49 protein-coding genes (1 of these 49 running past the window's edge) are annotated in these 57,671 nt (G+C 73.5%); 23 read left to right on the forward strand and 26 right to left on the reverse strand.

Translation table 11 applies throughout. The features are described 5' to 3' along the window. The first annotated feature begins 170 nt into the window (after positions 1-170). Positions 171-2,201: an ABC transporter ATP-binding protein gene (locus AB0H57_RS13765; RefSeq protein WP_357506079.1), complete on the forward strand. Its 2,031-nt coding sequence runs from the start codon at positions 171-173 to the stop codon at positions 2,199-2,201. 14 nt (positions 2,202-2,215) lie between these two features. Here the strand turns inward: AB0H57_RS13765 and thrS are convergent, their stop codons facing one another. Beyond that, a complete protein-coding gene (gene thrS, locus AB0H57_RS13770; RefSeq protein ID WP_357506081.1) occupies positions 2,216-3,433 on the reverse strand; it encodes a threonine--tRNA ligase in 1,218 nt (405 codons plus the stop codon). Positions 3,434-3,935: 502 nt separating this feature from the next. On the opposite strand from thrS, the gene AB0H57_RS13775 reads away from it, so the two are divergent. Together AB0H57_RS13775 and AB0H57_RS13780 are read left to right on the forward strand one after the other, a co-directional pair. Continuing rightward, positions 3,936-4,544, forward strand: coding sequence for a DedA family protein (locus AB0H57_RS13775; RefSeq protein WP_357506083.1), 609 nt, complete (start codon positions 3,936-3,938; stop codon positions 4,542-4,544). A 230-nt stretch (positions 4,545-4,774) separates the two neighbouring features. Continuing rightward, the gene (locus AB0H57_RS13780; protein WP_357506085.1) at positions 4,775-5,389 is read left to right on the forward strand and encodes a DUF998 domain-containing protein; all 615 of its coding nucleotides are present in this window, start codon (positions 4,775-4,777) and stop codon (positions 5,387-5,389) included. On the opposite strand, the gene AB0H57_RS13785 is transcribed toward AB0H57_RS13780, so the two are convergent. Next, positions 5,367-6,770, reverse strand: a complete 1,404-nt coding sequence (locus tag AB0H57_RS13785; RefSeq protein WP_357506087.1) for an NAD(P)H-quinone dehydrogenase — start codon at positions 6,768-6,770, stop codon at positions 5,367-5,369. The two genes, AB0H57_RS13780 and AB0H57_RS13785, sit on opposite strands and share 23 nt — an antisense overlap. A gap of 106 nt (positions 6,771-6,876) precedes the next feature. Here AB0H57_RS13785 and AB0H57_RS13790 point away from each other — a divergent pair, with 106 nt between their 5' ends. After that, positions 6,877-7,332 carry a gamma-glutamylcyclotransferase gene (locus AB0H57_RS13790; RefSeq protein ID WP_357506089.1) on the forward strand — a complete coding sequence of 152 codons (456 nt, stop codon included), beginning with the start codon at positions 6,877-6,879 and terminating at the stop codon, positions 7,330-7,332. A 193-nt stretch (positions 7,333-7,525) separates the two neighbouring features. Here the strand turns inward: AB0H57_RS13790 and AB0H57_RS13795 are convergent, their stop codons facing one another. From AB0H57_RS13795 to AB0H57_RS13805, 3 genes are read right to left on the reverse strand one after another with little or no spacing between them, the layout of a single operon-like run. After that, on the reverse strand, positions 7,526-8,278 hold the full coding sequence (locus tag AB0H57_RS13795; protein ID WP_357506091.1) for a hypothetical protein: 753 nt from the start codon (positions 8,276-8,278) through the stop codon (positions 7,526-7,528). A 31-nt stretch (positions 8,279-8,309) separates the two neighbouring features. Then, positions 8,310-9,266, reverse strand: a complete 957-nt coding sequence (locus tag AB0H57_RS13800) for a hypothetical protein (protein ID WP_357506093.1) — start codon at positions 9,264-9,266, stop codon at positions 8,310-8,312. A gap of 4 nt (positions 9,267-9,270) precedes the next feature. Beyond that, on the reverse strand, positions 9,271-9,900 hold the full coding sequence (locus AB0H57_RS13805; protein ID WP_357506095.1) for an MBL fold metallo-hydrolase: 630 nt from the start codon (positions 9,898-9,900) through the stop codon (positions 9,271-9,273). Between the two features lie 115 nt (positions 9,901-10,015). Here AB0H57_RS13805 and AB0H57_RS13810 point away from each other — a divergent pair, with 115 nt between their 5' ends. Continuing rightward, a complete protein-coding gene (locus tag AB0H57_RS13810; protein WP_357506097.1) occupies positions 10,016-10,987 on the forward strand; it encodes a DUF4349 domain-containing protein in 972 nt (323 codons plus the stop codon). Here AB0H57_RS13810 and AB0H57_RS13815 read toward each other — a convergent pair. Both AB0H57_RS13815 and AB0H57_RS13820 read right to left on the reverse strand, forming a co-directional pair. Continuing rightward, positions 10,944-12,203 carry an amidohydrolase gene (locus tag AB0H57_RS13815; RefSeq protein WP_357506100.1) on the reverse strand — a complete coding sequence of 420 codons (1,260 nt, stop codon included), beginning with the start codon at positions 12,201-12,203 and terminating at the stop codon, positions 10,944-10,946. The genes AB0H57_RS13810 and AB0H57_RS13815 overlap by 44 nt on opposite strands. Before the next feature lie 471 nt (positions 12,204-12,674). After that, positions 12,675-14,258, reverse strand: coding sequence for a methylmalonyl-CoA mutase family protein (locus AB0H57_RS13820; protein WP_357506102.1), 1,584 nt, complete (start codon positions 14,256-14,258; stop codon positions 12,675-12,677). A gap of 198 nt (positions 14,259-14,456) precedes the next feature. Between AB0H57_RS13820 and AB0H57_RS13825 the strand changes: the two genes are divergently transcribed. Beyond that, positions 14,457-16,550: a serine/threonine-protein kinase gene (locus tag AB0H57_RS13825; RefSeq protein ID WP_357506103.1), complete on the forward strand. Its 2,094-nt coding sequence runs from the start codon at positions 14,457-14,459 to the stop codon at positions 16,548-16,550. 47 nt (positions 16,551-16,597) lie between these two features. After that, positions 16,598-18,316, forward strand: a complete 1,719-nt coding sequence (locus AB0H57_RS13830; RefSeq protein ID WP_357506105.1) for a phospho-sugar mutase — start codon at positions 16,598-16,600, stop codon at positions 18,314-18,316. Positions 18,317-18,422: 106 nt separating this feature from the next. Here AB0H57_RS13830 and AB0H57_RS13835 read toward each other — a convergent pair whose 3' ends face one another. Both AB0H57_RS13835 and upp read right to left on the reverse strand, forming a co-directional pair. Then, a complete protein-coding gene (locus AB0H57_RS13835; protein ID WP_357506107.1) occupies positions 18,423-19,103 on the reverse strand; it encodes a GPP34 family phosphoprotein in 681 nt (226 codons plus the stop codon). 66 nt (positions 19,104-19,169) lie between these two features. Beyond that, positions 19,170-19,802, reverse strand: a complete 633-nt coding sequence (gene upp, locus AB0H57_RS13840) for a uracil phosphoribosyltransferase (RefSeq protein WP_357506109.1) — start codon at positions 19,800-19,802, stop codon at positions 19,170-19,172. Positions 19,803-19,938: 136 nt separating this feature from the next. On the opposite strand from upp, the gene deoC reads away from it, so the two are divergent. From deoC to AB0H57_RS13890, 10 genes are all read left to right on the forward strand, one after another. Beyond that, positions 19,939-20,898 (forward strand): deoxyribose-phosphate aldolase, encoded by a 960-nt coding sequence (gene deoC, locus AB0H57_RS13845; protein WP_357506111.1) that lies wholly within the window; start codon positions 19,939-19,941, stop codon positions 20,896-20,898. Between the two features lie 5 nt (positions 20,899-20,903). After that, entirely contained in the window at positions 20,904-22,334 is a 1,431-nt protein-coding gene (locus AB0H57_RS13850) for an aldehyde dehydrogenase family protein (protein WP_357506113.1), read from the forward strand. After that, a complete protein-coding gene (locus tag AB0H57_RS13855; RefSeq protein ID WP_357506115.1) occupies positions 22,327-23,151 on the forward strand; it encodes an aldehyde dehydrogenase family protein in 825 nt (274 codons plus the stop codon). Before AB0H57_RS13850 ends, AB0H57_RS13855 begins: the two co-directional genes overlap by 8 nt. A gap of 184 nt (positions 23,152-23,335) precedes the next feature. Next, positions 23,336-23,779 carry a BlaI/MecI/CopY family transcriptional regulator gene (locus AB0H57_RS13860; RefSeq protein ID WP_357506117.1) on the forward strand — a complete coding sequence of 148 codons (444 nt, stop codon included), beginning with the start codon at positions 23,336-23,338 and terminating at the stop codon, positions 23,777-23,779. Positions 23,780-23,789: 10 nt separating this feature from the next. Beyond that, on the forward strand, positions 23,790-24,692 hold the full coding sequence (locus AB0H57_RS13865) for a M56 family metallopeptidase (protein ID WP_357506119.1): 903 nt from the start codon (positions 23,790-23,792) through the stop codon (positions 24,690-24,692). Between the two features lie 101 nt (positions 24,693-24,793). Then, positions 24,794-26,044: a cytochrome ubiquinol oxidase subunit I gene (locus AB0H57_RS13870; protein WP_357506121.1), complete on the forward strand. Its 1,251-nt coding sequence runs from the start codon at positions 24,794-24,796 to the stop codon at positions 26,042-26,044. Positions 26,045-26,055: 11 nt separating this feature from the next. Then, complete coding sequence (locus AB0H57_RS13875) at positions 26,056-27,063, forward strand: cytochrome d ubiquinol oxidase subunit II (RefSeq protein WP_357506123.1); 1,008 nt, start codon at positions 26,056-26,058, stop codon at positions 27,061-27,063. Then, complete coding sequence (cydD, locus tag AB0H57_RS13880) at positions 27,060-28,727, forward strand: thiol reductant ABC exporter subunit CydD (RefSeq protein WP_357506125.1); 1,668 nt, start codon at positions 27,060-27,062, stop codon at positions 28,725-28,727. The genes AB0H57_RS13875 and cydD overlap by 4 nt, the downstream gene beginning before the upstream one ends. Continuing rightward, positions 28,724-30,472 (forward strand): thiol reductant ABC exporter subunit CydC, encoded by a 1,749-nt coding sequence (gene cydC / locus AB0H57_RS13885; RefSeq protein WP_357506127.1) that lies wholly within the window; start codon positions 28,724-28,726, stop codon positions 30,470-30,472. The genes cydD and cydC overlap by 4 nt, the downstream gene beginning before the upstream one ends. 69 nt (positions 30,473-30,541) lie before the next feature. Then, the gene (locus AB0H57_RS13890) at positions 30,542-31,216 is read left to right on the forward strand and encodes a permease prefix domain 1-containing protein (protein ID WP_357506129.1); all 675 of its coding nucleotides are present in this window, start codon (positions 30,542-30,544) and stop codon (positions 31,214-31,216) included. Positions 31,217-31,250: 34 nt separating this feature from the next. Here AB0H57_RS13890 and AB0H57_RS13895 read toward each other — a convergent pair whose 3' ends face one another. Next, complete coding sequence (locus AB0H57_RS13895) at positions 31,251-31,589, reverse strand: helix-turn-helix transcriptional regulator (RefSeq protein ID WP_357506131.1); 339 nt, start codon at positions 31,587-31,589, stop codon at positions 31,251-31,253. Positions 31,590-31,650: 61 nt separating this feature from the next. Here AB0H57_RS13895 and AB0H57_RS13900 point away from each other — a divergent pair, with 61 nt between their 5' ends. The 3 genes from AB0H57_RS13900 (at position 31,651) to AB0H57_RS13910 (ending at position 36,390) form a co-directional block, all read left to right on the forward strand. After that, on the forward strand, positions 31,651-32,661 hold the full coding sequence (locus tag AB0H57_RS13900) for a DNA primase (protein ID WP_357506133.1): 1,011 nt from the start codon (positions 31,651-31,653) through the stop codon (positions 32,659-32,661). Positions 32,662-32,701: 40 nt separating this feature from the next. Continuing rightward, entirely contained in the window at positions 32,702-35,035 is a 2,334-nt protein-coding gene (locus AB0H57_RS13905) for a transposase (protein ID WP_357506135.1), read from the forward strand. A 131-nt stretch (positions 35,036-35,166) separates the two neighbouring features. Next, positions 35,167-36,390, forward strand: a complete 1,224-nt coding sequence (locus tag AB0H57_RS13910) for an ABC transporter substrate-binding protein (RefSeq protein WP_357506137.1) — start codon at positions 35,167-35,169, stop codon at positions 36,388-36,390. Between the two features lie 129 nt (positions 36,391-36,519). Here AB0H57_RS13910 and AB0H57_RS13915 read toward each other — a convergent pair whose 3' ends face one another. The 4 genes from AB0H57_RS13915 to AB0H57_RS13930 all read right to left on the reverse strand — a co-directional run bounded on the left by AB0H57_RS13915 (position 36,520) and on the right by AB0H57_RS13930 (position 41,547). After that, the gene (locus tag AB0H57_RS13915) at positions 36,520-37,113 is read right to left on the reverse strand and encodes an ATP/GTP-binding protein (RefSeq protein WP_357506139.1); all 594 of its coding nucleotides are present in this window, start codon (positions 37,111-37,113) and stop codon (positions 36,520-36,522) included. A 1-nt stretch (position 37,114) separates the two neighbouring features. Beyond that, the gene (locus tag AB0H57_RS13920) at positions 37,115-37,492 is read right to left on the reverse strand and encodes a DUF742 domain-containing protein (RefSeq protein WP_357506233.1); all 378 of its coding nucleotides are present in this window, start codon (positions 37,490-37,492) and stop codon (positions 37,115-37,117) included. Positions 37,493-37,591: 99 nt separating this feature from the next. Next, a complete protein-coding gene (locus tag AB0H57_RS13925; RefSeq protein ID WP_357506141.1) occupies positions 37,592-37,996 on the reverse strand; it encodes a roadblock/LC7 domain-containing protein in 405 nt (134 codons plus the stop codon). After that, entirely contained in the window at positions 37,993-41,547 is a 3,555-nt protein-coding gene (locus AB0H57_RS13930) for a nitrate- and nitrite sensing domain-containing protein (protein ID WP_357506143.1), read from the reverse strand. Before AB0H57_RS13930 ends, AB0H57_RS13925 begins: the two co-directional genes overlap by 4 nt. Before the next feature lie 502 nt (positions 41,548-42,049). On the opposite strand from AB0H57_RS13930, the gene AB0H57_RS13935 reads away from it, so the two are divergent. Beyond that, positions 42,050-42,346: a hypothetical protein gene (locus AB0H57_RS13935; protein ID WP_357506145.1), complete on the forward strand. Its 297-nt coding sequence runs from the start codon at positions 42,050-42,052 to the stop codon at positions 42,344-42,346. Here AB0H57_RS13935 and AB0H57_RS13940 read toward each other — a convergent pair whose 3' ends face one another. Continuing rightward, a complete protein-coding gene (locus AB0H57_RS13940; RefSeq protein ID WP_357506147.1) occupies positions 42,347-43,423 on the reverse strand; it encodes an adenosine deaminase in 1,077 nt (358 codons plus the stop codon). Positions 43,424-43,725: 302 nt separating this feature from the next. Between AB0H57_RS13940 and AB0H57_RS13945 the strand changes: the two genes are divergently transcribed. Next, a complete protein-coding gene (locus tag AB0H57_RS13945; protein WP_357506149.1) occupies positions 43,726-44,634 on the forward strand; it encodes a putative RNA methyltransferase in 909 nt (302 codons plus the stop codon). A 151-nt stretch (positions 44,635-44,785) separates the two neighbouring features. On the opposite strand, the gene AB0H57_RS13950 is transcribed toward AB0H57_RS13945, so the two are convergent. The 9 genes from AB0H57_RS13950 to AB0H57_RS13990 form a co-directional block, all read right to left on the reverse strand. Continuing rightward, positions 44,786-45,466 (reverse strand): DUF4272 domain-containing protein, encoded by a 681-nt coding sequence (locus AB0H57_RS13950; RefSeq protein ID WP_357506151.1) that lies wholly within the window; start codon positions 45,464-45,466, stop codon positions 44,786-44,788. 143 nt (positions 45,467-45,609) lie between these two features. After that, positions 45,610-46,890 (reverse strand): thymidine phosphorylase, encoded by a 1,281-nt coding sequence (locus tag AB0H57_RS13955; protein ID WP_357506153.1) that lies wholly within the window; start codon positions 46,888-46,890, stop codon positions 45,610-45,612. 153 nt (positions 46,891-47,043) lie between these two features. After that, complete coding sequence (locus tag AB0H57_RS13960) at positions 47,044-47,751, reverse strand: cytidine deaminase (RefSeq protein WP_357506155.1); 708 nt, start codon at positions 47,749-47,751, stop codon at positions 47,044-47,046. A 105-nt stretch (positions 47,752-47,856) separates the two neighbouring features. Beyond that, positions 47,857-49,137 carry an ABC transporter permease gene (locus AB0H57_RS13965; protein ID WP_357506157.1) on the reverse strand — a complete coding sequence of 427 codons (1,281 nt, stop codon included), beginning with the start codon at positions 49,135-49,137 and terminating at the stop codon, positions 47,857-47,859. A gap of 3 nt (positions 49,138-49,140) precedes the next feature. Then, positions 49,141-50,499: an ABC transporter permease gene (locus AB0H57_RS13970; RefSeq protein ID WP_357506159.1), complete on the reverse strand. Its 1,359-nt coding sequence runs from the start codon at positions 50,497-50,499 to the stop codon at positions 49,141-49,143. Beyond that, positions 50,496-52,169 carry an ABC transporter ATP-binding protein gene (locus tag AB0H57_RS13975; protein WP_357506235.1) on the reverse strand — a complete coding sequence of 558 codons (1,674 nt, stop codon included), beginning with the start codon at positions 52,167-52,169 and terminating at the stop codon, positions 50,496-50,498. Before AB0H57_RS13975 ends, AB0H57_RS13970 begins: the two co-directional genes overlap by 4 nt. 168 nt (positions 52,170-52,337) lie before the next feature. Then, complete coding sequence (locus AB0H57_RS13980; RefSeq protein ID WP_357506237.1) at positions 52,338-53,405, reverse strand: BMP family ABC transporter substrate-binding protein; 1,068 nt, start codon at positions 53,403-53,405, stop codon at positions 52,338-52,340. A 279-nt stretch (positions 53,406-53,684) separates the two neighbouring features. Continuing rightward, positions 53,685-54,026 (reverse strand): hypothetical protein, encoded by a 342-nt coding sequence (locus AB0H57_RS13985; RefSeq protein ID WP_357506161.1) that lies wholly within the window; start codon positions 54,024-54,026, stop codon positions 53,685-53,687. 57 nt (positions 54,027-54,083) lie between these two features. Beyond that, positions 54,084-55,076 carry a hypothetical protein gene (locus tag AB0H57_RS13990; protein WP_357506163.1) on the reverse strand — a complete coding sequence of 331 codons (993 nt, stop codon included), beginning with the start codon at positions 55,074-55,076 and terminating at the stop codon, positions 54,084-54,086. Between the two features lie 98 nt (positions 55,077-55,174). Between AB0H57_RS13990 and AB0H57_RS13995 the strand changes: the two genes are divergently transcribed. Next, entirely contained in the window at positions 55,175-55,762 is a 588-nt protein-coding gene (locus AB0H57_RS13995; RefSeq protein WP_357506165.1) for a TetR/AcrR family transcriptional regulator, read from the forward strand. A 108-nt stretch (positions 55,763-55,870) separates the two neighbouring features. On the opposite strand, the gene AB0H57_RS14000 is transcribed toward AB0H57_RS13995, so the two are convergent. Next, positions 55,871-56,800, reverse strand: coding sequence for a sugar ABC transporter permease (locus AB0H57_RS14000; protein WP_357506167.1), 930 nt, complete (start codon positions 56,798-56,800; stop codon positions 55,871-55,873). Further along, positions 56,797-57,671, reverse strand: the 3' portion of a protein-coding gene (locus AB0H57_RS14005) for an ABC transporter permease subunit (RefSeq protein WP_357506169.1). 766 nt of this gene lie beyond the right edge of the window; 875 of the gene's 1,641 nt are visible here — the last part of the coding sequence; its start codon lies beyond the right edge, outside the window — the gene reads right to left on this strand; it ends in the stop codon at positions 56,797-56,799. The genes AB0H57_RS14000 and AB0H57_RS14005 overlap by 4 nt, the downstream gene beginning before the upstream one ends.

A 57,671-nucleotide genomic window follows, 5' to 3' on the forward strand; every position in this document is an offset into this window, starting at 1 on the left:
GCCGGGGTTGCGAGCCCCGCAGCCGCGAACGAACGGAGGCACCCCCGTGAGCGCGAGGAGCGAGCCGGGGTTGCGAGCCCCGCAGCCGCGAACGAACGGAGGCACCCCCGTGAGCGCGAGGAGCGAGCCGGGGTTGCGAGCCCCGCAGCCGCGAACGAAGGAGGCACCGCGTGACCGCGCCACGCGTACCTGATCAGAAGGCCGCCGCCGACGGGCGGACGCCGCAGCGGCTGCCCGCCGCCGGCCGGCGCGGCGGCGGTGGCCCGCCGTGGATGGGCGCCGCCATGCCGGCGGAGAAGTCGATGAACTTCGGGCCGTCCGCCCGGCGGCTGCTGGGCCGGCTCCGGCCGCACCGGGTACGCCTGTCCGGCGTGCTCCTGCTGGCCGTGTCCAGCGTGGCCGCGGCGGTGATCGGGCCGAAGATCCTCGGCCACGCGACCGACCTGATCTTCGCCGGGGTGATCGGCCGGCAGCTGCCCGCCGGCAGCACCGCCGACCAGGCGGTCACCGCGGCCCGGGCGGCCGGCAACGACAACTTCGCCGACATGCTGGCCCGGATGGACGTGGTGCCCGGGGTGGGCATCGACTTCGCCGCGCTGGGCCGGGTGCTGCTGCTCGCCCTCGGCCTCTATCTGCTGGCCAGCCTGCTCGCCTGGTGGCAGGGATGGCTGCTCAACACGGTGGTGCAGCGAACCGTGCTGCGGCTGCGCGCCGACGTGCAGGACAAGTTGAACCGGCTGCCGCTGCCGTACTTCGACCGGCAGCCCCGGGGTGAGCTGCTCAGCCGGGTCACCAACGACATCGACAACATCTCGCAGACCCTTCAGCAGACGCTGAGCCAGCTGGTCACGTCGCTGCTCACCGTGGTCGGCGTGCTCGCCATGATGTTCTGGATCTCGCCCCTGCTGGCGCTGGTCGCGCTGGTCGCGGTGCCGGCCTCGGTGCTGGTGACCCGGGCCATCGCGAAGCGCTCGCAGCGCCGGTTCGTGGCCCAGTGGCGGCACACCGGCGAGTTGAACGCGCAGATCGAGGAGGCGTACACCGGCCACGAGCTGGTCAAGGTCTTCGGCCGGCAGAAGGAGGTGGAGGCGGCCTTCCACGCCAAGAACGAGGAGCTGTACCGGGCCAGCTTCAGCGCCCAGTTCATCTCCGGGCTGATCATGCCGGCGATGATGTTCGTCGGGAACCTCAGCTACGTCGCGATCGCGGTGGTGGGCGGGCTGCGGGTGGCGTCCGGGACGATGAGCCTCGGCGACGTGCAGGCGTTCATCCAGTACTCGCGGCAGTTCACCCAGCCGCTCACCCAGGTCGCCTCGATGGCGAACCTGCTCCAGTCCGGGGTCGCCTCCGCCGAACGGGTCTTCGAGGTGCTCGACGCCGAGGAGCAGGCCCCGGAGCGGGCCGGGCCGCCGCGGGTCGAGGGCCGGGTCGAGTTCGAGCACGTCAGCTTCCGCTACGACCCGGACAAGCCGCTGATCGACGACCTGTCGCTGGTCGCCGAGCCCGGTCACACGGTCGCCGTGGTCGGCCCGACGGGGGCGGGCAAGACCACCCTGGTCAACCTGATCATGCGGTTCTACGAGCTGGATGCCGGCCGGATCACCCTCGACGGGGTGGACATCACCGCGATGCCCCGGGACGAGCTGCGCGGCCGGATCGGCATGGTGCTCCAGGACACCTGGCTCTTCGGCGGCACCATCCGGGACAACATCGCGTACGGGCGCCCGGCCGCGACCGAGGAGGAGATCCTCGCCGCCGCCCGGGCGACCTTCGTGGACCGCTTCGTCCGCAGCCTCCCCGACGGGTACGACACCGTCATCGACGAGGAGGGCAGCAACGTCAGCGCCGGCGAGAAGCAGCTCATCACCATCGCCCGGGCGTTCCTGGCGGAACCCTCGCTGCTGATCCTGGACGAGGCGACCAGCTCGGTGGACACCCGTACCGAGGTGCTGCTCCAGCGGGCGATGGCCGCCCTGCGGTCGGACCGGACCAGCTTCGTCATCGCCCACCGGCTCTCCACCATCCGGGACGCCGACCTGATCCTGATGATGGAGCACGGCCGGATCGTCGAGCAGGGCACGCACGAGCAACTGCTCGCCCTGGGCGGCGCGTACCACCGCCTCTACCAGTCGCAGTTCACCGCCCCCACCGCCGAGGAGGAACCCGCCCTTCCCACCGCCCCGCAGCCCACCCGGGCCTAGGGGACGTCGTGGGGTCAGGACTCGGGCAGCAGGGTGGGCGAGCGGGTGGCGACCACCCGGGCGATCAGGGCGAGGGCGTCGGCGGCGGGCCGCGGGTCCAGCGCCCGGCCGTCGCGCAGCCGCAGGGAGACCGCGCCGGCGGCGGCCTCACGCGGGCCGACCACCCCGGCGTACGGCACGCGGCGGCGGGCGGCGTCCCGGATCCGGGCGCCCAGCGAGCCGGCCCGCTCCACCTCGACCCGCAGCCCGGCCGCCTCCGCCCGGCGGGCCAGCTCGAACGCGGCGTCCGCCTGCCCGTCGTCGACCGGCAGCAGCACCAGCTGGACCGGGGCGTACCAGGCCGGGAAGGCGCCCGCGTGCTCCTCGATCAGGTACGCGAAGAGCCGCTCCATGCTGCCGACCAGGCTGCGGTGCACCATCACCGGCCGCTTCCGGCGCCCGTCCGCGTCGGTGTACGACAGGTCGAACCGCTCCGGCTTGTCGAAGTCCAGTTGGATGGTGGAGATGGTCGACTCGCGGCCGGCCGGATCCACGACCTGGATGTCGATCTTCGGACCGTAGAACGCCGCCTCGCCCGGCCCCTCGACGTGGTCGGCCCCGTCGAGGGCGTCGCGGAGCAGTTCCTCGGCCCGCGCCCACTGCGCGTCGTCGCCGACGTACCTCTCCCCCGGCCCGCGCAGCGACAGCCGGAACCCCGCCGGCCGGATGCCCAGCGCGGCGTGCGCCTCGCGGATCAGCCGGAGGATCTCGCGTACCTCGTCGCCCACCTGCTCCAGGGCGCAGAAGTTGTGCGCGTCGTTCAGCGAGATGGCCCGGACCCGGGACAGCCCGCCGAGCACCCCGGACCGCTCCGCCCGGTACATCCCGCCGATCTCGGCGACGCGCAGCGGCAACTCCCGGTACGACCGGCCCCGGGCCCGGAACACCAGCGCGTGGTGCGGGCAGAGCGCCGGGCGGAGCACGAACTCGTCGTCGGCGCTCAGCCGCATCGGCGGGAACATGTCGTCGGCGAAGTGGCCCAGGTGCCCGGAGAGTTCGAACAGCTCCCGCCGGCCCAGCGGCGGCGAGTAGACGTGCCGGTAGCCGGCCCGGCGTTCCAGCTCGCGGACGTACTCCTCGACGGCGTGCCGGGCGGCGGCGCCGGCCGGCAGCCAGATCGGCAGGCCGGCGCCCGCGAGCGGGTCCGAGACGCACAGCTCCAGCTCCCGGCCGAGCCTACGGTGGTCGATCATGTCGCCCTCCTTGATCGGGTACGACCCGGAGGCGAGCTGGCCCGGTACGCGGCGAGGCCCCGGGGCGGTTCGCCCCGGGGCCTCGTCGACGAAAACGTCAGTGCGGCGCGCCGGGGATTCCCGGCGTCGTGGTCACCACCGCGCTGCGCATGCCGCGACGGTACGCGCGGGCGCTCGACCCGCGCACCCGAATATCGGGGAGCTTGGGGCGGGCCGCCGGCACGGGACCTGCCGGCGACCCTCGGCGGCCACCTCGCCAGGAACGGGGGACCCGGCGCGCATGGCCGCGCGAGTCACCACGGTACGCGCACGATCGCCGATCCGCCGCCCGCTCCGGCCCGCGTCGGGCAACGGCATTTCCGTCACACTCCGGCGACCTGCGTCGTCGCCACCGGGTGGCGCGGCCGTGTCCGTGGTCACCGGCGACCGGCCCCGTGTACGGCGACCCGGGGCGGTCGCGCAGGCTCGATGGGAGAGGTCAGCCGGATCCGGCGAGGTGGCAGTGCCCCAATTACTCACTGACGTGGCGTCGCCGACGGCGGCCTACCTCGTGCTGCTCGCCCTGCTGCTGGTGGACGCGTTCGTGCCGATCGTGCCCACCCAGATCGTCATGATCACCGGCGGCGCGCTCACCGTGTACGGCTGGCTCGACCTGCCCACCACCATTCTTGTCGGCGCGCTCGGCGTGTTCGCCGGTGACCTGGCCTGCTACCTGCTTGGCCGGAGCGCGCCCGACCGCCGGCCGCCCCGACCCGGCACGCCGAACCGGGCCCGGCGAGTCGCCAGCCGGGTCACCCGCGGGCTGCGCCGACCCGGCCCGATGGTGATCCTGCTCTGCCGGTTCGTCCCCGGCGGCCGGATGGCGGCCTGCTTCGCCGCCGGCCGCAGCCGCTACCCGTACCGGCTGTTCCTCTGCTACGAGGCCGCCGCGGCGGCCGGCTGGGCGACGTACGGGGCGCTGGTCGGGCACCTCGGTGGCACGGCGCTGACCCAGTCCGCCTGGCGGTTGGCCGCGATCGCGGCCGTCGCGGCGGGCGGGTTCGCCGCCGCCGGTTGGGCGATGGCCCTGGTCGGCGCCCGCGCCGCCCGCGCCGGGGCCACCGACGACTGACAGCCGACGCGCTGCGGGGCGGTGGCGCGAATGCGCGTGATATCTCTGAGGCATAGATATTCCTGAGAGGTATCGCGCTCATTCGGTCACCTCGCCTCTGTCGCCGTGACAGGCGGTGGCCGGGTCGGTGACGGTGCACGTCCCCGGGGTCGGCGTAGGGGACCTCCCCCGGATCGATGTCGGTGGCGGTCCCGGATCCGCTTCGGGTGCTCCCGGCGACAGGCTGAGGCATGCCTGGAAACCGGACGACGGGCCTGCTGGCCCTCGGCGGGATCGCCCTGGCGGCGGTGCTCGCCGTGCTCGCTCACCTAGAGGTTGACGACGACCTGAGTCCCTGGTCGCTGACCGTCAGCGACTTCGCCGTCTCCGACCGGGGCGGTGTCCTGGACGTGGCGATGGTGCTGCTCGCCGCGGCCAGCGCCGTGCTGCTGCCGGCGCTGGGCCGCTCAGGTGCCCACCGGGCGGCCCAGCCCCTGCTCGGGGCGTGGGCCGCCGGGCTGCTCACCTCGGCCGTCGTGCCGACCAACCCGCCCGGCCTGCCGATGGACACCGCCGCCTACGTCCACCGGTACGCCTCGGCGGTGGCGTTCCTCGCCCTGCCGCTGGCTGGCTGGCTGCTCGCCGGCGGTCTGGGCGGGCGCGCGGCCGGCTGGCTGCGCGCCCTCACCCTGACCAGCCTGGTGCTCGCCGGCGCGATGATCTGGTCCGCCTACCCGGGTGACCGGGTGCTGCTCGGCCTGGTCGAACGCCTGCTGATCCTCGCCGAGGTCGGCCTGCTCACCGTCGTCGCGGTCCGGCTGGCCCGATCGGTGTCGCCTCGGCTCACTCCAGCTCGTGCAGCATGAGCTGGCGGGCCGCCTCGGTGATGGAGCCGGAGAGGCTCGGGTAGATGGTGATCGTCTGGGCCAGCTCGTTGACGGTGAGGTTGTTCTCCACCGCCATGGTGATCGGCAGGATCAGCTCGCTGGCCTTGGGCGCCACCACCACACCGCCGATGACCTGGCCACTGGCCGGGCGGCAGAAGAGCTTGACGAAGCCGTCGGCCAGGTCGGCCATCTTCGCCCGGGCGTTGCCGGACAGCGGCAGCATCACCTGGCGGGCGGGGATCTTGCCGGCGTCCACCTCGTCCTGCGAGACGCCGACGGTGGCCAGCTCCGGATCGGTGAAGACGTTCGCCGCCACGGTACGCAGCCGCAGCGGACGGACCGCCTCGCCCAGCGCGTGCCACATCGCGATCCGGCCCTGCATCGCGGCCACGCTGGCCAGCGGCAGCACCCCGGTGCAGTCACCGGCGGCGTAGACGCCCGGCACGTTGGTCCGGGACACCCGGTCCACCGCGACGTAACCGCCCCGGGCCAGCTCGACGCCGTACTCGGCGAGGCCGAGATCGGCGGTGTTCGGGATCGAGCCGACCGCGATCAGCGCGTGCGAGCCGTACGCGACGCGGCCGTCGGAGAGCGCGACCTCGACGCCGTCGGCGGTCCGGCGGACCGCGTCGGCGCGGGAATTGTTCAGGATGCTCATGCCCCGGTTGCGGAAGACCCGCTCGATCGCCATCGCCGCGTCGGCGTCCTCGTGCGGCATGACCCGGTCCCGGCTGGAGACCAGGGTGACCTGCACCCCCATCGCCAGGTACGCGCTGGCGAACTCGGCACCGGTCACGCCGGAGCCGACCACGATCAGGTGCTCGGGCAGCTCCGGCAGGTCGTACACCTGGCGCCAGGTCAGGATGCGCTCCCCGTCCGGCACGGCGGTGGGCAGCTGCCGCGGCGTGGCGCCGGTGGCGATCAGCACGGTGGCGGCGTCGATCGGGTATTCGTCGGCGCCGTCGGCCGGGGCGACGATCACCTGGTGGGTGTGGCCGAGCTTGTCCTCGCCGAGTCGGGCGCCGCCGGCCACGAAGGTCACGCCCGCCTTGATCAGCTTGGCGTGGATGTCGGCCGACTGGGCGAGGGCCAGCCGCTTCACCCGCTCGTGCACCGTCCGGGCGTCGACGGTCACCGCCTCCAGCCCGTCCGAGTGGACCCCGAACTCCTCGGTGTCCCGATAGCCGGTGACCACCTCGGAGCTGGCGATGAAGGTCTTGGACGGGACGCAGTCGGAGAGCACGCAGGCCCCGCCGGCCCCCTCCGCCTCGACGACGGTGACATCGGCGTCCAGCTGGGCGGCGACCAGCGCCGCCTCGTACCCGGCCGGCCCTCCGCCGATGATCACGATCTGGCTCACAACGCTCGCCCCTCGTCAGTGTTCACAGTGACTTTCTTCTCCCGGACACGTCCGACACGCACCGTCGTATTCTCCCCCACCCGCCCGCCGGGCTATCGTCATCGCCGTGCGTCATTACGCCGCCTACGGCTCAAACCTCGATCCCGCCCGGATGCGCGCCTACTGTCCGCACTCGCCGATGGTGGGCACCGGCTGGCTGGAGGGCTGGCGGTTGACCTTCGCGGGCGAGGACGCGATCGGCTGGGAGGGCGCGGTCAGCACGGTGGTCGAGTCCCCCGGCGACCGGGTCTTCGTGGCGCTGTACGACATCCACCCGTACGACGCCGCCCAGCTCGACGAGATCGAGGGGGTGACCGCCGGGACGTACCGCAAGCTCACCGTCCGGGTCTCGACGCTGGACGGGGACGTGACGGCCTGGGTCTACGTCTTCGACGGCTACGAGGGCGGCCTGCCCATCGCGTGGTACCTCTCGGAGATCGCGAACGCGGCGCAGAAGGCGGGCGCGCCGGACGACTACGTCACCGAGCTGCGGTCCCGCCCCACCGGCACGGCGTCCGCGTAGCGCGCATCCCACCCGGCCAGTCTGCGCCCCCGCCCGGACCGGCCGCCCACCGGCCCCGACCGGCGTCGCCCAGCACACACCGCCCCGCCGGGCCGGTGGCCTCGGCGCGGCGATCCTGGCCCTCGGCGGCCGGTGCGACGCCGCAGCCGCGCCGACCGAGGCGCCGGGCGGTCCGGCCGGGCCGCCCCGCCGGTCAGGCCGCCGTGCCGGAGCGGCGCAGGTGCGCCCGCGCGCTGGTCAACAGCTCCAGCAGCTCGGCGCCCTCGCCGGGGCCGAGGGCGCGGAACGCGGTGGCGGCCAACCGGTCGGTCACCGCCTCCGCCCAGAGCCGGCGCCGGACCAGCGGCCCGATCGGCGGGTACGGCGGCGGCCAGCCGCAGGCCGCCGCGCCGGCCTCCCCCTCCGGCCCGGCCAGCACCGCCTCCACCGGGGTCAGCCCCGCCGCCCGCACCGCCAGCAGGTACGCCCCCGCGAAGTGCTCGCGGAGCAGCAGCAGCCCGACGCCCGCGAGGGCACCCGCCCCGCCGTGCGGCACCGGCATGGCCCGCCACGCGGCGAACAGCGGCATCCCGGTCGCGTCGGCGGCACCGGTGATCCGGTGCAGCAGCTCGGCCAGGCGGGCCGCCCCGGGCAGCGGGGCGAGCTGCTGGTCGCCCCAGCGGCAGCACTCGGCGAGGTTCGCCGCGGCCACCTCGACCGGCCGGACCGTACGCGCCGCGGCGTCCCAGCCGTCGGCGACCGCGTCGGGGGCGATGAAGCCCAGCGCGGCGGCCACCGTCTCGGCGCGCACCTCACCGAGCGCGCCGGCCCGGCTGGTGATGTAGAAGGCCCACCCGGAGATGCCCAGCAACCGCGCCCGCCGCAGGGTGGCCGGGCAGCGGCTGAACAGGTCGCCCAGCTCCAGCACCGCCGGCTTGCTGGCGGCAGCGATCTGCTCCGGGGTCATCCGGCCCGCCCACCGTCGTCATCCATCGCGATCAGTGTGCCCGGTCGGCACGGTCGCTGGCAGTCCCCTCTTCGGCCGCCAGCTCCTCCAGGGCCGCCTCGACCTCACCGGCCCGGCGGCGGGCCGCCGTCACGCCCCGCTCGGCGGCCCGCCGGGCCAGCTTGGCCCGGCTCAGGTCCTGTTCGGCGGCGGCCCGGCGCCGCTCCAGTTCGGCCAGCTCCGCCTCCAGGTCGGCGAGGAGCTCCGCGCCGTCCTCCTCGGCCGTCGCCGCGCCGGTCAGCTCCGCCTCGGCCCGCGCCAGGTCGCCGCGCGCCCGGTCCAGCTCCCGGTCGAGGGCCCGGCGCCGTCGCGCCCGTTCCGCGGCGGCCGCGCGCTCGGCCCGTTCCGCCGCCCGGGTCTCCGCCGACTCGGCCCGGGTCTCCGCCAACTCGGCCCGGGGCTGCGCCGGTGGGGGTGGCGGTTCCTCCTCGGCGGTGGTGACCAGGCGCAGCTGCGGGCGCGGCACCTCGCCGAACCCGGCGTAGTGGGCCGCCCGCAGCAGCCGTCCCGAGCGGACCTGCTCGGCGACGTCGGCGTCGGAGAGCGCCGCGTTCAGGGTGGCCTCCACCTCGCCCAGCGGCAGCTTCCCGGCCGGCGGCCCCCCGGCCACCCCGGCGGCCAGGGCGCGCACCTCGGCCACCAGCGCGCCGACCACCGCCCGCCGCTGGGCGGAGAGTTCCCGCAGCCGGGGGCCGCGCAGCTCACGCTGCGCCGAACGCAGCGACTCGGCGAGCCGCACCAGGTCGGCCACCAGCTCCGGCCGGCGCAGGGCCAGCAGGTTGACCAGCCACGCCGCCACGGTCGGCCGGCGCAGCCGGGCGATCTCCCGGGCGGCGGTACGGTCGCCGGCCCGGCGCGCCTCGGCGACGGCCGCGTCCCGGGCGGCCACGAACCGGTCGGGCGGCTCGGCGTAGAGCCGCTCGACCAGGTCACGGGAGGGGCCGGGCATGGCCTCAGACGTCCAGCGTGGTGCCCGGGGCGAGCCGCTGGTAGTCGCTCCTGGACAGTGCGGCGTACTGCCGGTCGAGCACCGCGTAGCCCCGGTCGTTGAGCAGCCCGTCGTGCAGCGCGTACACCTTGCGCGGGGCGACCGCCCGGATGAAGTCGACCACCTCGGAGAACTTCGACCAGGGCGCGTGGATGGGCGCGAAGAGGCTGTCCACCTCGACCTCCCGCGGCACCTCCAGGGCGTCGCCCGGGTGGTACACGACGTCGTTCACCAGATAGCCGAGGTTCTCCACCACCGGGATGTCGGGGTGGATCACGGCGTGCCGGCCGCCGTACGCCCGGATCGGCACGCCCGCCGCGGTGAACGACGCGCCCGCCTCGACCGGGGTCAGCGCCGACGCCGCGTCGCCCAGCACGCCGGCGAGCGACGGGGGCCCGTGGATGACGAACGGCCGGCGGTCGAGCTGCCGGCTGACCGCCGCCACGTCGACGTGGTCCGGATGCTCGTGCGTGATCAGCACCGCGTCGGCCCCGTCCAGCGCCACCGGGTCGCTGAACGTGCCGGGGTCGATGACGAGCACTCCCCCGTCGTGCTCGATCCGCACACAGGAATGGGCGTACTTGGTGAGGTGCACCGCGCCTCCTCGATTACCGAATCGTGACGTCCTCTGCGCAGTCTGCCGGAACCGTGGCGGTGCCGCGCCGCGTCCGACCTATCGCCCCGACCGGGGCCACGGCGAAGGGGTGAAGATGCACAGAGGCAGCGGACGACGCCGGGCGGCCACGGCCGGGCTGGCGGCGGGACTGGTCGCCCTGCTGCTCGGCGGCTGCGGCGCCGGCGCGAGCGACAGTGGGAACAGCAGCGCCGCCGACGGGGCAGCGGCCCCGGCGAAGGCGCCCCTCGTCGGGGACGCCCGGGCCGGAGCGGCGCCGGAGGCCGGTGGCCCGGCCGAGCAGGCGAAGGGGGGCGCCGCGCCGGACCTGCGGGTGGACCAGCGGGCCATCATCTACACCGGAACGATGCAGGTCCGGGTGGACGACGTGGACTTCGCCGCCGGGCAGGCGGTGAGCATCGCCACGGCGGCCGGCGGGTTCGTCGGCGGCGACCAGCGGCAGAGCCGGGACAGCGACACCCGGGCGGAACTGCAGCTGCGGGTGCCGGCGGAGAAGTTCACCCGGGTCGTCGACCAGCTGGCCGCGCTGGGCCGGCAGGACTCCCGGGAGGTACGCACGGAGGACGTCACCGAGGAGACCGTCGACCTGGACGCCCGGATCGCCAGCCAGCGGGCCCGGGTGGAGAGCGCCCGGAAACTGCTCGCCCGGGCCACCACCATCAGCGACCTGGTGACGCTGGAGGGCGAGCTGGCCCGGCGGGAGGCCGACCTGGCCTCGCTGGAGGCGAAGAAGCGGCGGCTGGCCGACCTGACCGCGCTGTCCACCGTCACGGTGGCCTTCGTGCAGGCCGACGCCCCACCGGCCGCGAAGAGCGAGGCCGGCTTCCTGTCCGGGCTGCGCAACGGCTGGCACGCCCTGCTCGCCTCGCTTGGGGTGCTGCTCACCGTCCTGGGCGCGCTGCTGCCCTGGCTGATCGTGCTCGGCGTACCGCTGGGGTTGCTCTTCGCGGCGCTGCGCCGCCGCCGGCGGCGGGCCGCGCCACCGGCCGGACCGCAGCCGCCGGTCAGCGCGCCGCAGCCAGTGCCCGCAGCGCGGTCTGCACCATGACGCGTACGCCGACCGCGATCGCCCGCTCGTCCACGTCGAACGAGGCGCGGTGCAGGTCGACGTTGGGGCCGGAGCGGCCCACGCCGAGCCGGGCGAGGGCGCCGGGGACGTGCTCCAGGTACCAGGAGAAGTCCTCGCCGCCCATGCTCTGCGGGGTCTCGGCGACCCCCTCCGGCCCGAGCGCGGCGGTGGTCGCCGCGGTGAGCACCTGGATGGCCCGGGCGTCGTTGCAGACCGGCGGGCGACCACGGAGGTATTCCAGGTCCACCGTGGCGCCGGTCGGCGCGATCACGTCCCGGACCACCTGGGCGACGATCTTCGGCGCCTGCTCCCAGGTGTCGCGGTCCATCACCCGCAGGGTGCCCGAGGCGCACGCCTCGGAGGGGATGACGTTGTAGCGGGTGCCGGCCGACGCGTGGCCGAAGACCAGCAGCAGCCCGCTGTTGGCCGGCACCCGCCGGCTCACCAGCGCGGGCACCTCGGTGATCAGCCGGCCCAGCGCGTCGACCAGGTCGACGGTCAGGTGGGGGCGGGCGGTGTGCCCGCCCGGGCCGGTCAGCCGTACGGTCACGTTGTCGGCGGCGGCGGTGATCGGGCCGACCCGCAGGCCGACCCGGCCGACCGGCTGGTTGGGGTCGCAGTGCAGGGCGAAGATCTGCGCCACGTCGTCCAGGCCGCCGGCCTCGATGACCTCCAGCGAGCCGCAGGGCAGGATCTCCTCGGCCGGCTGGAAGATGAGCCGGACCCGGCCGTCGAGCCGGCCCGTGTCGGCGAGCTGGGCGAGCAGCATGCCGACGCCGAGCAGCACCGCGGTGTGCACGTCGTGCCCGCAGGCGTGGCAGACCCCGTCCACCGTGGAGCGGTACGGCACGTCCTTGACGTCGGTCAGCGGCAGCGCGTCGATGTCGGCGCGCAGCGCGATCACCGGCCCGTCGGGGCGGCCGTCGATGTCGCAGATGACCCCGTTGCCCTTGGGCAGCATCCGGGGGGTCAGCCCGGCCAGGGAGAGTTCCCGCGCGATCAGCGCGGCGGTCTCGAACTCGTGGCCGGAGAGTTCCGGGTGCGAGTGGATGTGACGCCGGGTGGCGATGAGCCCCGGTACCCGGAGCGCTAGCAGATGGTCGAGCTCGAAGGGCAGGGGCTGGGACCCGGACGGCGCCTCCGGCCAGGACGACGCCAGCTGGCCGCCCGCGGGCAGCGTCAACGCACTCGTCACGTCGAATTCTCGATCACTAGAAATGGAAGGATCTTCGGGGAGGACAGCAGACAGCCTAGACCTCCGACGGTGACGCTGCGCAACCTCACTACGGTAGCGGTCGGACCGCACAGCGTCACTGATGCCCTGGTGGGGGCGGTCGAATATCTGCGGGACAGCAGGTAGATCGCGGTCGAACGCCGTCATCTGCCCCCCACCTCCTACAACGCGTAACCGGCTCAGCGGCTACGAAATCCGCGTCGGCACCATGGCCGTTATTCCGGATTGTCGCATTAGTCGGTTCAATTAATCGCCGCTCAGACAATTCACCGACAACGCTGAGCCACAGGGTGACTCCTGAGGGTGACATGGGCGAACCGCACGCGACCGGACACGCTGTCCGTTCCCTTCACCCGTTCGGGTTACCCGAATTCTCCCGACCACACGCCTGCGCCGGATCGCCCCGGCGCGGACTCGGCACGACGGAAGAGGTCAGAAGCGGTCGGACGGGCGGTAGGTGCCCCAGGTGTCGCGAAGCGTGCCGCAGACCTCACCGACCGTGGCCCGGGCTCGCAGTGCCGCCTTCATCGGGTGCAGCACGTTGGCGTCGCCCTCGGCCGCGGCGCGCAGCTCCGCCAGGGCCCGCTCGACCGCCCCGCTGTCCCGGTCGGCGCGCAGCTTCGCCAGCCGCTCGGCCTGGGCCGCCTCGATCGTCGGGTCCACCCGCAGCGGCTCGTACGGCTCCTCCTCGTCGATGGTGAACCGGTTGAGCCCGACCACCACCCGCTCGGCCGAGTCGATCTCCTGCGCGATCCGGTACGCGGACTGCTCGATCTCCCGCTTCTGGAAGCCGGCCTCGATGGCGTCCACCGCGGAGCCGTGGTCGAAGACCCGGTCCATCAGCTCGTTCGCCGCCGCCTCCAACTCGGCGGTCATCGCCTCCACCACGTACGAGCCGGCGAACGGGTCCACCGTCCCGGTCAGGTCCGTCTCGTACGCCAGCACCTGCTGGGTCCGCAGCGCCAGCCGGGCGGCCTTCTCCGTAGGCAGGGCGATCGCCTCGTCGAAGCTGTTGGTGTGCAGCGACTGGGTACCGCCGAGCACCGCGCCGAGGCCCTGGATCGCCACCCGGACCAGGTTCACCTCGGGCTGCTGGGCGGTGAGCTGCACGCCCGCGGTCTGGGTGTGGAACCGCAGCATCATCGACTTGGGGTCCTTCGCGCCGAAGTCGTCCCGCATCAGCCGGGCCCAGATCCGCCGGGCGGCGCGGAACTTCGCGACCTCCTCCAGCAGGGTGGTCCGGGCGACGAAGAAGAACGACAGCCGGGGCGCGAAGTCGTCCACCGCCAGCCCGGCGGCCAGCGCCGCCCGGACGTACTCGACGCCGTTGGCCAGGGTGAACGCGATCTCCTGCGCGGGCGAGGCGCCGGCCTCGGCCATGTGGTAGCCGGAGATGGAGATGGTGTTCCACTTCGGCACCTCGGCACGGCAGTACGCGAAGGTGTCGGCCACCAGCCGCAGCGACGGCTTCGGCGGGAAGATGTACGTCCCCCGGGCGATGTACTCCTTCAGGATGTCGTTCTGGATGGTGCCGTTGAGCGCCGTGCCCGGCACCCCGTTCTCCTCGGCGACGAGCTGGTAGAGCAGCAGCAGCACGGAGCCCGGCGCGTTGATGGTCATCGAGGTGGAGACCTTGTCCAGCGGGATGCCGTCGAAGAGCAGCCGCATGTCCTCGATGGAGTCGATGGCGACGCCGACCTTGCCGACCTCGCCGTGCGCGATCGGGTCGTCGGAGTCGTACCCCATCTGGGTGGGCAGGTCGAAGGCGACCGACAGTCCCATCGTCCCGGCCCGCAACAACTGGTGGTAACGCGCGTTGGACTCGGTGGCGGTGCCGAACCCCGCGTACTGCCGCATGGTCCACGGCCGGGAGGTGTACATGGTCGGGTAGACCCCACGCGTGTAGGGAAACTCCCCGGGCGCGCCCAGGCGGGACTCCAGCTCCCCCGGCAGGTCGGCCGCCGTGTAGACGGCCTTGATGGGGAAACCGGACTCGCTCGACCGCGGTTCGCTCATCCTCGGATGGTAGGACGCGACCAGGCATCGACGGGTGAGGGATACCGCACACGCAGCGATCGGAAGCCTGGTGAGTAGCTTGCGCGTACGGTCGAGTAGGTAAACGTCGGCCGCGTCGGGTTTCGCATCGGGCGTCGGAACCAGCAAGATAGGGGGGTTGTGTCCCAGCCCCCCTCGATATCCCCCGGTGGCTTTTCAGTGACTCAGATCCCGACGTGGAGCGGCGGACCGGTCAGTCCCCCCAACGGACGCGCGGCACCCGGCACCACCATCGGTGGGCGCTACGAACTGCGCTCCGCGGTGGGCAACGGCGGCATGGGCACGGTCTGGCGTGCCAACGACACGCTGCTGCGGCGCGACGTGGCGGTCAAGGAGGTCGTCCTCCCGCCGGGGCTGGCCCCGAGCGACCGCGACGCGATGTACGAACGCACCCTGCGCGAGGCCCGGGCCGCCGCAGCCATCCAGCACCCGGCCGTGGTCCAGGTGTACGACGTGGTCACCGAGGGTGGCCGGCCGTGGATCGTGATGGAGCTGCTGGACGCGCGCAGCCTCGCCGACATGGTGATCGAGGACGGGCCGGTGGCCCCCCGCACGGTCGCCAAGATCGGCGTCGCGCTGCTCGGCGCGCTGGAGGTGGCGCACTCGATCGGTGTGCTGCACCGCGACGTCAAGCCCGCCAACGTGCTGATCTGCTCCGACGGTCGCTGCGTGCTGACCGACTTCGGGGTGGCCCGGATGCCGACCGACGTGCAGCTCACCACCCCCGGCATGGTCCTCGGGTCGCCGCACTTCATCTCCCCCGAGCGGGCGATGGGCCAGGACTTCGGGCCGCCGAGCGACCTGTTCTCGCTGGGCGTGACACTGTTCACCGCGGTCGAGGGGCGGCCGCCGTTCGACAAGGGCGACCCGATCGAGACCATGCACGCCGTGGTGGAGGACCCGCCCGCCACGCCGCAGCGCAGCGGCCCGCTCACCCGGGTGCTGATGGGGCTGCTGGAGAAGGACCCGGCCCGCCGGCTGGACGTGCACACCGCCCGGGCGATGCTGCGGGAACTGCTCGCCGGGGCACTGGCCAGCAACGCGGTGGCGGTCAACTCGGTCACCGACCCGTACTCGGTGGTGCCGGCGCCGCGAGCGACCACGCCGCCGCCCGCGGCCCGACCCGAGCCGAAGCCGACCGGCCAGATCGGCGGCCGGGCGATGATCGGCCCCGGCGAGTCGCTGACCGACCGGCTGGCCTCGCTGCGCAGCGGCGAACGCCCCACCCCCGCCGCCGGCGCCGGCCTGGCGGACACCAGCGCCGACGCGCTGGCCGGCCCGCTGCACACCCCCACCGGCGCGATGCCGCCGCCGGCCGGCGGCTGGGGCGGCACCGCGGACGCCACCCAGCGCATCGGCGCCGGCCACGCCGACGCGACCCAGCGGATCAGCACCGGCCACCCGGACGCGACCCAGCGGATCGGGGCCGGCCACCCGGATGCCACCCAACGCGTCGTGGGGTACCTGGACGCCACCCAGCGCGTCGGCGGGGGGTATCCCGACGCCACCCAGCCGATGGCCGCCGGCTACGGCGGCAACCAGTGGTCGGTGCCGGGCACCGGCCAGTCGTGGACGGCTCCGGCGCCCGCCCCCGATGGTGGTGGGGCGGGCGCGGCGGACAAGCTCAAGGCCGCCGGCGGCAAGCTGGTCGGCACGGTCATGGGCTGGCCGCGCAAGGTGCAGCTCGCCGCGGCCGGCGGCCTGGCGGTGCTGCTGATCGCCGTGATCGCGCTTTCCGGCGGTGGTGACGACAAGCCGCCCGCCAGCCCACAGGCGATCCCGATCGAGGAGGACCCGGGGGCCAACCCGGGCGTCGAGCTGCAGGAGATCTCGGCCAAGGGCGTCACCGTGAAGGTGCCGAAGGGCTGGCAGAAGCAGACCGGGGGGCTCTACGTCGACTTCGTCGACCCGGCGGACAGCAAGCGCAAGGTGCGCATCATCGCCGAGAAGTGGGGCGGCACCCCGGTCGGCTGGGCGGAGGGCGCGTCCCGCAACCTGACGAAGAACAAGTCCTGCGCCAAGCCGTACAAGGAACTCTCGATCACCGAGAAGGACCTGGCCGGCCGGCCGGCGGCCGAGCTGGAGTACACCTGCGGCGAGGGCGAGACCATGCGGCACGGTGTGTGGCGCGGGACGGTGAGCGAGGGCAAGGCGTACTCCTTCTACCTCTCCGCCAACGACGCCAAGTTCGCCGCGAGCAAGCCGATCTTCGACGCCATGGCGAAGTCGTTCCAGCTCACCGCGGCCAACTGAGCGAGGGCGAGGTGCGGTGGTGATCCGTCGTCGTGCTATCAAAAGGCATGACGGCGGACCCTACTGACATCGACGACCTTCGCGAGCAAGCCCGGCGTTGGCTCGACGACGACCCCGACCCGGCCAGCCGGGACGAGCTGCGGGCGGTGCTCGACCGGCTCCCGGCGAGCGGGCCTGAGCTGGCCGACCGGTTCGCTGGGCCGCTGACGTTCGGCACCGCCGGGCTGCGCGGTCCGCTGCGCGCCGGGCCGAACGGGATGAACCTCGCGGTGGTCACCCAGGCCGCCGCCGGCCTGGTCGCCTGGCTCGCCGCCGAGGGCGCGACCGGCCCGCTGGTGATCGGGTACGACGCCCGGCACGGTTCCCGCGAGTTCGCCGAGCGGACCGCCCAGGTCGCCACCGGCGCAGGCCGGCCGGCGCTGCTGCTGCCCCGCCCGCTGCCCACCCCCGTGCTCGCGTACGCGGTCCGGCGGCTGGACGCGGCGGCCGGGGTGATGGTGACCGCCAGCCACAACCCGCCGCAGGACAACGGCTACAAGGTCTACCTCGGCGACCGGCTGGGCGGTGAGCTGGGCGCGGGTGCGCAGATCGTGCCGCCGGCCGACGCCGGCATCTCCGCCGCCATCCGGGCGGTCGGTCCGCTGGCCCGGGTGCCGCTCGGCCCGCCCGGGCAGGTGCTCGGCGACGACCTGGTGGTCTCTTACGTGGAACGGGCCGCCGCGGTGGTCGCGCCGGACGGGCCGCGGGACCTCTCGGTGGCGTACACCCCGCTGCACGGGGTGGGCGCGAGCGTGCTCTCCGCCGCCTTCGCCCACGCCGGTTTCCCGGTGCCCGGCGTGGTGCCCGACCAGGCCGAACCGGATCCGGCCTTCCCCACCGTGTCCTTCCCCAACCCGGAAGAGCCGGGGGCGGTGGACCGGCTGGTGGCGCTCGCCGAGCGGACCGGCGCGGACCTGGCGATCGCCAACGACCCGGACGCGGACCGCTGCGCGGTGGCGGTACGCGACGCCGGCGCGCCGGCCCCCGTGGCGGGCGAGCTGGCCGGGCCGGGGAGCGCCGGCCCCGGCTGGCGGATGCTGCGCGGCGACGAGGTGGGCGCGCTGCTCGCCGACCACCTGATGCGGCGCGGGGTGCGCGGCCTGTACGCCACCACCATCGTCTCGTCGTCCCTGCTCCGGGCCATGTGCGAGGCCCGGAACCTGCCGTACGACGAGACGCTGACCGGATTCAAGTGGATCGTCCGGGCCGGTGGCGGCGCGCAGCCGCTGGTCTTCGGCTACGAGGAGGCGCTCGGGTACTGCGTGGCCCCGGAGCACGTCCGGGACAAGGACGGCATCACCGCCGCGCTGACCGTCGCCGAGCTGGCCGCCGAGCTGAAGTCGCACGGGCGCACGCTGACCGACCGGCTGGACGAGCTGGCCGCCGAGTTCGGCGTGCACCTCACCGACCAGCTCTCGGTACGCGTTGACGACCTGCGGATGATCGCCGAGATGATGACCCGGGTCCGGGCGGCCACCCCGGTCACGCTGCTCGGCGAGCCGGTCACCGAGACCCGGGACCTGCTGCCGGACGCCGACGTGGTGATCCTGCGTACGCCGGCGGCCCGGGTGGTGATCCGGCCGTCCGGCACCGAACCGAAGCTCAAGGCGTACCTGGAGGTGGTGGAGCCGGTCGCGGACGGGGACGTCGCCGCGGCCCGGGGCCGCGCCCGTACCGCCGTCACCGCGCTGCGCACCGAGATCGCCACGGCCCTCGGCCTGCGCTGACCGCGCCCGCCGGTCAGGCGGGGGCCCCGCTCAACTCGGATGTGTTAAGCGGGGGCCCCGCCTATACAAAATGCGTTGAGCGGGGCCCCGCCTCACGCACCCCGCCTTACGCCTTGGGCTTGCCGAGGGCGGCGTTGACGGCCTGGGCCAGCGCGGAGACCACCAGGCTGATCGAGGGCCGCACCACCGAGTCGGCCAGGCTGACCGTGCCGGAGAAGCCGGCGTTCGTGGCGATCTCCGCCAGCCGGCGCCGGGCGTCCGCCACGGCCTCGCCGGTCAGGCCGAGCGCCGGCTCCATCCGCACCACGGCGACCAGGGTGGCCAGCGCGGCGGTCCGCTCGTCGGGGAGCTGGCCGCCGGTCAGCGCGGTGGCCAGCCGGCGCCGGATGTCGGCCTCCACGAAGCCGTTGGTGGCCGGGTAGCGGTGCACGTGGATGAAGCCGAGTTCGGTCTCGTCGACGTCCCGGACCACGCCCCGCTCGCAGAGGTCGCCGAGGATCCGGTCGCGCAGGCCGTGGCGCAGCCGCTGCACCCAGGACGACGGGGTGTGCGGGGTGTCCGCCGCGATCTTCGCCAGCACCTGGTCGATCACCGGCTCACCGGTCGGCGTCGGGTCGGTCACCGCCAGGTTGCCGTCGGCGTACGCGACCCGGTTCGCCAGGGCCAGTTCCACCAGGACGGCCGCGGCCATGCCGAGGTCCAGGCTGATCCGGGGCATGGTGGCCTTGCCGGTCTCGTCGTCATAGGCCAGCAGGAGCAGCTCTTCGGCGAGCGTGACACCAGTCATGGCCCGGAACGGTAGCGCGTGCGCGCCCGCTCCGGGCCACAACGCGCCGCCCCGGTCAGCCGGCGGTCAGAAGCGGGGCATCCCGCCGAACTGGCGGTCGCCGGCGTCGCCGAGGCCGGGGACGATGAACATCTTGTCGTTCAGGCCCTCGTCGATGCTCGCCGTCACCAGGCGCAGCGGCAGGCCGGAACGCTCCAGGCGCTCGATGCCGACCGGGGCGGCCAGCACGCAGAGCACGGTGATCTCGGTGCAGCCCCGATCGGCGAGCAGCCGGCAGCAGTGCTCCAGCGAGCCGCCGGTGGCCAGCATCGGGTCGAGCACCAGCACCGGCAGGCCGCTCAGGTCGCGGGGCAGCGACTCCATGTACGCCCGCGGCTCGAACGTCTCCTCGTCCCGGGCCAGGCCGACGAAGCCCATCGACGACTCGGGCAGCAGGCCGAGGGCGGCGTCGGCCATGCCCAGACCGGCCCGCAGCACCGGCACCAGCAGCGGCGGGTTCGCCAGCCGGGTGCCCTCGGTGGCGGTGACCGGAGTCTCGATCGAGTACTTCTCGACGGGGAAGGAGCGCGCGGCCTCGTACACCAGCATGGTGGTGAGTTCGCGCAGCGCCGCCCGGAACGACGGCGAGTCGGTCCGGGCGTCCCGCATGGCGGTCAGCCGCGCCTGGGCGAGCGGGTGGTCAATGACGTGTACGTCCACGATCGCTCAACCTACCGGGCCGGACCGGCGCGCCGGGGGGTGCCGGGGTGACCAGCGACGCCGCTCACGTGTGACGCTCACGTCCGGCGATCGGTGACCAAGATCACAGGACTCGCGGGTGCGTACTATTCGGGGCATGACGGCGACAGCGACGTCGGCCCGGTCGGATCTCTCCGAGCTGGGACGATCCGAGACCGCTCTGCGGACCTTCCTCCACGGCCTACCCGGCGTGGACCAGGTCGGCGCGGAGCAGCGGGCGGCACAGCTCGGTACCCGCTCCATCAAGACCAGCGCCAAGGCCGAGGCCATCGACCTGGCGATCCGGATGGTCGACCTGACCACCCTGGAAGGGGCCGACACCCCCGGCAAGGTACGGGCGCTGGCCGCCAAGGCGCTGCGCCCCGACCCGGCGGACCCGTCCTGCCCGCACGTCGGCGCGGTCTGCGTCTACCCGGCGATGGTCCCGTACGTGGCCGAGGTGCTGGCCGGGTCCGGCGTGCACCTGGCCAGCGTGGCGACCGCCTTCCCGTCCGGCCAGGCGCCGCTGGAGATCAAGCTCGCCGACACCCGGGCGGCCGTCGAGGCCGGGGCCGACGAGATCGACATGGTGATCAACCGGGGCGCCTTCCTGTCCGGCCGGTACAAGGAGGTCTACGACGAGATCGTGACCACCAAGGAGGCCTGCGGGGACGCGCACCTCAAGGTGATCCTGGAGACCGGCGAGCTGGCCACGTACGACAACGTGCGGCGCGCCTCCTGGCTGGCCATGCTGGCCGGCGGCGACTTCATCAAGACCTCCACCGGCAAGGTGCCGGTCGCGGCGACGCTGCCGGTGACCCTGGTGATGCTGGAGGCGGTGCGCGACTTCCGCGCCGCCACCGGCCGGCAGGTTGGCGTGAAGCCGGCCGGCGGCATCAAGAACACCAAGGACGCGATCAAGTACCTGGTCATGGTCAACGAGACCGTCGGCCCGGACTGGCTGGACCCGGACTGGTTCCGGTTCGGCGCGTCCAGCCTGTTGAACGACCTGCTCATGCAGCGCACCAAGCTGACGACCGGTGTCTACGCCGGTCCCGACTACTTCACCCTGGACTGAGCGCGATGTTCGAATACGCCCCCGCCCCCGAGTCGCGCGCCATCGTCGACCTCCGGCCCTCCTACGGGCTGTTCATCGACGGCGAGTTCGTCGACCCGACCGACGGCGGCAGCCTCAAGTCGATCAACCCGGCCTCCGAGGAGGTGCTCGCCGAGATCCCCGAGGGCGGTTCCGCGGACGTGGACCGCGCGGTCCGCGCCGCCCGCCGGGCGTACGAGCAGGTCTGGGGCCCGATGCCGGGCCGGGACCGGGCCAAGTACCTGTTCCGGATCGCCCGGATCATCCAGGAGCGCTCCCGCGAGCTGGCCGTGCTGGAGTCGCTGGACAACGGCAAGCCGATCAAGGAGTCCCGGGACGTCGACCTGCCGCTGGTCGCCGCGCACTTCTTCTACTACGCCGGCTGGGCCGACAAGCTGGAGCATGCCGGGTTCGGCGCGAACCCCCGCCCCCTCGGCGTGGCCGCGCAGGTCATCCCGTGGAACTTCCCGCTGCTGATGCTGGCCTGGAAGATCGCCCCGGCCCTCGCCGCCGGCAACACGGTGGTGCTGAAGCCGGCCGAGACCACCCCGCTGACCGCGCTGCTCTTCGCCGAGATCTGCCAGCAGGCCGACCTGCCGGCCGGCGTGGTCAACATCGTCACCGGCGCCGGCGAGACCGGCCGGGCGCTGGTCGAGCACCCGGGCGTGGACAAGGTCGCCTTCACCGGCTCCACCGACGTGGGCAGGGCCATCGCCCGGGCGGTCGCCGGCACCCGCAAGAAGCTCACCCTGGAGCTGGGCGGCAAGGCCGCCAACATCGTCTTCGACGACGCCCCGATCGACCAGGCCGTCGAGGGCATCGTCAACGGCATCTTCTTCAACCAGGGGCACGTCTGCTGCGCCGGCTCCCGGCTGCTGGTCCAGGAGTCGGTCGCCGAGCAGGTGCTGGAGTCGCTGAAGCGCCGGATGACCCAGTTGCGGGTCGGCGACCCGCTGGACAAGAACACCGACATCGGCGCGATCAACTCGGCCGCCCAGCTGGCCCGGATCACCGAGCTGTCGGCCGCCGGCGCCGCCGAGGGCGCCGAGCGCTGGTCGCCCGCGTGTGAGCTGCCCGAGCGGGGCTTCTGGTTCGCGCCGACCATCTTCACCGGGGTCACCCAGGCGCACCGGATCGCCCGCGAGGAGATCTTCGGCCCGGTGCTGTCCGTGCTGACCTTCCGCACCCCGGCGGAGGCGGTGGAGAAGGCCAACAACACCCCGTACGGGCTGTCGGCCGGGATCTGGACCGACAAGGGCTCCCGGATCCTGTGGATGGCCGACCGGCTGCGCGCCGGGGTGGTCTGGGCCAACACGTTCAACAAGTTCGACCCGACCTCGCCGTTCGGCGGTTACAAGGAGTCGGGCTACGGCCGCGAGGGCGGCCGGCACGGGCTGGAGGCGTACCTCAATGTCTGAGCGGGTCGCGGTACGCAAGACGTACAAGCTCTTCATCGGCGGGAAGTTCCCGCGCAGCGAGTCGGGACGGTCGTATCTCGTGCAGGACTCCAACGTCTCCCTGGCCTCCCGTAAGGACGCGCGGGACGCCGTGGTCGCCGCCCGCGCCGCCGTCAAGGGCTGGGCCGGGGCGACCGCGTACAACCGGGGTCAGATCCTCTACCGGGTCGCCGAGATGCTGGAAGGCCGGCGCGACCAGTTCGTCGCGCTCGGCGTGCCGGCCGACGAGGTCGACGCGGCGATCGACCGCTGGGTCTGGTACGCCGGCTGGGCCGACAAGCTGACCCAGGTGTACGGCGGCGCCAACCCGGTCGCCGGGCCGTACTTCAACCTGTCGGCGCCGGAGCCGACCGGCGTGGTGGCGGTGGTGGCCCCCGAGGCGCCGGCGCTGCTCGGCCTGGTCAGCGTGATCGCGCCGGCGATCGTCAGCGGCAACACCGTGGTGGTGGCCGCCTCCCCGGCCGCCCCGCTGGCCGCGGTGACCCTGGCCGAGGTGCTGGCCACCTCCGACCTGCCGGGCGGGGTGGTCAACATCCTCACCGGCAGGCTGCCGGAGACCGTGCCGACGCTGGCGAGCCACATGGACGTCAACGCCATCGACCTCACCGGGGTCGCCGACCCCGAGCTGGCCACCGAGCTGGAGGTCAAGGCCGCGGAGAACCTCAAGCGGGTGCTCCGCCCCGCCCCGGCGGACCACGACTGGCACGCGGATCCCGGGGTGACCCGGATGACCGTCCTGCTGGAGACCAAGACGGTCTGGCATCCGAAGGGGGTCTGATCTGCTCGTTGCGGGGGGGGGGTCCGGGTTCTCCTGCCTACGGGTGCCTTCCCTGCCCGAAGATCCGCACAGGTTCGTGGAAAGAGTGGTCTCCGCAGGGGCGGGTGGCCACTCTTTCCGTGTAGTGGGCCGCTCCGCCAGAGCGGGGCGAAGCGGGATCTACTACGGGGGGTAGGATTGGGCGGTGACTCGGTTGGGGGATCTTGAGCGTGCGGTGATGGACGTGCTGTGGGACTCGGTGCCCGGCACGTCGGACGGAGTGACCGTGCGCGAGGTCGCCGACGCCCTGCGCGGGCGGGAGCTGGCGTACACCACGGTGATGACCGTGCTGGACCGGCTCGCCGGCAAGGGCATGGTGCAGCGCGAGCGCGAGGGGCGGGCCTGGCGCTACCGGGCCGCGGCCAGCCGCGAGGCCCACATCGCCCAGCTGATGCTCGACGCGCTGGATCTCGGCGGCAGCCGGGACGCGGCGCTGGTCCGCTTCGCCCGCTCGGTGACCGGCACCGAGGCCGACGTGCTGCGCGCGGCGCTGGGCGCCGAGGCCGGGGGTGCGGCCGGGCTGACCGACCGGATCGACGACCCGCGCGCCGGCCGGGCGCGCGCCGCCGACGAGGCGACGGACCGGTAGGGCGGCAGCCATGGCGTACGCCGTGCACTTCGCCGCGACCATCCTGGCCTGCTGGCTGACCGCGCAACTCCTCTCCGCCACCTGGACCTGGCGCGCCCCGCGGGTGGCCATCGTCTGCTGGCAGGCGGTGGGGCTGGCGCTCGGCCTGTCCGCGATGGGCCTGCCGATGGCGCTCGGCCTGGCCGCGTACGACCGGCCCACCGGCAGCGCGCTGCTCGCCCTCGCCGACGACCTGGCGCACGGCACCCTGCCGCCCGGGCTGGGCGTGGCGCACCTGGCCGGGGTCGGGATCGGTTTCGGCATCGGCGCGGTGCTGCTCACCACGACCATCCGCAGCGTCCACGGCACGGCCCGCGCCCAGCGCCGGCACCGGGACCTGCTGACCCTGGTGGCCCGCCGGGACCCCACCGTGCCCGGGGCGCTGGTGCTCGACCATCCGAGCGCGGCGGCGTACTGCCTGCCGGGGGTGCGGCCCCGGGTCGTGGTCAGCGCGGGCACGCTCAGCCTGCTCGACCGGGCCGAACTGGCGGCGGTGCTCACCCATGAGCGGACGCACGCCCAGGAGCGGCACGACCTGGTGCTGCTGCCGTTCACCGCGCTGCGCCGGGCGCTGCCCTGGTTCGGCTGGGTCACCGACGCGTACGAGCGGGTCGCCCTGCTGGTCGAGATGCGCGCCGACGACAAGGCTCGCGAGCTGCACGCCGAGGCGCCGCTGGCCGGCGCGCTGCGCCGCTTCGCCGCCTGCGACGACCGGATCACCCCGCACGGCGCGCTCGGCGTCGGCGATCGCGACCTCGACGTACGGGTGCAGCGCCTGCTGGTGGCCGACCGGCCGCCGCGGCTGATCGGGGCGACCGCGCTGGCCGTCGCCAGCACCCTGCTCGCGCTGCCGATCTCGCTCTTCCTGAGCTGACCCCGGCTCCCCGGGTGTCCGGTCCTCGACCTCGATCCGATAGGTAGACAAGCTACGTGTAGGATCGCTATGACAAGTGAGACAACCCCTGGAGAGCGGTCATGGACACCCTGCTCCTCGCGCGCCTGCAGTTCGCCACCACGACCTCGATCCACTTCCTCTTCGTCGTGGTCACCCTCGGGCTGGTCACCCTGTTGGTCGGGTTGCAGACCGCCTGGTTCCTCACCGGCAACCCCAAGTGGGAGCGGCTGACCCGGTTCTGGGGCCAGCTCTATGTGATCAACTACGTGCTCGGCATCGCCACCGGGATCGTGATGGAGTTCCAGTTCGGCCTGAACTGGAGCGGCCTGTCGCGCTACGTCGGCAACGTCTTCGGCGCCCCGCTCGCCATCGAGACGCTGGTGGCGTTCTTCCTGGAGTCCACGTTCCTCGGCATGTGGATCTTCGGCTGGCACCGGCTGCGCCGCGGGGTGCACCTCGCGCTGCTGTGGGGGGTCGCGCTGACCGCGTACGCCTCGGCCTTCTGGATCATGGTGGCCAACGCCTGGCTGCAGAACCCGGTCGGCTACGAGGTACGCGACGGGATCGCCCACCTCACCGACTTCTCCGCCCTGCTGACCAACCCCACCCTCGGCATGGCCTTCGGGCACGTGGTCTCCGCCGCACTGCTCACCGGCGGGATGCTGATGGCCGCGGTGAGCGCCTGGCACCTGCTCCGGCGTACCCCCGACCACCTGCTGTTCCGCACCTCGCTGCGGATCGGGCTGGTGGTCTCCGCACTCGCCGTCAGCCTGGTCCAGGGCTTCGGCTTCGCCCAGTTCGGGCCGGTCGGGCAGGTGCAGCCCGCCAAGTTCGGCGGCGGCCCCGGCCGGGACGCGCAGATCGCCGAGTGGACCGCCCGGTTCGGCCCCGGCGACTACACGCCGCCGGTGCTCGCCAACGTCGGGCTGGGCTTCATGATCCTCATCGGGTTCGGCCTCGGCTGTCTCTGGCTGCTGCTGCCGCTGCTCTGGCGGGACCTGATCATCCGCTGGCGGTTCCCCCTCTGGCTGCTCCTGCTCGCCCTGCCGCTGCCCTTCATCACGGTGATCCTCGGCTGGATCGCCCGCGAGGTGGGCCGCCAGCCCTGGGTCGCGTACGGGCTGCTCCCCACCGAGGGGGCCGTCTCCGCCGTCCCCGCGGGCGTGATGCTCGCCTCGCTGATCGGGTTCAGCCTGCTGCTCGGCGCGCTCGCCGTCACCAACTGGGTGCTGCTCGCCCGGCACGCCGCCCGCGGCGCCGCGGACCCGGCCCTGGGCCGCCCGCCCGCGCCGGATACCGACGACACCCCCCGCCAACCCGTGCTCGCCTGAGGGAGACCACCGTGGAGCTCGCCTGGTACGCCCTGCTCGGCCTCTTCTTCGCCACCTATTTCGTCCTGGGCGGCTACGACTACGGCGTCGGCCTGCTGCTCGCCCGGGGCGGCTCCCCCGCCGCCCGGCGCGGCGCGCTCACCGCGCTCGGCCCGTTCTTCCTCGGCAACGAGGTGTGGCTGGTCGCCGCCGTCGGCATCCTCTTCGGCGCCTTCCCCACGCTGGAGGGCGAGCTGCTCTCCGGTTACTACCCCGCCGTGGGCGGCGCGCTGGCCGGGGTGATCCTGGTGACCGCCGGGGTGCAGCTGCGCAGCCGCCCGGCCACGGCCGGCGCCCGGGCCCGCTGGGACCGGGTGGTGGTGGTCGGCAGCCTGCTCGCCGCGCTCGGCTGGGGCACCCTGCTCGCCGGGCTGCTCCAGGGGCTGCCGCTGGCCGCCGACGGTCACGCCGTCGGGGTCGGCCACCTGTTCACCCCGTTCGTCGCCGCCGTCGGGCTCGCCATGGCCGCGCTGGTCGCGCTGCACGGTGCGACCTTCCTCACGCTCCGGCTGCCGGCCGCCGACGCCGACGCTGTCGGGCGGCTGGCCCGCCGGCTGGTCCCGGTGGCGCTCGCCGCGGTCGGCACGGCCACCGTCCTCGGCCTGCTCTCCGACCGGGTACGCGCCGCCGTGCAGCAGCCGGCCGCGGCCGTACTCCTGCCGTCGGCGCTGGTCGTGGCGCTGCTGGTGGCCCGCGCGGCGCTCGGCCGGCGGCGGCCGGGGCCGGCCTTCGCCGCCACCTGCGCGGCGCTGGCCCTGCCGGTGCTCCTGATCGGGGCGGCCCGCTGGCCGTACGCGCTGGTCTCCGGCACCGACCCGGTGGCCGGGCTGACCGTGGCCGACGCGGCGGCCAGCGCCCCCACCCTGCGGTTGCTGGGCTGGCTCGTGCTGCCGCTCGTGCCGGCCCTACTAGGCTTTCAGGCGATGTGCTGGTGGATTTTCCGGGGACGGATCGACGGCAGGGCACCGGTGTACTGGTGAACCGCCGCCCGTTCGACCCGCGTCTGCTGCGCCGGGTCCCCGCGGCCCGGCGTGACCTCGCCGTGCTCGCCGCGTTGGGCGGGCTGACCGCGCTGGTGATCGTCGCGCAGGCGACCGCGCTGGCCGCGCTGCTGGCGACCGCGATCGACGGGCGGCTGGACCGGGCCGCGCTGGCCGGATTCCTCGCCGCGGTGGCGGCCCGGGCGGCGCTCACCTGGGCCCAGGGCACAGTGGCGGCCCGGGCCGCGGCGACGGTGAAGGCGGCCCTGCGGGTCGAGCTGCTCGCCGCCGTGGGGGCGCACGGGCCGACCTGGGTCGCCGGGCAGCGGGCCGGGCAACTCGCCACGCTGGCCGGGCGCGGGCTGGACGCGCTCGACGCCTACTTCACCGGCTACCTCCCGCAGCTGGTGCTCAGCGTCACCGTCCCGCTGGCCGTGCTGGCCCGGGTCGGGCTGGCCGACTGGAGCTCGGCGCTGATCATCGCGCTCACCATCCCGCTGATCCCGGTCTTCGGTGCCCTGCTCGGTTGGCAGGCCCAGGCGGCCACCGAACGGCAGTGGCGACGGCTCGCGCTGCTCGGCGGGCACTTCCTGGACATGGTGGCCGGGCTGGCGACCCTGCGCGCCTTCGGGCGGGCCCGCAACCAGGTCGAGGTGGTCCGCCGGATGGCCGACGGGCACCGCGCCGCCACCATGCGGACGCTGCGCATCGCCTTCCTCTCCGCGCTGGTGCTGGAGCTGGTCGCCACCCTGTCGGTGGCGCTGGTCGCGGTCCCGGTCGGCATCCGGCTGCTCGGCGGCGGCCTCACCCTCTCCACCGCGCTGCTGGTGCTGCTGCTCACCCCGGAGGCGTACCTGCCGCTGCGGGCGGCCGGCAGCCGGTTCCACGCCAGCATGGAAGGACTGACCGCGCTGGACGAGGCGCTCACCGTCACCGCCGCCCCGGCCGCCGCGCGGCCCGGCCCGCCGGCCCCCGCGCCCGACGGCCGCGGCGAGATCCGGTTCGAGGGGGTGACCGTCGAGTACGAGCGGACCACCGCGCTGCGGGACGTCACGCTGACCATCCGCCCCGGCGAGCGGATCGCCGTCATCGGCCCCAGCGGCGCCGGCAAGAGCACCCTGCTCGGCGTGCTGCTCGGCTTCGTCACCCCGACCAGCGGCCGGGTCACCGTCGACGGGGTGGACCTGGCCGGCGTCGACCCGGACGCCTGGCGGCGCCGGCTGGCCTGGGTGCCGCAGCGGGCCCACCTCTTCGCCGCCTCGCTGGCCGACAACATCACCCTCGGCGCGCCGGACACCCCGCCGCCCGCGCTCGCCGCGGCGGTACGCGACGCGGCGCTGGACGAGGTGGTGGCCGCCCTGCCCGACGGGCTGGACACGGTGCTCGGGGAGCGCGGGCACGGCCTGTCCAGCGGCCAGCGGCAGCGGGTGGCGCTGGCCCGGGCCTTCCTGCGGGACGCCCCGGTGGTGCTGCTCGACGAGCCGACCGCGCGGCTGGACTCGGCCAGCGAGGCGGTCGTGCTGGACGCCACCCGGCGGCTGGTCGCGGGGCGTACCGCACTGCTGGTGGCGCACCGACCGGCGCTGCTGGCCGACGCCGACCGGATCATCCGGATCGAGGACGGCCGGCTCACCGAGCTGACCCCGGCGGGGGTACGACCGTGACCGGGCGGGCGTCCGCCGAACGGGCGGTGCTCCGGCTGGCCCGGCCCTACCTGGGCCGGCTGGTCGGCGCGGGCCTGCTCGCCACCGCCACCGAGCTGGCCGGGCTGGCCCTGATGGCCACCGCCACCTGGCTGCTGATGAGCGCCGCCGGGCAGCCGCCGCTGGACCGGCTGACGGTGGCCATCGTCGCGGTCCGGGCCCTGGCGATCGGCCGGGGGGTGTTCCGCTACACCGAGCGGCTGGCCGGCCACGACGCCGTGCTTCGCATGATCACCGACGTCCGGGCCCGGGTGTTCGCCACCCTGGCCGCCGACCGGGGGCCGGCCCGGCGCTCCGGCGACACGCTCAGCCGGCTGGTGTCCGATGTCGAGGCGGTGCAGGACCTGCTGCTCCGGGTGCTCGTGCCGGGGGCGGCCGCCGCGCTGGTCGGGGTGCTCGCGGTCGCCGGGACGGCGCTGGTCTCCGTACCGGCGGCCGGGGTGCTCGCCGCCGGGCTGCTGCTCGCCGGCGTCGTCCTGCCGCTGCTGGCGACCCGGCTGACCCGGCGCACCGCCGACCAGGTCGCCCCGCTGCGCGGCGCACTCGCCGGGGACGCGGTCGACCTCACCCACGGCGCCGCCGACCTGGCCGCGTTCGGCGCGACCGGGACGGCGCTGCAGGCCGCCCGAGGCCGCACCGACCGGCTCGCCCGGCTGGAACGGCGGCTCGCCGCGGCCGGTTTCGCGGTGGACGCCGCCGGGGTGCTGCTGGCCGGCGTCACCGCCGGCGCGGTGGTGCTGGTGGCGCTGCGCGCCGGGGTGGGCGGGGTGCTGGTCGGCGTGCTCGCCGTCGGCGCCCTCTCCGCCGTGGAGATCGCCCTGGCCCTGGTCGGCGCTGCCCGCCAGCACACCCTGCTCCGGGCCGGCCTGGACCGGGTCGCCGCGCTGCTCACCGCGCCGGCGGCCGAGGTGACCGTCCCGGGCGGGGCCGCCGTGGGCGGCGGTCCGCACCACGTCCGGCTGGACGGGGTGACGGTCCGGTACCGGGCGGGCGCCGCCCCCGCCCTCGCCGGGGTGGACCTCGACCTGCCGGCCGGGCGGCGGGTGGCCGTGGTGGGCCCGAGCGGCGCCGGCAAGAGCACCCTGACCGCCGTGGTGACCGGCACCGTCGTCCCGGACGCCGGCCGGGTCACGCTGGACGGCGCCGAGCTGTCCGGATATCCGGCCGAGGAGCTGCCCCGGGCGATCGGCGGCCTGCTCGCCGAGGCGTACGTCTTCCACGCCACCGTCCGGGAGAACCTGCTGCTCGGCCGCCCCGACGCCACCGACGAGGAGCTGGCCGCCGCGGCCCGCGCCGCCGGCCTGCTCGACTGGGTACGCGACCAGCCGCACGGCTGGGACACCGTGGTGGGCGAGGAGGGCGGGCAGCTCTCCGGCGGGCAACGGCAGCGGCTCGCGCTGGCCCGGGCGGTGCTGGCCGCCCCCGGCGTGCTGGTGCTGGACGAGCCGACCGAGGGGCTCGACCCGGCCGCCGCCGACGCTGTGCTCGCCTCGGTGCTGGACGCCACCCCCGCCGGGCACTCGGTGCTGCTGATCAGCCACCGGCTCAGCGGCCTGGCCGGCTTCGACGAGATCGTCGTGCTGGACGCCGGCCGGGTGGTCCAGCGCGGCCGGCACGCCGACCTCGCCGCCTCCGCCGGCTGGTACCGGGACCAGTGGCTGCTCCAGGAGGCGGCGGAACGGGGCTACCTGGCGCTGCGCCCCTGACCAGGGTTCCGGGGCGGCACCGGGGTTTCCCCGGACCCCGCGCCGGGTCCGACGTGGCAGGGTGGGCGCATGCGCGGCGGTGACGGGGCCCCGGTGGAGGCCCACCTGCGAAATCTGGACGTCCGGTTGCACGGCCCCGCCCGGTCGAAGGCGGAGCTGCTCACCGAGGCCCGGCACGCGCTGTGGGACGCCGTCGAGGCGTACCAGGCGGACGGGCTGTCGGGGCCGGACGCCGAGCGCCGGGCGGTCCACGAGTTCGGCAGCCCGGCCGAGCTGGTCCCGGCGTACCAGGCCGAGCTGGCCGCGGACGCGCTGCGCGGCCTGGCCGTACGCGGGTTGGCGGTCGCCGCGGTGCTGACCGTCGCCGGTGACCTGACCTGGCGGGGTTCGAGCTGGAGCCAGGACGGCCCGCGACCACCGGCCGGCTACCTGCTCCTCTCCGCCTCGGTGAACTGGATCTGGGCCGGGGTGGGTCTGCTCGCGGTGGTCGGCCTGCTGGTGCTCGCCGGGGCCGCCCGGCGGGGCCGCCCCGGGCTGCCGCCCGTCGCGCGGCTGGCGGGCCTCGGCCTGACCGGGCTGCTCGCGGTGGGCGCACTGGCCGGGTGCGCGCTGTACGCCTGGTCGCTGGACCTCTGGGACGCCGCGCTGACCTGGCCGCCGATGCTCATCGGGCTGGTCGCCGCCGGGGCGGCCTGGTTCAGCCTGGGCCGGGCGGCCCGCGCCTGGCTGCGCGCCGCCCGCTGATCACGCCGGGCCGGTGGCGGCTCGCCGCCACTGATCACGCCGGGGCCGGCGGCTGATCGGGGCCGAGGAACCGGCCGACGGTGGAGCTGAACTCCCGCCAGCCGGCCCGCTCGCCGGCCAGCGCCCGACCGCCCGCGTCGGTCAACTGGTACGTGCGGCGCTCCCGGCCATTCACCGTGCTCCACGAGCTCGCCACGTATCCGGCGCGTTCCAGCCGCCGCAGAGCCGGATAGATGGTGCCGGTCGGCAGATCCAGCGAGCCGTCGCTGCGCACGCGCAGCGCCTCGATGATCGCGTAGCCGTGCAGCGCGCCCCGCTCCAGCACGGCGAGCAGCAGCGCGTCGAGGTGTCCGTGCAGCGCCTGGGCCTTCATAAGTAGTAACGCTACTTGTCGTCCGCCGGGAGCGCCACCGGGGTGCGGCTCCACTCCACGGATGCGACCACTAGGGTATGTGCCCATAGTCACTCGACGGCCGGAGGCGCCGGCGAGTGGGCAACCGACGCACACGGAGGTCAGCGTGGCCCGCCAGTCGCCCCAACGGCCCGACGCCGACGAGCCCGAGCTCGACGAGACCGAGGGGTCGGTCGAGTCCGATGTCGCCGAGGCGACGTCCGAGGCCGCGCACCGGGACCGCTCGCTCTGGGACGAGCTGCGGATCGACCCGATCGAGATCGCCCTGCCCGCCGGGACCGGCTTCACCCTGCGCGCGTACCGGCCGGCACGGGAGCTGACCCCGACGGACGTGACCGAACGCGACGAGGACGACCCGTTCCTCGCCCGTCGCCAGGCCGCCGCGGCCGAGGAGGAGGACTCCGACGAGGTGGTGATCCTCGACGAGGACCTCGCCAAGGACTTCGCCGAGGTCGATGACGAGAAGTCGGCGTCCGGGCGTACCGGCGACGACGAGGACTCCGACGAGGAGACCGACGACGACGACGAGGCCGAGGATGCCGGCGACGAGGAGGTGCCGGTCTTCCTGAGCCACCGGGGCCGCCTGCTGGTGTTCAAGACCCCGGAATCCCTGGTGAGTTACGTCCGTTCCGGCGCGCCCACCGACCTGTCCCAACTGGACAGCTGGAATGAATTGTCCGAACGGGTGGAACCGGCCGACATCGCCCCGCTCGACGAGGACACCTACGAGCTGGACCTGGTCGTGGAGAACCTGCGCGGCGGGCACGACACGTGGGACCCGGCGCTGCTGATCGAGGCCGGCGAGGTCGCCCGTGACGTGGCGTACGCGCTGCGGCTACCGGCCGTGCTGGACATGCTCTCCGCCGGCTCCAGCCTGGACGACCTCGACGAGGCGCTGCGGGCCGCTGTCAACGGCGGAGTCGGTGGTTTTCTCGGCCGGCGGCGGCTGAAGAAAATCGGGGCACAAACCGCAAGCCTCGGTTGGCGCACCATTGTCGGCAAGATCTCTGCCGTTGTGGACTGGCGCGACTGAGCCGCACCGGGGAGCATCAGTCTCTGGCAGAGGAACACGTGTGTTCCGGGAGGAGGACGACGCCGTGGCGCTCGTGCGCGTTTACTGCGGTCTGGCCTCGGCGGATCCGGCCGACCGACCGGCTTCGGCCGGTTCGGCGCTGACGTCCGCTGTGGTCGACGACGCAGGCCGCCTGCTTCATGTCTGCGAGCTCGGGGACGACGCGACGGGTTACGCCCGGCTGGTCGCCCTGCTCGTGGAACGGTCGGGCGGGCCGAGCGGTGCGGCGATCGCCGCGGACAGCGACGACCACACGGTCACCGCCCTGCTCAGCGCCGCCGGTCGCCCGCTGGCGCTCGCCGACGACGACCTGGTGGACGACTTCGCCGAGCGGTTCGCCGACGACGAGTCCCTGGAGGAGATGCAGTCGCCGCCGGCCGAGCGTCGCGCCGCCGGCCTGGCCCGCGCCCTGCAGGCCGGCGCGCTCTCCGCGGTGACCCTGCCCGCCCCGCGTGACCTCGCCGGCTACAAGCAGGTCCTCGCCGCGCACGCCGCACTGGCCAGTGGCCGCCACTCCGCCGCCGTCGCGCTGCGCGAGGTGCTGCGCGAGCTCTACCCGGCCGCGCTGCGCGCGTACCCGGACCCGGCGGAGCCGGTCTCGCTGGCCGTGCTCGACGCGCTGCCCGAGCCCGGCATGCTGGCCGGTCAGGTCGCTCCCGGGCGGGAGTTCTCCGCCGAGACCGTGGTGGCCAACCTGGCCGCCGACGGCGTGGGCCGGGCCGCCGAGATCAACGACGCGCTGACCGCCCTGCGCGTCGCCATCACGGAGACCCCCCGCCGGGCCACCGTGAACCGTTCCCTCACCGCCGCCGTCGCGGAGACCGTCCGCCAGGCGGTCGCGTCGGTGCGCGCCTGCGACGCGGGCTGTGAGGCCCTCGTCGGCGCCCTCGACGAGCGGGTCGCCCCGGCGCCCGGCCGGCGGGCCGCCGCCCGGCGTGGCGACCCGGTGGGCGAACTGCCCCCGGCGAACGCGGCCCTGCGCGCCCTGCACGGCGGTGGCCCGGGGCCGGTCCCGTCCGGCAGCCGGCGCAGCCGTCCGGAGCCGTCCGCCGGCACCGGCGCGCCCGCCACCCCGCGGCCGCTCGGCCCACCGCCGGTGGCGCCCGCGCCGGTCGCACCGCCGCCGGTGGCCCCGGCACCGGTCACCCCGGCCGCCGGGCCGGGCGCGCCGATCTCCGGGCCGCCCGCCCGGGTCGAGCCCGCCGCACCGGCCGCACGCCGGGTGGACACCCCGACCAACCGTCCGGTCTCCGCGCCGCCGCCCCCGCCGCCGGGCATCACCCCGATCGCCCCGGCCCAGCGCGGCAAGGTCCCGCCGGCCGAGGCGGGCGAGCCGTTCCGGCCCACGCTCACCACGGCGGCCATCAACAACGCCCGGGCCGAGCGGCAGCGCACGGTGATCCCGCCGCGCCCGAAGACCACCCCGGACGAGCCGCCGACCGGCGGGTTCAGCGCCACCGACCTGAGCATCCCGGTGCCCACCCCGCGGCCCGGCCAGGAGCCGCCGGCCGCGCCCGGCTCCCGGGCCAACTGGCCGCTGGTCAACGCCGTCGACGACCTGGCCGACAGCGCCGCCGACAACCCGGTCGCCTACCCGTACCGGGAGGGGCGTCAGGTCGACGCGCCGACCGACCCGGGCGCGACCCGCAGCCGGGTGACCCCGCCGTGGCTCGCCGACGACCTCCCGCAGGAGCCACCGATGCTGCGGCTGGTGGAGCCACCGCCGCTGGCCGACCGGGCGCTGCGCGGCGAGCCGAACCCGCCGACCGACCCGCGCCTGGAGACCCCGCCGCTGCGGCTGGTCGACGCGGCCGAGTCCCGCCCGCCCGCCCCGCCGGTCGCCCCCCGGCTGCCGGAGCGCCGCCCGGCGCCGGCCGAGTTCCGGCCCCCGCCGGTCTCCGACGAGGGCGACGGCGACCTGCTCATCTTCGCCGCCGCCAAGTCCGCCTGGTTCGTCGGGCACGACGACGAGGCCGACCTGGAATGGTCGTCCACCATGGACAGCGGCTGGCAGGCGGCCGAGCAGGCCGCCCGCCCGTCGGTGGGCGACGCCACCCAGGCCGGGCTGCCCAAGCGGGTACCGCAGGCCAACCTGGTGCCGGGTTCACCGCTGCGCGAGGAGCGGCCACTGCGGATCGTCCGGGACGCGGCGAGCCTCGCCGAGAACACCACCGGATACTTCCGCGGCTGGCGCCGGGGACAGGAGATCGGCGGTTTCGCGGTGGGCGGCCGGCCGGGCCGCGAGGCCGCCGGCGGCTGGGACTTCAGCCGGGACACCGGCGACCGGGACGACGACCGGGAGTACGAGTTCCGCTCGGCCGGTTACCGTTCCTGACCGCCCAGTAACCGCCTTCGACCTGCGTGTTCCTGCCCACACCCGGACAAGTTGACGGCGGGTGAGGCCGGCCGGGAGCATCTCCGGCGGAACAGCCACGGCAGGGACGCCGGGCTGGGGAGGCGACTGCGATGGCGACACCGGGAAAACATCCGTCCACGTTGACCCGTCGGGGGCTGCTCGCCGCCACGGCCGGCGGCCTGCTGCTGAGCGGCTGCGGCCGGGGTGAGCAGGGTCAGCCGCGGACCGGCGGCAGCCGGGCCCCCGCGGAACAGGAGATCGTGGTCGGCGCCAGCCTGGAGCTGAGCGGGCGGGGAGCCGCAATGGGCACCCTCCAGGAACGCGCCCTGCGGATCACGCTGGAGGGGCTGAACGTCGACGGCGTGCAGGTGGGCAACATGCGCCGCAAGGTGCGCCTCCTGCTGCGGGACAACGCCAGTGACCCGCGTACCGCCGCGCAGCAGGCCCGCGAGCTGGCCCAGCAGGACAACGTGCACGCCCTGCTCGGCGGCACGCTGGCCGAGACCTCCATGGGCATCATCGCGCAGGCGCAGGAGATCCGGATCCCGTTCATCTCGCTGGCGTACGGCGACGGGCTGGTGCTGCCGTTGGCCGACCGCACGTTCATCTACAAGGTGACACCGGACACCCAGGACATCGCCCGACGCCTGGTGCGGCTGCTCGTCGAGCGCAAGCACCGGCGGGTGATGCTGGTTGCCGGATCCGGGCTGCACGGCGACTCCGGCGTCAAGGCCATGAAGCAGGCGGCCAAGGGCGCCGGTGTGGAGCTGGTCACGGTCACCCGGCTGCCGCGCACCGGGACGGACTTCCGGCCGGTGCTGCGCGAGGTCGCCGACCGGGAGCCGAAGGCGGTCGTCCTCTGGTCGCACGCCCCGGACACCGGCGAGGCAGCCCGGACGCTGCGCGTCGTGGGTTACCAGGGACCGCTCTACCTCGATCCGGCGGCGGTCAACGACGACACGCTCGACGCCCGCAACGCGAGTTCCGTCGAGGGCGCCTATGCCGTGCACCCGATGTCGCTGGGCGGCTCCACCCTCACCAACACCACCACCGGCGCGCTGGCCCGCCGGGACTTCACCTTCCGCTACATCCAGCTGTACGGCGGCTTCAGCGGCTTCGCGCCGTACGCCTCGGACGCGCTGACCCTGATCACCGACGCGGCCCGCACGTCGGGCACCGTCGACCATGGACGGATCAAGGCCTACCTGCGTACCCAGGTGTCCGAGGGCATGGCCGGGGCGTACGCCTTCTCCCCCAGCCGGCACAGCGGCATGGAGCGCGATTCGCTCGGCATCTACCAGGTCAACCAGGGCGCCTGGACCCGGATCTCCTGACCCGGTCCCTCCGGTGTGGACGCCCACTGCGGGTCCACACCGGAGGCGGCGGCCCATCCGCCCTTACGTGGACAGCGAGATGCGCCCGGTGTCGGCCGGAAGCCGGCGCCGGGCGCGTACGCGGTCAACTCAGGCGGGCGCCACGGCGCGCGAGCGCCGCATGGTCAGCACGTACTCGACCAGCGAGATCAGCACGTGCTTGGTGGACTCCCGGTTGCGCGCGTCGCAGGCCACCACCGGCACGTCGCTGGAGATCGCGAGGGCCTCCCGGACGTCCTGCGGGTCGTGGTACTGCATCCCGTCGAAGCAGTTGATGGCCACCAGGTACGGCAGCCGCCGATGCTCGAAGAAGTCGATCGCGGCGAAGCAGTCGGCCAGCCGGCGGGTGTCCACCAGCACCACCGCGCCGATTGCGCCGCGCACCAGTTCGTCCCACATGAACCAGAACCGCGTCTGACCGGGCGTACCGAACAGGTACAGGATCAGGTCCCGGTCGATCGAGATACGGCCGAAGTCCATCGCCACCGTGGTCGTCGTCTTGCCCGGCACCTGCCGGTTGTCGTCGACGCCCACACCGGCCGAGGTCATGATGGCCTCGGTGGTCAGCGGTGTGATCTCCGAGACCGAGCCGACGAGCGTCGTCTTACCGACGCCGAACCCACCGGCGATAACAATCTTTGCCGACGTCACGCGCCCGCTCGGGGCCGGCGGCCGGTGCGACATGTCAGAGCCTGCGAAGTCCACTCAGCACCCTCTCCAGCAGTTCAGTGCCCACCGCGTCGTCCGAGTCGTCCAAAATGGTCGGCTCGTGGACCGCGACCAGGCCATCCGTCGCCATGTCGGCGATGAGCACCCGGGCCACGCCGAGCGGAAGCTGCATCCTCGCCGCGATCTCGGCGAGTGACTGCACACGTCCGTCACACAACGCGGCGATGTACTGGTGTTCACGGCCGTGCCCGCCATTGCTGTTGGCTGCGGCCCGACCGCGCACCGTCGTCTCGACGAGCGCCTCCAGGGCGATGTCGAGCCGGGGACGGGTACGACCGCGGGTCACAGCGTATGGCCGGACCAACGCGCCGGTCGGTTCGTCACGATCGGCCATGTCGCCGCTCACCTCCTTCGTACCCCGTGTCGGCTCGCACCGGTGGAACCCGTCTTTGTGTCGTTGTTGCTCCGCCTGACCGAAGGGTCAGCGCGATGTTCAGCCCATCATTCCCACGGCCGTGCGGGGCGCGGGGGTCAGCGCCTCGCCCACCCGGTCCACCAGCAGGGCCATCTCGTAGCCGACCTGACCGACGTCGCAGCTGCGCGCGGCCAGCACGGCGAAGGAGGAACCGTCCGAAATGGACATCAGGAACAGGAAGCCGTTGTCCATCTCGACCACTGTCTGCAGCACCGCGCCACCCTCGAAGCAGCGGGCGGCACCCTGCGTCAGGCTGACCAGGCCGGACGAAATAGCGGCCAACTGGTCGGCCCGGTCCCGCGGAAGGTCTCGTGACGACGCGAGGAGCAGACCGTCCGCGGAGACGGCGACCGCGTGTGCGACACCGGGTACCCGGTCGGCGAAGTTGGCCAGCAGCCAACCGAGATCCTGCGTAGTTGTCATCGTTGTTGCTCCTTCTGCCCGCTCCCGGCCACCGGGCCTGAGCCAGACTGCGAGGATTGCTGCCCACCCGGAGTCCCCTCCGGGTTGGTCGGGTTGCTCTCCGACGGGTTGCTACGGCCGCGCTGCACACCTCGATGGTAGGCCGACAGCAGCCCGCGTACGCCCTCCGGCGTCCGCTTCTGCACGGCCGCGGCGGGCTTCTCCACGGCGCCGGGCACCAGCTGGGCCATCGGCTTGCGCTTCGGCAGGCCCTTCTGGGTGGTCTCGGCCACCGGGACCTCGTTGGCCGCCGAGGCCGCCCGCCAGCCGTCGTCGGCGGCGGTCTGCCAGCCGCCGGGCGGAGGGCCCGGCCGACGGCTCGGCATGCTCTCGGCGAAGCCCGGACGGGCCCCGCTGTTGGTCGGGCCGGTGGCCCGCGGCGCTCCTCCGGCCGTCGGCGTGTTTGCCATCGGTGTCGTACCTGTCGTCCCGGTTGCGGTCTTCTGGACGGGCCGGCCGGTGGCGTCGACCGCGGCGAACTGCTGCGTCGGGGCACCGTTGCCACCGGGTGCCTGCGCCGCCTCCTCCGGGCCGGGCCGGCGGGTGCGGAACCAGGCCGACTCGAGCTCCCGGAAGATCGGCAGTTCCATCGTCTCGTCCGCGTACCGCTGCCGGTTCGCGCCCTGCTGCGGCGTGGTCGGGCGGCCGGCGGCCGGGGCAGCCGCCGGCCGGCCCGCGGCCGGCGGCGTGGCCGGAGCGCCGGGGCGCGGCTCGGCGGCCATGTCGAGCTTGGCGGCGACCCGCTCCGGCACCGGCGGAGCGGCTGCCTCGCGCTCCGGGTTGGCGACCGGCGGCCACACCGGCGGCGCCGGCGTGGCGGGAGCCGCCGCCGAGCGGGCGGGCGAGGGCGGCGCGGTGGCCGGCCGGCCACCCGCGGCGTAGTCGGGTGGCACCGCCCCGGGGCGGGTCGGCAGCGGGTGGCCGGGGGTCGGCGCCGCGGACACCGGGCGACTGGGCAGCGGCTGAGCGGAGGTCGGTGCCGCCGAGACGGGCCGGGTCGGCAGCGGCTGGCCGGACGTCGGTGCCGCCGAGACGGGCCGGGTCGGCAGCGGCTGGCCGGACGTCGGCATCCCCGGAACCGGCGGGGCGGACACCGGCGGAACCGGCGGCGCCGAGACCGGCGGCGGGCCGTACGGCCGTGCCTCCGGGCTGCTGGGCAGCTGACGCGGAATGGGCGGAAGCTGGCCGGTCACGGCCGGGTCGGGGTCGCCGGAACGCCGCTGAGGCAGCGGGTCGATCGACTGGCCGTTGGACGGGCGCGGCCCGAAGGAGTCACCGCCGGTCGCCCCGCTGGCACCGGTCAGGTCGGACCAGGCCGGCAGCGACCCGGCGGAGGCCGGTGCGCCGTTGCGCGGGGTCGGCTCGATCGACCGGCCGCCCAGCGTGAGCTGGTTGCCCGACGGCGGCGCGGTGACGTGGGTCGGTAGGTTGCCCAGCGCCTGGAGCGCGCCGAAGGCCGGCGCCGGACCGGACGACTGCGGGGCCGGGCTGCCCGCCGGGAGCGCCCCGGGGTGCCCGCGGCCGGCGAGCGCCCGCGGCACCAGCACCGAGCCCGGCAGGCCGACCTCGGCCACCGTGCCCCGCTCCGCGCCGGGCTTCAGCTCGACCTTGACGCCGTGCCGGGAGGCCAGCCGGGCGACCACGACCAGGCCCATCATCCGGGAGACGGCCACGTCCACCTGGGGCGGCGTGGCGAGCCGCTCGTTGAGCTCGTGCAGCTGCTCGGCGCTGACGCCGATGCCCCGGTCCTCCACGTAGAGCGTGGCGCGGTCACCGATCCGCCGGGCCTCCACCATCACCTGGGAGTCCGGCGGGGAGAAGGCGGTGGCGTTGTCGAACAGCTCGGCGATCAGGTGCACGAGGTCGTTGACCGCGTGCGCGGCCACCTCGATGTCCCGGTCGATCGAGCCGAACTCGATCCGGGTGTAGTGCTCGACCTCGGACTGCGCGGCGCGGAGCACGTCGATCAGGGCGGCCGGCTCACGCTGGACGCGGGTGGAGTCCGCACCGGCGAGCACCAGCAGGTTCTCGTCGTTACGGCGCATCCGGGTGGCCAGGTGGTCGAGCTGGAACAGCTCGGCCAGCCGGTCCGGGTCCTCCTCGCCGCGCTCCAACCGGTCGAGGTGACCGATCAGCCGGTCGACCAGGATCTGCGAGCGGCGGGCGAGGTTGACGAACATCGTCGCGACGGACGACCGCAGAGCGGCCTGCTCGGCCGCGGTCCGCACGGCCTCCAGGTGGACCGCGTTGAACGCCTCGGTCACCTGGCCGAACTCGTCCTTGCTCCGCACCGGCAGCGGCTCGGCGATCTGGTTCGCCAACTGGGCCGGGGAGTGCTGGCTGGCCAGCTGCGGGTCGCGCAACCGGGCCACCGCCTGGGGCAACCCGAACTGGGCGATGGAGAGCGCACCCTGCCGCAGGTCGCGCAGGGAGCGGGCCATCGAACGGGCGACCAGGTACGCGAACAGGATGGCGAGCAGCAGCATGCTCAGCAGCAGGCCGGTCTCCAGGAACACCTGGCGCTGCACGTCGGAGCGGAGCGCGTCGGCCTGGCGGACCACGTCGCCGTCCAGCTTCGCCTCCACGGTACGGATCAGCCGGGAGTTGGCGACCATGGCCGCGTCCCACTGGTCCCGACCGAACGGCGCGTCGGCCATGCTCTCGTTGACCTTGCCGGCGATCCAGCCGTTGTAGCTGTCGGCCTGGCGCTGGTCGGAGCCGGAGACGGTCTGCTGGAAGAACTCCTTCTCCTGGTCGTTGGCGACCGCGCGGAAGCTCTGCAGGGCCTGCTGCTGACCGGTGCCGCTGGCGATGTAGTCGGTGCGCAGGACCGGGGTGAGCGCGTTCTGGATCAGCGCGCGGTGCACCACCACCCGACGCAGGGAGAGGAACTCCTTGGACCGGGCGGTCGCCGCGGCGGCCCGCATCCGCTCGCTCAGGTCGTTGTCCCCGGCGAGCTGGGTCGCCGAGTCGCGGATGTCGAGCAGGTCGTTGATCAGGCCCTCGTACGCCTGCACCGTCTCGGTCAGCTTGAACCGGCCGTTGTAGACCTGGCTGCGGGTGCCGGGGAGGTCCTTGAGGTTCTCGTCGATCCGGTCGAGGAGATTCTCGAAGCTCGCCGGCAGATTGTCGATCTCGAGGCGCTGCTGGGAGTACGGGGTCTTCGCCTGGTCGACCCGGTTGTTGACCCGGTTGTACGCCTCGCGGTACTGCTCCCGGGCCTGCCCCTCCTTGGAACCGAGGAACAGGACGGCCGAGGTGCGCTCGTCCTGGAGGCTGTTGACCAGGTCACCGGAGTAGCTGACGAGGTTGGCCAGGTCACCGGCCCGGTTCGCGTTGTTGAGCGTCTCCAGGTGGTCGATGAGACCACTGGTGCCCACGACGACCGTGGCGATGGTCGGCACGATCATGATGAGACCGAGCTTGGACCAGATCGGCATGTCGCGAAGCCGGCCGGCCGGCCGACGCAGCCGCGACAGGAAGGAGCTCGCCGTCTTTGGCCGTTTGCTCACGTCACCGCCCTCGCGATCACAACTGCCGAACGTTGCCTCGGGCACCGCCCAGCGACCGACCCGGCGGGTCGGACCCCCGAGATTCCATCACGCCGCCCCGCAAAGAGAAAGCCCAGGTTGTCCCTCTCTCCGGGTGTGATGAGATGTTGACGCAATTTGCTCGCAATCCGTCTGGTCGGAGTCACCGAAGGTAATGGAACACCCGCACCGCGTCGTCCTGTTGGCCGGGCCATCCGGCTCCGGAAAGTCGTACATCGCACAACGAACCGGACTTCCGGTGCTCTGCCTCGACGACTTCTACAAGGACGGCGATGACCCTACGTTGCCACGCCGGAACGGCCTCGTGGACTGGGAGTCACCCCTGTCCTGGGACGCCGAGGCGGCGGTGGAAACCATTGCCCGACTGGCCCGGGACGGCAAGACCGAAGTGCCGGTTTATGCGATCGGCGCGGACCGACAAGTGGCCAGTCGGCCATTCGATGTCACCGGATCGCCGATTTTCATGGCCGAAGGGATCTTCGCCGCCGAGATCGTGGCGGAGTGCCGCCGCCGCGGACTGCTCGCCGGGGCGTACGCCTTGCGGCGCCCCCGGACGGCCACCTTCCTCCGCCGCCTGGCCCGCGACCTCACCGAGCAGCGCAAGGCGCCCCGGGTGCTGGTCCGGCGCGGCGTGGCGCTGCTGCGCGAGGAGCCGGCGGTGCTGGCCCGGCAGACCGGGCTGGGCGCCGAGGCGGCCCGGGCCCGCGAGGTGCTCCGGCGGGTGGCCGCGCTGCTGCCCGGCCACCCGCGCCAGCACTGATCAGGTCAGCAGCTTGGCGTACGCCGGCTTGATCACCTCGTCGATGATCCTCAGGCGCTCGTCGAACGGGATGAAGGCGCTCTTCATCGCGTTGATGGTGAACCACTGGAGTTCCTTCCAGCCGTAGCCGAATGCCTCCACCAGCAGCGCCATCTCCCGCGACATCGACGTCCCGCTCATCAGCCGGTTGTCGGTGTTGACCGTGACCCGGAACCGGAGGTCACGCAGCAGCCCGATCGGGTGGTCCGCGATCGAGGCGGCGGCACCGGTCTGCACGTTCGACGACGGGCACAGCTCCAGCGGGATCCGCTTGTCCCGGACGTACGCGGCCAGCCGGCCGAGCACCGGCGGGTCGCCCGGGGTGACGTCGTCCACGATCCGTACCCCGTGCCCGAGCCGGTCCGCGCCGCACCACTGGATCGCCTGCCAGATCGACGGCAGGCCGAACGCCTCGCCGGCGTGGATGGTGAAGTGGAAGTTCTCCCGCTGGAGGTATTCGAACGCGTCCAGGTGCCGGGTGGGCGGGAAACCCGCCTCGGCGCCGGCGATGTCGAAGCCGACCACGCCGGCGTCCCGGTGCCGGACCGCGAGTTCGGCGATCTCCTGCGAGCGGGCCGCGTGCCGCATGGCGGTGAGCAGCGTGCCGACCCGGATCGGATGGCCCTGCGCGGCGGCCTGCTCACTGCCCTCGACGAAGCCGGCCAGCACCGCCTCCACCACCTCGTCCAGTGAGAGGTCCCGCTCCAGGTGCTGCTCGGGGGCGAACCGCACCTCGGCGTAGACCACCCCGTCGGTGGCCAGGTCCAGGGCGCACTCCCGGGCGACCCGGCGCAGCGCGTCGGCGGTCTGCATCACCGCGACGGTGTGCGCGAACGTCTCCAGGTAGCGCTCCAGGGAGCCGGAGTTGGCTGCCTCGACGAACCAGCGGCCCAGCCCCGTCGCGTCGGTGGTGGGCAGTTCATGGCCGATCTCCGCGGCCAGCTCCACGATCGTCGCGGGGCGAAGGCCGCCGTCGAGGTGGTCGTGCAGCAGCGCCTTCGGGACCTTGACGATGTCCTCGTACGAGATTGCGACCATGCTCAGACCCTAGTCACCGGCGGTCCGGCGCCGGCACCGGACCGCCGGTCACGGCCGCCGGCCGTACACCCGCTCGACGGTGAGGCGGAGCACCAGCCGGCCGTCGGCCACCATGACCGCCCGGTAGTCCGCCGAGCAGAGTGCATGTCGATGACATGTCAACGACTCCGTTAGGATCGGGGCATGGACGGACCACGGCTCAGCCCGGCGCAGATCGAGGCGCTCGGCGTCCTGAGCCAACGGGTGGTCGACCACCTCACCGCACGGCCCGCGGCGCCGACCGGCCGGCCGGAGGGCTGACCATGGACCCGCGCATCCTGGACCGCCTACGCTGCCCGGTCTGCGGCGACCCGCTGGCCGAGGCCACCGCCGGCACCGCCCGGGCGCTGCGCTGTCCGCGCCGGCACAGCTTCGACATCGCCCGCCAGGGGTACGTCAACCTGCTCGCCGGCCGGGCCCCCCACGTCGGGGACAGCGCGGAGATGGTCGCGGCCCGCGCCGACTTCCTCGCCGCGGGCCACTACGCCCCGGTCGCCACGGCCCTGGCCGACGCCGCCCGCCGGGTGCTGCACCGGCCGGCGCCGGTCACGCCGGCTCCCGCCGGGCGGCCGGGTGGTGCCGGCCCGGGGTGCCCGCTGGTTGCGGACGCCGGCGCGGGGACCGGCTGGTACCTGGCGGCGGTGCTGGCGGCCCTCCCCGATGCCGTCGGGCTGGCGCTCGACGTCGCCAAGCCGGCGCTGCGCCGCGCGGCCCGGGCCCACCCCCGGGCCGCCGCCGCGCTCGCCGACACGTGGCAGCGCCTACCGCTGGCCGACGGGTCCACCACGGTGCTGCTCAACGTCTTCGCGCCGCGCAACGGAGCGGAGTTCCGCCGGGTGCTCGACCCGGCCGGCGCGCTGCTGGTGGTCACCCCGGCCGAGGAGCACCTCGCCGAGCTGGTCGGCCCCCTCGACCTGCTCCGGGTCGACCCGGCCAAGGCCGACCGGGTGGCCGGCAGCCTGGGCGGGCACTTCACCGAGGAGTCGTCCGCCGTGCACCGGGCCCGGCTCGCCCTCACCCGCACCGAGGTCGCCACCCTGGTCGGGATGGGCCCGAGCGCCTGGCACACCGATCCGGCCCGGCTCGCCGAGCGGATCGCCGCGCTGCCCGAGCCGGCCACCGTGACCCTCGCGGTCCGTCTCGGCGTGCACCGCCCGTACGCCGCCAGCTGACGGCGTACGGGTCGGCAGCGGGCGCCGGACACCCGGAAGGGCGTGATACCCCAGAGTCATCAAAATACCTGGGAGGTATCACGGCCGAAGACGTGTTTCGCCCCCACCCGCGACACGCCCGAGCACCGGCAGCGCCGCCGCCGCGGCGGGCTCAGGTGGAGAGATCGACCTCTTCCCAGTCCGGCGGCTCGTCGTGGTACGGCCCACGCAGCATCACCGCCCACTCCAGCGCCCACCGCCGCTGCCCGATGGCGTTCGCGTCGACCAGCCCGGGCACCGGCCGGCCCGCCTCCTCCAGCTCCAGGTACGCCCAGTCCAGGCAGTAGTGCAGGTCGAGCAGGGCGGCCGCGTGGGCGGGGTGCTGCGGGGCGGCCAGGATCCGGGCCCGCCAGTGGTCGAAGGTCTCCCCCGCGGCGATGTTCGGCATCCGCTCGACCAACCGCTCGTCCACCGGGACCGTCGGGTCGAGCTGCCTGGTCAGCCCGAGGACCCAGGCCAGCGAGAAGAGCGCGTCGTGGTGCAGCACGAACGAGCGGTGGTCGCCCTTGCCGCCCATCACGAACTCCCACTCGGGCGGGGTGACCATCTCCATCAGGTGCGAGTGGAGCAACCAGCTCACCGCCGCCTGCGGTGGCATCCCGAAGCAGCGGGCCAGGATCAGGTGCAGCACCGCGATCCGGGCCTCGATCTCCCGGGTCGGGCGCAGCTCGATCTCGTCACCCGGCTCCCACACCAGCGGGAACTGGCCGGGCGGCAGCGGCAGGCCCAGCCGGACGAGCTCCTCCAGGCTCGCCTCACGGACGGCCCGCGGGTCGGGGGCGGGTACTAGCACGGTCGGTCCCTGTCTGCTCGCGTCGGCGAATCACCGATCGGTCCCCGTGGCCAGGGAGAATAGCGGCTTCCCGGAGCGATCGGACGACCCGCCCCGCTCGCGCCCGAGCGATCGGACGACCCGCCCCGGTCGCGCCGCGCGGGTCAGCCGACCCGCTCGATGACCAGGGGCTTCCGCTCCGGCGCGGTGGGCGCGACGGTGACCGCGCGTGCCGCCTCGGCCAGCGCCGCGGGGAGCCGGCCGGCGTGCTCGGCGCGCAGCTCGTAGAGCGGGTCACCGGCGCGCACCGGGTCGCCCGGGCGCTTGTGCAGCACCACCCCGGCCGGGATGCTCACCGGGTCCTCCTTGCGGGCCCGGCCGGCGCCGAGCCGCCAGGCGGCCACCCCCATGGCGTACGCGTCGATCGCCGCGACGAAGCCGTCCGCCTCGGCCCGGACGACCTCGACCTCGGGCGCGGTGGGCAGCGGGGCGTCCGGGTCGCCGCCCTGGGCGCGGATCATCCGCCGCCACGAGTCCATGGCCCGCCCGTCGCGCAGCGCCGCCGCCGGATCGGCGTCCGGCAGGCCGGCCGCGTCCAGCATCTCCCGGGCCAGCGCCAGGGTCAGCTCCACCACGTCGGTCGGTCCACCGCCGGCCAGCACCTCCACCGACTCGGTCACCTCGACGGCGTTGCCGATGGCCAGGCCGAGCGGGGTGGACATGTCGGTGAGCAGGGCCACCGTCCGTACGCCGTGCGCGCCGCCCAGCTCCACCATGGTCCGGGCCAGCTCGCGGGCGTCGTCGACGTTCTTCATGAAGGCGCCGGAGCCGACCTTGACGTCGAGCACCAGCGCGCCGGTGCCCTCGGCGATCTTCTTGCTCATGATCGAGCTGGCGATCAGCGGGATCGCCTCGACGGTGCCGGTGACGTCGCGCAACGCGTACAGCTTGCGGTCGGCCGGGGCCAGGCCCGCGCCGGCCGCGCAGATCACCGCGCCCACGTCGCCCAGCTGGGCGATGAACTCGGCGTTGCTCAGCGCGGCCCGCCAGCCGGGTACGGACTCCAGCTTGTCCAGCGTGCCGCCGGTGTGCCCGAGGCCGCGCCCGCTCAGCTGCGGGACCGCCGCGCCACAGGCCGCGACCAGCGGGGTCAGCGGCAGGGTGATCTTGTCACCGACGCCGCCGGTGGAGTGCTTGTCGACGGTCGGCCGGGTCACCGGGGACAGGTCCAGCCGCTCGCCGCTGGCGATCATCGCGGCGGTCCACCGGGCGATCTCCGGCGCGGTCATCCCGCGCAGCAGGATCGCCATGGCCAGCGCGGCCATCTGCTCGTCCGCCACCAGCCCCCGGGTGTACGCGTCGACCACCCAGTCGATCTGGGCGTCGCTCAACACCCCGCCGTCCCGCTTCACCCGAATAACATCAACCGCCGTAAAAGCACTCACCGTTGAGCTTCCTATCGATAGATCAAATTTTCCCGTCGGGATGCCGGCACGAACGCGCGGCCCTGAGCACGACGGGCCGGGGCCGACCGTGCCCGGCGGAGGGATCAAGCCTGACCGCCCGGAGCCGGGCACGGTCGGCCCCGGCCCCTAACCTCAAGCACCAGACCACCGCACCGAAATCTCCAACGGAGGCTCCCCCTCCCCCGCCCAGAAGATCGTGCCCGACGCGTCCACCACCACCACGCGCGGCGTCCGCGCCAGCCCCCAGGTGATCGCCTCCGCCGGGTCGTCCCAGCTCGGCCCCTCCTCCAGCACCCCGGTCTCGGCCCCGGCGTCGTCGCCCGCCGACCGTTCCCAGTACGCCGTCCAGACCTGCTGCCCGGCGGAGAGGTCGGGGTGCACGAACACGGTGCCCCGGCCCCGCCAGGCGGCCAGCCGGTCCGGCACCACCGGCACCGGCGCCTCGCCGGTCACCGCCTCCAGATCGGCCACGTCGAAGGCGTGCGGCAGCAGCTCGGCCATCCGCAGCGGGCCGCCCTTGGCCTCGATCAGGCATTCCGGGCCGCCCTGCTCCCAGAGCAGCTGCCGGCACCGGCCGCATGGCATCAGCGGCTCGCCGGTGGCGTCGACGCAGGAGAGCGCCACGATCCGGCCGCCGCCGGTGGCGTGCAGCGAGGAGACCACCCCGCACTCGGCGCAGAGCACCACGCCGTACGCGGCGTTCTCCACGTTGCAGCCGACCACGACCCGGCCGTCGTCGACCAGGGCCGCCGCCCCGACCGGGAACTTGGAGTACGGGACGTACGCGTGCCGCATCACCTCGGTGGCGGCGGCCCGCAGCCGCTCCCAGTCGATCTCCATCACGTCTCCCATTCTGCCCAATTCACGCTGATCGGTCGCGGAGCGGCCCGGAGACGACCGTGCCCGGCGGGGTCCGACCCGCCGGGCACGCTGCGTCGCGGGCCGTCAGCCCTTGATGTACGGCTTGCCGTCGGCGGCCGGCGCCCGGACCCGACCGACCAGCCCGGCCACCGCCAGGATCGTCGCCAGGTACGGCAGCATGGCCAGGAACTGGCTCGGGATGCTGCCGCCGATCGCGCCGAGGTACGTGGCGAGCTGGTCGGCGAAGCCGAAGAAGAGCGCCGCGAGCAGCGCCCCGGTCGGGCTCCACCGGCCGAAGATCAGCGCGGCCAGCGCGATGAAGCCCTTGCCGCCGATCATGTTCTTGCTGAACGAGTAGAGCGCCAGCGTGTAGGAGGCGCCGCCGATGCCGGCGACCACCCCGGCCAGCAGCACGTTGCGGTAGCGCAGGCCCAGCACCCGGACGCCGAGGGTGTCGGCGGCGGTCGGGTGCTCGCCGACCGAGCGGGTCCGCAGCCCCCACCGGGTACGGAAGAGCGCGATGTGGATCACCAGCACCAGCAGCAGGCCCAGGTAGAGGAAGAGGTTGCCGCGGAACAGCGCCGGCCCGAGCACCGGGATGTCCTTGAGCAGCGGGATCTCCCAGTTGCCGAACCGGGGTGCGCTGTTGTACCGCTGCGCGTCGGTCTGCATCAGCCGCTCGTAGAGGAAGCCGGTGACGCCGACCGCGAGCAGGTTGAGCACCACGCCCATCACCACCTGGTCGACCAGGTAGCGGATGGCGAAGACCGCCAGCAGCAGCGAGATGAACGCGCCGCCGATGGCCGCGGCGACCAGCCCGACCCAGACGTTGCCGGTGATGCTGCCGAACAGGGCGCCGGAGAAGGCGCCCATCAGCAACTGGCCCTCGATCGCGACGTTCACCACGCCGGAGCGCTCGCAGAGCACCCCGGCCAGCGCGCCGAAGATCAGCGGCAGGGCCAGCAGGAAGGTGCCCCGGACGATGTTGACCAGCGGCATGAAGTTCTGCCCGGCCGGCGCGGCGGAGACCTGCCAGCACAGGAAGCTCAGCACGAAGCCGACCACGCCGACGCCGAGCAGCAGGGTGAACCAGCGCTTCGGCACCCCGGCGAGCAGGGCGGCGCCCGCCGCCGCGCCGATGATCCCGAACAGGATCGCGCCGACCGTGCCGTTGATCTCCAGCGCGGCGCCCGCGGCGTCCTCGCTGAGCGTGAACCGGGCCTGCTCACCGGTGGCGAGCGAGCCGAACAGGCCGGCGGCGAGCAGGCCCAGCGCCAGCAGCAGCGCGCCGACCTTGCGGTCGCGGGTCCAGAACCCGGCCTTCACCGGGGCGACGGCGATGTCGGGGACAGCCATGGTGGACATCGGTCACCAGCCCTTCGCCAGGCTCGTCTGCAGCCGCGCCGCGCGGGCGGCCCGGAGCTGGAAGATCGCCTTCACCAGGGCCGGCGCGGCGATGAAGATGACGATCAGCGCCTGGAGCACGGTGACCAGTTCCAGCGAGATGCCCGAGTACGACTGCATCCGGTTACCGCCGGCCTGCAGCGCCCCGAAGAGCAGCGCCGCGAGCAGCACACCCCAGGGCTTCACCCGCCCGAGCAGGGCGACCAGGATGCCGTCGAAGCCGATCTGCGCGGCCACCTGCGGGGTGAGCGCGTCGGCGGTGGAGCCGAGCACCATGTTGGCGCCGCCGAGACCGGCCAGCGCGCCGGCGATCACCATGATCAGCACGTACGTCCGGGTCACGCTGATGCCGGCGGTGCGGGCGGCGTCCGGGTTGGCGCCGACCGCCCGCAGCTCGAAGCCGAACGTGGAGCGGTTGAGCAGCCAGGCCACGAACCAGGTGGCCAGCACCGCGAGCAGGATGCCGGCGTGCACCCGCAGGCCGCTGCCGAGCAGTCGGGGCAGCTGGGCCGAGGAGTCCACCGCCCGGCTGATGGCGTCGGAACGTGTCGGGTTCTGCACCCAGCTCTGCACGATGATCCAGGACAGCAGGTAGACCGCCACGTAGTTGAGCATGATCGTGTTGATCACCTCGTGGGCACCGGTGCGCGCCTTGAGGATGCCCGGGATGAAGCCCCAGATCGCGCCGCCGGCCGCACCGGCGAGCAGGGCCACCAGCAGGTGCAGCACCGGCGGCAACGGCAGCAGGAAACCGGCCAGCGCGGCGAGGATGACGCCGATGACGGCCTGGCCCTGGGCCCCGATGTTGAACAGGCCGCCGCGGAACGCCAGCGCCACCGACAGGCCGGTGAACGCCAGTGGCGCGGTGTAGGTCAGCGTCTCCGAGATCGGCCCGAGCACCGCCTGCCAGCCGGCGTCACCGTTCAGCCAGTCCGAAAAGGCCTGCGGGTCGAAGATCGCGCCCTTGAACAGGTTCGCGTACGCCTCGCTGACCACCGACCAGCTGGCGTTCATCGCGTCCGCCGGCCGGGCGGTGATGTAGCCGTAGGTGGCCAGCACCTCCGGGTCGGAGACGATGATCAGGATGGCGCCGATGACCATCGCCAGCACCAGCGCCAGCACGGTGACCGTGACGGTGTTGGCCGCCCACAGGTTGTCCAGGAAGGCCCGCCCCAGCGAGGGCCGCTCCCCGGCCTCGTCGGGCTTCGGCGCGGTGGCCGTCGGGGTGGTCGCCTGGTCGGCGTTGCCGACCGCGTTCTGCTCCGCCTGCGCCTCGGTCGCCGGTTCCTTGTCCGGCGAGCCCGCGGGTGGATTCGTCGTCATGCCTCGTCCTTGCTGCCTGGGCCCGCGGCGGCCGGGGGGACGTCGCCGGGGTCACTGGTCGGGCCGGTGCCACCCGCGGGGGCGGCGTCGGTCGCGTCACCCGTGGTCGACGCGTCCGCGTCGCCGGGCGAGTCGGGAGTGATGCCGGCCATCAGCAGGCCGATCTCCTCGCGGGGGGTGTCCGGGCCGACGATGCCGATGATCCGGCCGCGGTACATCACCGCGATCCGGTCGGCCAGCCCGATCACCTCGTCCAGCTCGCTGGAGACCACCATGACGGCGGTGCCGACGTCCCGTTCGCGGATGACCCGGCTGTGGATGAACTCGATCGAGCCGACGTCCACGCCCCGGGTGGGCTGGGCGGCGATGAAGAGCTTCAGCGGCCGGGACAGCTCCCGGGCCACGATCACCTTCTGCTGGTTGCCGCCGGAGAGGGTGCCCACCGCCGCGTCCGCCGACGAGGTACGGACGTCGAACTGCTCGATCCGCTCCTTCGCCGACTTCGCGATCGCGTCCGGCTTCAGCGAGAGGCCCTTGCCGAACGGCGGCCGGTCGTAGATGTCCAGCACCAGGTTCTCCGCCACGGAGAACTCCTTGACCAGGCCGTCGACGCTGCGGTCCTCGGGCACGTAGCCGACCCCGGCGCGGAGCACCTTCTTGGTGGGCCAGCCGTGCACGGATGCGCCGTCGAGCGTGACCGTGCCGGCGAGCACCGGGCGCAGGCCCATGATCGCCTCGATCAGCTCGGTCTGGCCGTTGCCCTGCACGCCCGCGACGCCGAGCACCTCGCCCGCGTGCACGGTGAGGTCGACGCCGTCCACCGCCCGTACGCCCCGGTCGTCGTCGACGACCAGCCCGCCGAGCTCCAGGACCGGCTTGCCCGGCGTGGCCGGCTTCTTCTCCACGGTCAGCCGCACGTTGCGGCCCACCATCAGCGCGGCCAGCTCGTCCCGGCTCGCGTCCGGGGAGGCCGTGCCGACGGTCTTCCCGCGCCGGATGACGGTGATCCGGTCGGCGATGGCCTTGACCTCGCCGAGCTTGTGGGTGATGAAGACGATCGACTTGCCGGCCGCCTTGAGTGACCGCATGACGGTCAGCAGTTCCTCGGTCTCCTGCGGGGTGAGCACGGCGGTCGGCTCGTCCAGGATCAGCAGGTCGACGTCGCGGGTGAGCGCCTTGACGATCTCCACCCGCTGCTGGATGCCGACTGGCAGGTCCTCGATCACCGCGTCCGGGTCGACCCGCAGGTTGTACCGCTCGGAGACCTCGGCCACCTCGCGGCGGGCCCGGCGGCGGTCGAGGAAGCCGGCGATGCCGCCCTTGACCCGCTCGGCGCCGAGCATGACGTTCTCCGCCACGGTGAACACCGGCACCAGCATGAAGTGCTGGTGCACCATGCCGATCCCGGCCGCGATCGCGTCCGACGGACCCTTCAGCCGCAGCGGCTGGCCGTCGACCAGGATCTCGCCCTCGTCGGGCTGGTAGAGCCCGTACAGCACGTTCATCAGGGTCGACTTGCCGGCGCCGTTCTCGCCGAGCAGGGCGTGGATCTCTCCAGGCTCCACCGTCAGGTCGATGTGGTCGTTGGCGACCAGATCACCGAACCGCTTGGTGATGCCGCGCAGTTCGAGTCTCAGCGCAACCTCCTGGAGTGCGAGCGGATGGTGCAGCGTAGCGGCTGCTCCGCCGCCACCGCGGCGGGTGGGTTCTGGGGATGGAAGGTGGACCGGCCGCCCCGGTGCCGCGAGGTCTTCCCGCGCGGCCGGGACGGCCGGATCGTCACACCTGGTGCCCGCCGGCCCCCGCTGATGATCCCATCGCGAGGGCTGGCGGAGCGATCACTTGACCGGCTGGGCCTTCGAGGCGACCGTGATGGTGCCGGCGGCGATGTCCGCCTTGATCTTCTCGACCTCGGCCTTCAGCTCGGCCGGGACCTTGCTGTCGAACTCGTGGTACGGGGCGATCGAGACACCGTTGTTGGCCAGGTCGCCGACGTAGCCGGGCTTGGCCTCGAGCTTCTCGCCACCGGCGGCCTTGAGCACGGCCTCCTTGACGGCGTCCTTGATGTTCTTGACGACCGTGGTCAGCATGACCGGGCAGTTCTGGGTGGCCTCACAGCCGTCAGCGTCCACCCAGATGACCGAGTACTTGCCGTTCGAGGCCTGGGCCGCGGCGGTGGTGCCGAGGCCGGCGCCGCCGGCGACCGGCATGATGATGTCCGCGCCCTGGGCGACCAGGGTGTCGGAGACCTTCTTGCCCTCGTCCTGCTTGCCGAAGTCGTTGGTGAAGGAGCCCTTCTGGGTGTCCTTGTTCCAGCCGAGGACCTGGACCTTCTTGCCCTTGGCCTGGTTGTAGTACGCGACGCCGTCGGCGAAGCCGTCCATGAAGATCGTCACCGGCGGGATCGGCAGGCCGCCGTAGGTGCCGACCTTGCCGGTCTTGCTCATCCCGGCAGCCAGGTAGCCGGCCTGGAAGGCGGCCTGGGCGGTGTCGAACTGCATCGGGTAGATGTTGTCCACGCCCGGGTTGGCGTCGACGATGCCGAACTGCTGGTCCTTGTGCGTCTCCGCGGCCTTCTTGGTCGCGTTCTCCATCAGGCCACCGACGGCCAGGATGAAGTCGCACTTCTGGTTGACGTAGCCGTTGAGGTTGACCTCGTAGTCCGCCTCGGCCTTCGACGCGACGTACTTGGTGGTGATGTCACCGTTGGCCTTCTCGGCCTCCTTGAGGCCAGCCCACGCCGAGGTGTTGAACGACTTGTCGTCGATGCCGCCGACGTCGGTCACCATGCAGGCGTTGTACTTCTTGCCGCCGGCGCTGCCGGCGTTTTCGTCCTTCGGCGCCTCGCCGCACGCGGCGGCGCCGAGCACGAGTCCACCCGCCACGAAGGCGGAGGCGATCCGCATCCCACGCACAGTGCGCAAGACGTCTCCTTCCCATTGCACACCGCGCTTGTGCGGTGGCAGCCCTTGAGCCGGCCTGCACCATGCGGCCGCCGGCTGTCCCACGTTACGGACGGGAGCGTACGCCCGCGCCCACCCACCGGCCGACAATCGTGCACGACTGTTGAGCGCCTGTTATCCCTATGTAACCGTTGCGTGGGGCAGATCACTTCTCACGTTTGCCGTCCGGCGGTCGGACGCCCCGAACGTCCCTTTCCCGGGCCGTTTCCACAGCTCGGCGGGTTACCGCCAGAACACCGCAACCGCCGCGTTGACCAGCGTCAACCCGACGATCGCGAGGAAGTGACCCCGGTTGACCGACTCCCGCTTACGGGAGAAGAAGACCATGACAAAGATCAGCAGCGCGAGCACCAACTTGGTAACAAGTTTTGCCGGCGCCGGCTCGTCGCCGTCCCGCAACGGGGCGGACAGCCCGATACCGGTGACGAGCTGGATCACCGACCCCCACAGCATGGCCGCGTTGATCCGCAGCCGGCCCGTGACGTACTGGGCGATGCCACCGCCGAGCAGCAGCGCGAAGCCGATCAGATGGACGTAGAGAAGGATCAGTCGAAGAGCTTCCACGCGGACCATCCTCCCCCATCAACGACGCTTTGTAGTAGCCGGCCGGTCGAGCTGCCGTCATACCGTGACCTCCGCCGACGGGCGGACCGGCGCGGGGGCGGGGACGGCCACCGGAGCCCGCCGCCCGGCCACCACCAGCGCGAGGCCCACCACCGCGTATCCGGCCAGCACGGCCAGGGCGTGACCGGCTCCGGCCCCGGCGAAGAAGGACGCCGAGCGCAGCAGGGTGGCGCCGGCGCCGACCGGCAGCCACTGCCCCACCTCGCCCCACGGCTGAGGCAGCAGTTCCGGCGCGGCGGCCACCCCGGCGAGCGGGTTGCCGACCAGGAAGACCAGCAGCGCGCCCAGGCTCAGGCCAGGGGCGCGGAGCAGGGCGCCGAGGCCGGCCACGGTCGCTGCGGCGGCGAGCGCGAACAGTCCGATCGCGGCGGCCTCCCGGAGCCGGTCGCCGGCCAGCACACCCAGCCAGTCGTGCAGCACGAGGGTGCCGGCGCCGGCGGCGAGGGCCGCGTACCCGACCAGCCCGGCCAGCCGGGCCCGCCGCCCGGCCACCAGCAGGGTGAGCAGCACCCCGACCAGCAGGCTGGTCAGCGCGAGCGGGAGAAAGCCCGCGGCGAAACCGGCGCCGCGCGGATCGTCCGGGGCAGCGGGGACCACCGGCACCACGGGCACCGGGCGGTCACCCCCGAGCTGGGCCGACGCCTCGGTGAGCAGCGCGGCGACGGTCGGGCTGGCCGCCGGCGCGGTGTGCAGGACGAGGCCGTCGGGGCCGAGGACGAAGGCGGCGTACACCTGCCGGTCGCGCAGCGCCCGGTCGGCCGCCGCCGCGTCCGGCAACGTGCGGAGCGCGAAGGCGCCGGGCCGGGCGGCGGCCAACCGGCCGGACAGCTCCCCGGCGGCCGGCGCCGGGCCGGCCACGGCGACCGGCAGGTCGCGCGGCGCCAGCTGCGCGGCGGGCGCCGCGAACAGGGGTACGAGCAGCGCCTGCGCGGCCACCGCCAGCACGGCGACCAGGGCGGCGAGCATCCAGGGTGAACGGGACCGTGGCATCGCCATCTCCTTAAAACGAATGTTCGTTCTCTTGAGCTGAGCGTGCGCCCTGTCCCGGACGTTCGTCAAGAACGAACGTTCGATTTAGAATGTGGGGCGTGCCACGCGTCTCCGAGCAGCACCTCGCCGCCCGCCGCCAGCAGATCCTCGACGCGGCCCGGCGCTGCTTCGTGCGCGACGGGTTCCACAACACCTCGATGCAGGACGTGATAAAGGAGGCCGATCTCTCGGTCGGCGCGGTCTACCGCTACTTCCCCAGCAAGAACGACCTGATCACGGCCATCGCCCAGGCGGTGGTCGGCACCGCCGACGCGACCTTCGCCGATCTGGCCACGGCCGACCCGCCGCTGCCGCTGGCCGGGGTCCTGGAACGCGCCCTGACCTTCGTCGACACCCAGCTCGGCCCGGACGGCGTGCTGCCGCTGGCCCTGCAGGTATGGAGCGAGGCGCAGCGGGATCCGGTGCTGGCCGAGTTCGTCGCCGCCACGTACACCCGGCTGCGCGGCCATTTCGTGGCCGCCGCCGAACGGGCGCGCGAGGCCGGCGAGCTGCCCGCGGACGCCGACCCGGTGGCGGTCGGTGCCGCGCTGTTCGGCCTGGTGCCCGGCTACTTCACCCAGCGCATCCTCACCGGCTCACCGGACCGCGCCACCTACCTCGCCGGCGTCCGCGCGCTGCTGCGTTAGGTGTCAAGAAGGGGCCCCTGCTCTACCGGAAGCGTCAACAAGGACCCCTCCTTTCACAGCCGCCAAAGCTGCCAGGTGGGGCCGTCGGCGGGCGTGAGCCGAGGAGGCTCAGCCCTTGACGGCCCCGGAGGTGAGGCCGGAGACGATGAAGCGCTGCAGGAACTGGAACACCAGCACGGTGGGAATCGCGGTGAGCAGGGTGCCGGCCGCGAAGATTCCGAAGTTGGTGTTCCGCTCGGCGCCCTGCAGCATGGTCCGCATGCCGACCGCGAGGGTCTTGGCGTCGGTATCGGTGAGGAAGACGCTCGCCATCAGGAACTCGTTGATGGTGTTGATGAAGGCGAGCAGCCCGGTCACCGCGAGGATCGGCGCCACCAACGGAAGCATGATCTTGAAGAAGACCTGGGCGTGCGAGGCACCGTCCATGGTGGCCGACTCGTCCAACTCCCGGGGCAGCGTGTCGAAGAAGCCCTTCATCAGCCAGGTGTTCACGCCCAGCGCACCGCCCATGTAGAGCAGTAGGAGGCCCCACGGGGTGTTGAAGCCGATGGCCGGCCACAGATCGGTGACCGTGCCGAAGATCAGGAAGATCGCCACGATCGCCAGGAACTGCGGGAACATCTGGATCAGCAGCAGCGAGAGCAGCCCCACCCGCCGCCCCCGGAACCGCATCCGAGAGAAGGCGTACGCCGCGAGCGCGGAGAGAAAGATGGAGGCGAACGAGGCCCCTCCCGCGATGAGCAGGGAGTTCAGGAACCAGTGGGCGAACCCGGTGCGCGCGAACAACTCGGAGAAGTTGCCGAACGACACCCCACCGGTCGGCACCAAGGCGGTGGAGGAGAGGGTGCCGAGCGGATTGAGCGCCGCCGAGACGACGAACACCAGCGGGAAGAGACTGAACAGCACGCCCAGCAGGCCGACCAGGTGCCGCCAACCGACCTGGGCGAACCAGCGGTTCTTTCGCCGGCCCGGGTTGCGGTTGACCGCCGCCGGGCCGCTCGCGTCCCCCGTGACCGTGGCGCCGGTGGGCGTGGTCATGCGTAGACCTCCTCCTGTTGGCGGGTCCGCCGGAAGCTGACCGCCGACACCACCGCGACGATGGCGAAGATGAACAGCGAGATCGCCGCCGCGAAGCCGAACTGCGCTGCCTGCCCACCGAACGCCAGTCGGTAGGTGTAGGTGATCAGCAGGTCGGTGGCGCCGTTGCTGGGGTTGTCCGCCGGGAACGGCGCCCCCTCGGTGGTCAGGTAGATCGCGTTGAAGTTGTTGAAGTTGAAGGCGAATGACGAGATCAGCAGCGGCGAGAGCGCGACCAGCAGCAGCGGCAGGGTGACCGCCTTGAACGACTGCCAGGGCGACGCCCCGTCGACCGAGGTGGCCTCGGTCAGCTCGCGCGGGATGGCCTGGAGCGCGCCGGTGGCCACCAGGAACATGTACGGGTAACCGAGCCAGAGCTGCACCAGGATGACCGCCGCGCGGGCCGACCAGCCCTGACCGAACCAGTCGATGCCGAGCCCGAACATGTTGTTGATCAGACCGAAGTCGGTGTTGAACATGTCCCGCCAGACCAGCAGCATCGCGAACGACGGCATGGCGTAGGGCAGGATCAGCAGCATCCGGTAGAGGTTGGTGCCCCGGACCCGGGGCGAGTGCAGCGCGAGCGCGATCAGCATGCCGAGGATGAACGTGCCGCCGGTGGAACCGATCGCGAAGGCGAAGTTCCAGATCAGCGTGCCGAGGAACGGCCCGGAGATCCGCTCGTCGGTGAGCACCCGGGTGAAGTTGGACAGGCCGACGTTCACCTTCCAGCCCTGGGCCAGGCGGTCGCCGTCGGCGGCGACGAACGCGCCGACCTCCTCGTCGGCGGCCCAGGTCTTGCCGCTCTCGCTGTCCTTGACGCAGTCACAAC

It is taken from the genome of Micromonospora sp. NPDC050686 (assembly GCF_040654475.1).
Classification (GTDB): Bacteria; Actinomycetota; Actinomycetes; order Mycobacteriales; family Micromonosporaceae; genus Micromonospora.

Bases quoted from the DNA above. Each gene is read 5' to 3' on its own strand.
- AB0H57_RS13850 (WP_357506113.1), top strand. From the start codon at position 20,904: ATGTTCGAATACGCCCCCGCCCCCGAGTCGCGCGCCATCGTCGACCTC.
- AB0H57_RS13960 (WP_357506155.1), bottom strand. From the start codon at position 47,751: ATGGAGATCGACTGGGAGCGGCTGCGGGCCGCCGCCACCGAGGTGATG.
- AB0H57_RS13945 (WP_357506149.1), top strand. From the start codon at position 43,726: ATGGACCCGCGCATCCTGGACCGCCTACGCTGCCCGGTCTGCGGCGAC.
- AB0H57_RS13915 (WP_357506139.1), bottom strand. From the start codon at position 37,113: ATGTCGCACCGGCCGCCGGCCCCGAGCGGGCGCGTGACGTCGGCAAAG.
- AB0H57_RS13965 (WP_357506157.1), bottom strand. From the start codon at position 49,137: ATGTCCACCATGGCTGTCCCCGACATCGCCGTCGCCCCGGTGAAGGCC.
- AB0H57_RS13900 (WP_357506133.1), top strand. From the start codon at position 31,651: ATGCGACCACTAGGGTATGTGCCCATAGTCACTCGACGGCCGGAGGCG.
- AB0H57_RS13800 (WP_357506093.1), bottom strand. From the start codon at position 9,266: ATGCCCGGCCCCTCCCGTGACCTGGTCGAGCGGCTCTACGCCGAGCCG.
- AB0H57_RS13895 (WP_357506131.1), bottom strand. From the start codon at position 31,589: ATGAAGGCCCAGGCGCTGCACGGACACCTCGACGCGCTGCTGCTCGCC.
- AB0H57_RS13865 (WP_357506119.1), top strand. From the start codon at position 23,790: ATGGCGTACGCCGTGCACTTCGCCGCGACCATCCTGGCCTGCTGGCTG.
- AB0H57_RS14000 (WP_357506167.1), bottom strand. From the start codon at position 56,800: ATGACCACGCCCACCGGCGCCACGGTCACGGGGGACGCGAGCGGCCCG.
- AB0H57_RS13870 (WP_357506121.1), top strand. From the start codon at position 24,794: ATGGACACCCTGCTCCTCGCGCGCCTGCAGTTCGCCACCACGACCTCG.
- AB0H57_RS13925 (WP_357506141.1), bottom strand. From the start codon at position 37,996: ATGACAACTACGCAGGATCTCGGTTGGCTGCTGGCCAACTTCGCCGAC.
- AB0H57_RS13980 (WP_357506237.1), bottom strand. From the start codon at position 53,405: ATGCGGATCGCCTCCGCCTTCGTGGCGGGTGGACTCGTGCTCGGCGCC.
- AB0H57_RS13795 (WP_357506091.1), bottom strand. From the start codon at position 8,278: ATGACCCCGGAGCAGATCGCTGCCGCCAGCAAGCCGGCGGTGCTGGAG.
- AB0H57_RS13920 (WP_357506233.1), bottom strand. From the start codon at position 37,492: ATGGCCGATCGTGACGAACCGACCGGCGCGTTGGTCCGGCCATACGCT.
- AB0H57_RS13970 (WP_357506159.1), bottom strand. From the start codon at position 50,499: ATGACGACGAATCCACCCGCGGGCTCGCCGGACAAGGAACCGGCGACC.
- AB0H57_RS13820 (WP_357506102.1), bottom strand. From the start codon at position 14,258: ATGAGCGAACCGCGGTCGAGCGAGTCCGGTTTCCCCATCAAGGCCGTC.
- AB0H57_RS13910 (WP_357506137.1), top strand. From the start codon at position 35,167: ATGGCGACACCGGGAAAACATCCGTCCACGTTGACCCGTCGGGGGCTG.
- AB0H57_RS13940 (WP_357506147.1), bottom strand. From the start codon at position 43,423: ATGGTCGCAATCTCGTACGAGGACATCGTCAAGGTCCCGAAGGCGCTG.
- AB0H57_RS13835 (WP_357506107.1), bottom strand. From the start codon at position 19,103: ATGACTGGTGTCACGCTCGCCGAAGAGCTGCTCCTGCTGGCCTATGAC.
- AB0H57_RS13855 (WP_357506115.1), top strand. From the start codon at position 22,327: ATGTCTGAGCGGGTCGCGGTACGCAAGACGTACAAGCTCTTCATCGGC.
- AB0H57_RS13890 (WP_357506129.1), top strand. From the start codon at position 30,542: ATGCGCGGCGGTGACGGGGCCCCGGTGGAGGCCCACCTGCGAAATCTG.
- AB0H57_RS13830 (WP_357506105.1), top strand. From the start codon at position 16,598: ATGACGGCGGACCCTACTGACATCGACGACCTTCGCGAGCAAGCCCGG.
- AB0H57_RS13780 (WP_357506085.1), top strand. From the start codon at position 4,775: ATGCCTGGAAACCGGACGACGGGCCTGCTGGCCCTCGGCGGGATCGCC.
- AB0H57_RS13990 (WP_357506163.1), bottom strand. From the start codon at position 55,076: ATGCCACGGTCCCGTTCACCCTGGATGCTCGCCGCCCTGGTCGCCGTG.
- AB0H57_RS13810 (WP_357506097.1), top strand. From the start codon at position 10,016: ATGCACAGAGGCAGCGGACGACGCCGGGCGGCCACGGCCGGGCTGGCG.
- AB0H57_RS13935 (WP_357506145.1), top strand. From the start codon at position 42,050: ATGGCCGAAGGGATCTTCGCCGCCGAGATCGTGGCGGAGTGCCGCCGC.
- thrS (WP_357506081.1), bottom strand. From the start codon at position 3,433: ATGATCGACCACCGTAGGCTCGGCCGGGAGCTGGAGCTGTGCGTCTCG.
- deoC (WP_357506111.1), top strand. From the start codon at position 19,939: ATGACGGCGACAGCGACGTCGGCCCGGTCGGATCTCTCCGAGCTGGGA.